This window comes from Hymenobacter aranciens (assembly GCF_030580865.1).
Taxonomy (GTDB): Bacteria; Bacteroidota; Bacteroidia; order Cytophagales; family Hymenobacteraceae; genus Hymenobacter; species Hymenobacter aranciens.
The window spans coordinates 1-57,671 of the sequence record NZ_JAUQSY010000011.1 but is presented as its reverse complement, the minus strand read 5'-3'; the positions used below and the strand labels follow the sequence as shown (position 1 = coordinate 57,671).

The window sequence follows — 57,671 nt, the reverse complement described above, 5'->3', positions numbered from 1 at the left end:
CCCCGCAGCGCATTGTGGATGCTACCGCCAGCAGCGAGCGCGCCATCCCGGTGCCCGCCACCGGCGATGAGTTCATCATGCACTTCGTGCGCCGCTCGGGCTTCGGGCTGGGCGTCTCCACCTACTTCGCCCAACGCTACGACGCTGCGGGCGCCGCCGTGTGGGCCACCCCGGTGCAGGTGAGCACCAAAACCACCGGCTTCGCCTACTTCGCCGAGCCGGTGAGCGACGGCGCGGGCGGCTACTTCCTGGCTTTCAACACCGGCAACCCCGCCAACGCCAACCTCGGCGACGTGTACGTACAGCACGTCACGGCCACCGGCGCCCTCTGGAACCCCGAAGGCGTGGAAGTCATCACCGGCACCGCCACCGCCCGCTTCGAGGGCAAGCTGCAGTACGTGGCCGCCCAAAGCCAGCTCTACGTGGGCCTCAACGCCACCAATTCCTCGCAGTCCGACTCGGGCATCTTCTTCCAAAGCCTCGACCCCGCCACCGGCAACCGCCTGCTCACCAACGCCGGCGTACAGGTGATGCCCGTGAGCGGCCGCTACTACGCCGTTCAGGCCCTGCGCGACACCGGCAACGGCCTCATCGTCATTTACTCCGAAAATACCACTATCCTGGAGCGCTGGCTGACCTCCACTAAGGTGACCTACACCGGCGGTACCCACGCCTTCCCCACCGGCAGCGGCATCATCGCCCTGAGCAACGTGAACAGCGAAAAGCAGGACTATTCGGTGCCGCCCTTCGCCAGCAATCAGCTGGTAATCGTGTGGTCAGACAGCCGCCTCGACGGCGGCATCTACGCCCAGAGCCTCGACGACAACGGCCAGCTGGGCGTGCTGGCTGCCCGGGCAACGGCCGCCGCCCGCCCGCTCACGCTGCTGCCCAACCCCGGCAGCGCCCCCACGCTGCAGCTGGAGGCCGCCCGCCCCGGCACCGTGCTCGTGCGCGACCTGGCCGGGCGCGTCGTGCATCAGCAAGCCGTGAGCGCCGGCCCAACGCAACTCAACGCCCCGCAGCTGGCCGCCGGCGTGTACGTGGTGGAAGCCCGGCTGGGCAGCGAAACCTGGCGCGGCCGCTGGGTGAAAGAATAAACGACCTCGTCATTGGAGCCCAAGCGCCGCCCGAGTACCGGGCGGCGCTTTTGTTTTTGGGCCATTCGCCGGCTCGAAAAAGTAGCATCAAAAGTCCCTTTATCCGAACGCAAGGTTGTGCCTGTGAGGAATATTTTGTGGCGCTGGCTTTGTTTTTCACGTCCGTATTTACCGAAAGTCAGGGCGTATTTTAACCTTAGCTGCGCGTAGATTCGCCAACCAGTAGCAATCTACCTCACCACCCCGCTGGCACTCATTCCTATGCAGGCTCACATACCCCACGGCCACTACTACACGACGTTTTACGTGCTGGCCATTCTCACGCTGGTGCTGGGTGCGCTGATAGAAGGCTGGCGGCGCAATTTCCCTTTGCGGCCCTGGCTGGTGCTGCTGGCGGGCTACCTGCTGGCCTTCATCGTGGGCACGAAGCTCATTACGATGCCGCTGGCGGCCTGGGGACCGCTGCTGCGCGAAGGCCACTGGCCGCTCGAACCCGCCCGCTCGGTGCTGGGCGGCAGCCTCTTGGGCAGCCTCGCGCTGCTAGCCCTACACCGCTGGCTGGGCCTGGGCCGGCAGGTATTCGACGCACTGGCCTGGCCCCTGAGCGCGGCGCTGGCGGTGCAGTGCGTAGGCTGCCTACTCACCGGCTGCTGCTTCGGCGAAGTGAGCGGCGCGGGGCTGGTGTACGCGGCCGGCACGCCGCCGTGGTGGGCGCAGGTGGCGGCGGGCCTCATCCCGGCCACGGCGCCGGCGGCGTTGCCGGTGCTGCCCACGCAGCTGCTGGCGCTGCTGCTGTGCGCGGGCACGGCTGCCACACTGTGGCTTACGCGCCACCGGCACTGGCCGGCCGGTTCCTGGGCGCTGCTGAGTGCGGGCCTGTTGCTGCTGGGCCGCGGCCTGCTGGAAAGCTGGCGCGACCCGGCCGGGGAGCCCGTGGGCGCGCAGATGCTGCAGCTGGGCGGCGTGCGTTTGCTGGCCGTGCAGTGGGTGCTGCTGCCGGTGGGCCTGCTGGCGCTGGCGGCCTGGGCGTGGTATAAAGGCCGCGCCGTGGCAACAGAGGCCCCAGCTCCGGCCGGGCAGCCCACGCGGCACCTGCTGGTGCTGACGGGCCTGCTGCTGGTAGCCGCTCTGCTGGGGCCGGGCGCGCTGGTGCTACCCGAGGTGCTGGTAATTAAAGCACTGCTGCTGGCCGTGCTGGCAATGGAAGCAGGTGCCTGGTTGCTGCAAGCGCAGCCTTTACCAAACGGCGGCTCGCCCGCTTGGCTGCGGGCCCCGCTGGGCCTGGTGGCCATAGTGCTGCTGCTCACCAGCCAAACGATGCCCGCCGACTCCAGCGCGAATCAGGGTAAAGACTTGACCATTACCGTGGGCGCCCGGCAAACCACGTATGACGATGCCGATAATACCGGCTGCGGCGAGCCACCCGAAGTGTACAATCACCGCACCTACGTAGTGAGCGCCGAAGCCGCCTACCGCTTCAACGAAAAGACCTCGGGCGCCGTGAATACCGTGGGGCTGGGTGTGAGCGGGGGCACCGACCGCATCGGGGTGGATACGCGCGACGATTATGGCTCAACGACTACCTACTCGCCCGATACCACGCTTCGGCAGGCCCTGTACAGCATTAACCTGTTTATGGCTGGCGAGCGGACGGGGCCGGGTCGGCGCGAATTTGGCTACCGGGTGGGGCTACACGTGGGGCAGCTGGCCAACACCCCTTCGACCGATGCCGGTGTGAATGGCCTGAGTCACTTAGCCCCGGATTTGATGTTCTGGTACGGGCGGCGCCAGAAGTTTTTCGGGCAGGCAGATGCCGGTTACGGCCTCCACGCGGCGGCACCCTATACCATGCGGCTGGGCATAGGCTCAGGGTTTGGGTTCAGCCGGGGGCACCTGCTGGCGGGCATCGCCGGCATGCCGTTTACCCCCACATTCTACCACAGTTCTACGCTGGGCTTCGCCAGCGCCCGCATTTACCTGCCCAATACCGGCTTCAGCATCGAGCCCTACGCGGCGTCTAATTTCGACCACTACCACCAGGTAAGCCTGCGCCTGCACTACTGCCTGGCGCTGAAAAACTCCAACAAATAGCTCACTCTAAATCAGCGCCAAACGGGCCGCTGCTTTAATCAACGTTGCAGTATTATTCGCGTCGAATTTCGTCAATAAATTGCGGCGGTGAGTTTCGATGGTGAGGGGGCTGAGGAAGAGGCGGTCGGCCATTTCCTGGCTGGTGAGGCCATCGGCGATGAAGGCCAGCACCTCCTTTTCGCGGCGCGTGAGGATGGGCGCAGCGGCCTCGGGCGCGGTGGCGGGGTCGGGCAGCAGCAAAAGGTCCTGCACCTCGTCGCTGAAGAATTTTTTGCCCGCGTACACCTTCGTGATGGCCTCGGCCAGCTCTTCGGGCAGGGCGTTTTTGAGCACGTAGCCCACGGCCCCGGCCTGCAGCATGCGGGTGAGGTAGCTGCGCTCGTTGAGGGTGGTGAGGGCAATGATTTTGATGGCGGGCTGCTCGGCCACGAGGCGCTGGCACACGTCGATGCCGTTGAGGTCGGGCAGGTTGATGTCGAGCAGCACCACGTGGGGGCGGGTGGCGGTGGCCACGGCGAAGGCCTCGGCGGCGGTGGCGGCGCTACCCACCACGTCGATGTATTCGAGGGGTTCGAGCAGCACGCGCAGGCCTTCGAGCACCATGCGGTGGTCGTCAACGAGCAGGACGCGAATGGGTTCCATAGCAGAGAGTGGGCGGGTAAAAGACGAGGACGATAGATGGCAGCTTAGACCAGGGATGACGTTTCGGCGGTTCGGACCGTTGCCTCGAGGGCGGGCGCCTCCGGCGCGGTCAGGTGAAAATCGATGGTGGTAGTGGTGCCCTGGCCGGGGGCCGATTGCAGGTCGAGAATGCCGCGCAGGTAGTCGACCCGCGCCTGAATGCTGCGCAAACCTACGCCGCCGCGCACGGTGGTGGGCTCGAAGCCGCGCCCATCGTCTTCCACCACCAGCTGGATGTGGCGGCCGTCGCGCATCAATTGTACCAGCACTGCGCTGGCCTGGGCGTGTTTGAGCACGTTATTGAGCAGCTCCTGCACCAGGCGGTACACCACCACTTCAGTGCGCTGCGGCAGGCGCGTTTCCTCCAGCCCGTAGGCCTGAAACTGCACGCGGGGGCCGCCGGCTTCGCTGCCCAGCCGGCGCCCGGCGCCCGCGTCGATGGCCTGGCACAAGTCGCGCAGGGCGGGCACGAGACCAAACTGGAGCAGGGCCTCGGGCATCATGTCGCGCGCCACCCGCCGCAGCTCGCTGATGGAGCCGTCCAGATGCTCCAGCGAACGGGCAAACAGCTGCGCACTCGCCTCGGGCAGCACCACATTGCCCCGCACCGAGCCCAGGTACAATTTCACCGTCGAGAGCATGCCCCCCAGCCCGTCGTGCAGGTCCCGCGCCAGCCGGCTGCGCTCCTCCTCCTGTCCCCGCAGCATGGCCTCGGTGGCCAGCAGCTGCCGCTCCTGCTCCAGCTCCTGGATTTTCTGGGCCTGCAGCTGCTGCTGCTGCCGCTCCAGCTGGCGGCGGTTGCGCAGCGCCGCGTAGCCCAGCCCCCCCGCCCCCAGCAGCGCTACTATCAGGGCGAAAGCGCCGTAGGTGAGCTGGTGTTGCAGGCGCAGCTCCTCGGCTTGCAGGCGCTGACGCTGTTGTAGCAATGTAATGCGCTGCTCCTTCTCCCGGGTGCGGTAGCGGGTTTCGAGGTCGTTGAGCCGGGTTTTGACTTCCAGGCTGTTGAGGCTGTCGTGCAGGGTGTGGAAGCGGCGGAAGTAAGCCAGCGCCCGGGTGGGGTGGCCGAGTTTTTCCTCCACTTCGGCCAGGGCTTCGAGCTCCACGGTCTGGTCCACGTCGCCGGCGGCGGCGGTCAGGCTCAGGCATTCGAGCAGGTAGGCGCGGGTTTGGGCGTAGTGGCCCAGCTGCTGGTGGCCCTCGGCCACGTCGGGCAGCATGGCCAGGATGATGCTGGGGTCGCCGCGGCGGCGGGCCAGGGTCAGGGCTTGTTCGAGCAGAGCCACGCCTTGCTGCGGGCGGCCCTGCGCCAACTCATACTTGCCCTGAGCGTTGAGGTACTGGTCGCGGTACTGGACGCCGGGCGGGCGGGCCGAGAGCGCGGCGGCCTGCGCGAGGTAAGGCCGGGCCTGGGCAAACTGGCCGTGGGCGGTGTAGTGGTTAGCGATGTTGGCGGCGGCCACCACCAGCACGGGCGCGTCGCGCACCTGGTTTTGCAGGGCCAGGGCCTGTTTCCAGTAGTAGATGGCCTGCTCGAACTGGTCGAGCGAGAAGAACACGCCGCCCAGGTTGTAGTAGGCCACCACCAGCAGCTCGTGGGCGCCGGCCTGGCGCAGGTAAGCAATAAGGTCGAGCATGGCGCGGGCGGCGCCCTGGTAGTCGCCCTTCACCTGCAGGTCGTTGGCCTGGTTGTTAATGTTGGCGGCCAGCACCTGACCCACGCGCGGATTGTGGTGCCGCCGGTAGAGCGGCACCAGCAGCTGCCGGGCCTGCTGCAGCAGGCGGCGGTGCGCCAGCGTGTCGTTGCGTAGCGAGGCCACGTACGACAAAGCATTGAGCGCCGCCCCTTCCCCAAACTCATACCGCACCCGCCGGCTCAGTCCCAGCGCCTGACTCAGATAGCGGCGCTGGGCCGCCGTATCGGCCGGGGAGGCCCGCTCAAACTGCACCATCAAGGCATTGAAGCGCAGCGTATCGGCCGGACCCGGCTGGGCCGGGGCAAGGGCTGGCCGCAGCACCAGGCCCAGCGGCAGCGCCGCCTGGCAACCGGCCCGCAGCAAACGACGAAACGATGCCATCAACATTGTCAGTGAATTAATCGGTAAACCGGGCGCTGCGGCTGGCTTCTTCTACCAGCGACCCCGGCGGCACATCGAAGTCAATCGTCGTGGTGGTGCCCTGGCCGGGGGCCGTTTGCAGGTCGAGCGTACCGCGCAGGTAATCGACCCGCGCCTGGATGCTGCGCAGCCCTACGCCGCCGCGCACGGTGGCGGGGTCGAAGCCCTGGCCGTCGTCTTCCACCACCAGTTGGATGTGGTTGCCGTCGCGCATCAATTGCACCAGTACTTCGCTGGCCTGCGCGTGTTTGAGTACGTTATTGAGCAGCTCCTGTATGAGGCGGTACACCACTACTTCGGTGCGCTGCGGCAGGCGCTGTTCTTCCAGCCCATAGGCCTGGCACTGCACCCGCAACTGCTCGCGGTGCCCCAGCGCCTGGCAGATGTCGCGCAGGGCGGGCACGAGGCCGAACTGGAGCAGGGCCTCGGGCATCATGTCGCGCGCCACCCGCCGCAGCTCGCTGATGGAGCCGTCCAGGTGCTCCAGCGAACGGGCAAACAGCTGCGCGCTGGCCTCGGGCAGCACCACATTGCCCCGCACCGAACCCAGGTACAATTTCACCGTCGAGAGCATGCCCCCCAGCCCGTCGTGCAGGTCCCGCGCCAGCCGGCTGCGCTCCTCCTCCTGCCCCCGCAGCATGGCCTCGGTGGCCAGCAGCTGCCGCTCCTGCTCCAGCTCCTGGATTTTCTGGGCCTGCAGCTGCTGCTGCTGCCGCTCCAGCTGCCGCCGGTTGCGCAGCGCCGCGTAGCCCAGGCCCCCCGCCCCCAGCAGCGCCGCCACCAGCGCAAACGCCCCGTACGTGAGCTGGTGCTGGCGCCGTAGCTCGCGGGCCTGCAGGGTATGGTTTTGCTGGAGCAGCCGGATGCGCTGCTCCTTTTCCCGGGTTTGGTATTGGGTTTCGAGGGCGTTGAGCTGGGTTTTCACTTCCACGCTGGCCAAACTGTCTTTGAAGGTGTTGAGCTGCCGCAGGTAGTGCAGCGCCTGGGCGGGATGGCCCGTTTTTTCCTCTACCTCGGTCAGGGATTCATACATGTCCTTTTTTTCCGGCATGTTGCTGTTGCGGAATATTGTCAGCGCCTCCCGCAGGTAGAGGCGGGCCTGTTCGTAGTGGCCGATTTGCATGTGCCCGCGCGCGGCTTCCATCAGCAGCACGCCCACGTCGTCGACGCCGGCCTGCTGCCGGGCCAGACTCAGCGACTGGTCGAGCATCTTCACCCCAAAGTTGAGGTGGCCCTGGTCCATTTCGCTTTTGCCCAGCATCCAGAGGTACTGAAACCGGTACTGCCGCCCCGCCTCCTCGCTCGACAGCTCCTGGCAGAGCTCCAGGTATTTCCGGGCCGCGGGCAGCTCCTTGCTGTCGTTGTAATACGAAGCCAGGCTGGCGGCCAGCAGCACCAGCACCCCCTGCTCGGGGGCCTGGGGGCGCAGCTGCAGGCCCTCTTTCCAGTAGTACACGGCCTGGCGGCGCTGGCCCAGGGCGGCGAGCGTGGCGCCGATGTTGTAGTAAGTAATCACTTGGGTGGCATACAGCTTGTGCTGGCGCTGGTAGTCGAGGGCGGCCAGCATGGCCTCCACGGCGGTGGCGTAGCGGCCGGTGCGCTGCAGGTGCACTATCCAGTTGCCGTCCACGTCGGCCAGCTTGCGAATCACGCGGGGGTCGGTGGGCTGGCGGCGCTGCAGGGCCTGCAGCACCTGCCGGGCGCGGTGCAGGTAGAGGCTGTCGGCGGGGTAGTCGGAGCGCGTCGAGGCCAGGATGGAAAACTCATTATAAGTGGTGCCCACCCCGTAGTCGTAGTGCGCGGCCTGGCTCAGGCGCAGGGCCTGCTGCAGCAGCTGGCGGTGGCGCAGGGTGTCGGAGCCCACCTGCTTGGCCTGGGTAATGAGCTGATGCACGCGCAGCGAATCGGCGGGCGAGGTCCGCTGGGCCTGGGCCCGGGGGCACGGCCCGAGCAGCGACCAAGCCAGCAGCACCAGCCCGTGGCGGGCCAGCTCAGGAATACGAAAACGCATGATAAAACCGGGATTACGAAGACAAACCTAGCGCCTTAACGGCCCTAATTCAAGGGCTAAGCCGCAAAATACTGGTTTTCCAGTAGCTCCGAATACCGGCTTCCCGTGACGCCCGCCGGCCCGGCCGCCGCCCAACTTTGCATCGTCAAAACGGACCTGGTTTTTCTCGCCTTTTCTGCGGCGCTTTTTCTTCGATTTCAACCACCAATTTTCCCTTTTTTCATGCAAAAGCTTTTGCTTGCCGCGGCGCTGCTCGTGGCCACCGCCACCGGGGCCCAGGCCCAAAACAACGTTTTGAAGGTTAATATCTTCAGCCCGCTCGTCAAAACCGGCTCCTTCTTTTTCGAGCATAAGCTCACCGAAAGCAGCAGCGCCCAGCTCGGCGGCCTGGTGACGTACTGGAAGGTGGGCGACACCAAAATCAGCGGCTTCGCCCTCACGCCCGAGTATCGCATGTACCTGTCGGAGAAGAAGGGCGCCCTGCGCGGCTTCTACGTGGCACCGTATTTGCGCTACCAGAATCTGACGCTGACGGTGGAGGACGTTTTCGACGACGGCACCAACGTCACGAGCAAAGGCAAGCTCAATACCTACGGCGGCGGCGTGGTGGCGGGCTACCAGCTGCTGCTGAAAGACCGATTCTCGCTCGATTTCTTCCTCGGCCCGTCGTACAACGGCGGCGACATCAAGGTAGAATCACTGGGCCACAGTGAGTCGTTCGACGCCGGCCCCTTCACCGGGTTTGGCCTGCGCTCGGGACTCACGTTCGGGGTAGCGTTTTAGATAAGTTTTCTCATGGGCGAGAGCCCTGTCCATTGGAAAAGCCCGCTGTTTTACGGCGGGCTTTTTTGGTTTTTCCGGCCGGTTAGTGCCCGGTTATTGCACCGTGATGCGCCGGGTAAGGGCCGGCTGGCCCGCACTTTCCAGCGTCAGCAGGTAGCTGCCGCTAGGCAGGCCGCGCAGGTCGAGCTGGCGGCTGGCGGACAGGGCCTGCCGCCGCAGCTGCCGCCCGGTGAGGTCGCGCACTACCACCTGCGCGGCAGCCGGCGGGGCCGCAATTTCCAGGGTGAGCAGGCCGGTGGTAGGGTTCGGGTACGCCGTGAAGCTGGCCTGAGCAGCGCGGGCTTCGGCCGTGGCCAGCACCTGCAACTGGCCGGTGGTGCCCACGCCCACGCCCACGGTGGGCCAGTTGGGCGCCTCGAAGCTACGCAAATACAGATAGTCGGGGTCGGTGCCGCCGCAGGTGGGCGCATACGGGTGCCAGCCATTTATGCTCCCAATGCTGTCGTAGATGCGAAGTACGCCTCCTTGGCTGGGCGCGCTCACCCGCACGCTCAGCCAGCGCAGAGGCCGGCCACCGATTACCTGCGTACCCACATTATCCACGGTCAGCGTCACCGGAGCCTGTGGGCAGATGCCGTAGGCGTGCCCCGCGTAGGTCTGCCAAGAGTCGCCGGGGCGGGCATCGAAGCGGTACAGCAGCACGTAGCGCCCATTGTGCCAGCTGTAGAGGCTGTCGTTCGACACCCGCACATATTTCGTGGGCATCGACGAGTCGCTGTAGCGCAGCCGCTGGGCTTGGTGGCCGCCCACTAGCGTGTCGCCCGCATAACGCAGCGTAACGGGGAAAGAACCGCCCAGGGTCTGCACCTCGTAATGCCAGGTGGCGCCGGGCGGGCACCAGGCGGCGGTTTGGGCGTGGCTGGCCTGAGTGGCACCGAGCAGGCCACCAGCGGCGGCCAGGAGTAAGCGTAGTTTCATCGGGTTGGGAGTGAACGGGTGAAAGAAGACGGGCTAAATGTAGTCAAAATTTCTACGTGTACCACCAACCCCAGGGTTGCTAACGGGCTTGCCGTCTGACGGCCGCCAGCCCGCCCCTACTCAAACACCGGCACCACGCGCCCCTCGTCCACCTTCAGCTTGGCGTCGTACTTCTTGCCCGTTTTGGCCGACACGAAGCCTTTGATGAGCCCCGTTTCGCCGCGGCGCAGCAGCTGCTTGATTTGCGTTTCGGTGAGCTCCTTGCCGCCCCACTCGAAGCCCACGCGGAACTGGCAGTCTTCGCGGAAGCGGGAGCAGCCGTAGGCGCTTTTGCCCTTGAGCATGGTGCCGAGCTTGCACACGGGGCACGGAATCTGGCCCGAGTCGGGCGAGGCGCCGGGGGCGCGGCCGGCGGTGATGAGCAGCTCGGGCTGCTGCTGCGGATTGAGCACAATGGCGGCGTCGAACTTCTCGCCGTCGGCGCCGATGAAGCCTTTCATTACGGGCGTGCGGCCTTTGGTGAGCAGGGCTTTCACCTGCGGGTCGCTGAGCTTCTTGCCCTGAAAATCGGTCGGCAGGCGGAACTGGCAGCCCTCGCGGAAACGGGCGCAGCCGAAGGCGGTTTTGCCGCGCAGGATGTGGCCGGTTTTGCAGCTGGGGCAGGTGCCGAGGCCGGCGGTTTCGGGTTTGGCGGCCTTTTGGGTGTTGGGTGTTGGGTTTTTGGTGTTGGGTGTTGGGGCTTCGGCCACGGCTTTTTCGGCGCTGCCGGAGGTGACGAGCTTACCGCTGCCGTCGCTTTTCACTTCCTGCACCATCTCGCACACCAGGCCGGTGAGCTCCTGTAGGAATAGCTCTGAGGACAGTTCGCCCTTCTCAATCTGGCGCAGCTTGCGCTCCCACTGGCCGGTCAGTTCGGCCGATTTCAGGGTGGGGTTACGGATAAGGCCAATGAGCTCGATGCCGGTGGGCGTGGGCAGGATGCGCTTTTTGTCGCGCCGGATGTAGTTGCGCTTGAACAGCGTTTCGATGATGGCGGCGCGGGTGCTGGGGCGGCCGATGCCGTTTTCCTTCATGGCCTGGCGCATCTCCTCGTCGTCGATGTTGCGGCCCGCCGTCTCCATGCCGCGCAGTAGCATGGCCTCGGTGTAGTCCTTGGGCGGCTGGGTCATCTTGCTGTCCAGCTTCGGGACGTGCGGGCCGCTTTCGCCCTGCACGAACGTTGGGAGGATGGTGCTCACCACGTCGTCGTCGGCCTCGGTGCCGGCGGGCTTCTCGCCGGCGGCGGGCGCGGGTCTGGGGGCCTGCTGCTGGGCGGGGTCGCCGTAGACGACGCGCCAGCCGGGGCTCAGAATCTGGCGGCCGCGCACGCGGAAGGGGTAGCCAGCGGCCTCGGCCAGCACGGTGGTGTTGCTTACCTCGCAGTCGGGGTAGAAGGCGGCGATGAAGCGGCGCGTGATGATGTCGTACACGCTGGTTTCCATGCCGCCGCCGGGGCCGGCCGCGCCGGTCGGGATGATGGCGTGGTGGTCGGTGACTTTGTTATTATTGAAAACCTTGGGCGTCTTGGGAATCTTGGCGCCCAGCAGCGGCTCGGTCAGTCCCTCGTAGCCGCGCAGGCCGCGCAGGATGCCGGGGATTTTCGGGTACTGGTCGTCGGGCAGAAAAGTGGTATCGACGCGGGGGTAGCTGACGGCCTTTTTCTCGTAGAGGCCCTGCACGATTTTCAGCGTGTCCTCGGCCGAGAGGCCGAGCTGGTTGTTGCACTGCACCTGCAGGGAGGTGAGGTCGAACAGCCGCGGCGGCGCCTCCCGCCCCTTCTTAATCTCAATGTTGGTGACGGTGAGCGGCGCGGGGCGCACGGCTTCCAGGGCGGCCTTGGCTTCTTCTTCGCTCACGAAGTAGCCCAGGGCTTTGAGCCGCTCCTTTTCATCGGGGGCGTCGTCGGCGGCTTTGGCCTGCTTGGGCGGGGCCATGTGGCTGAACATCGTGCCCCGGTATTCGGTCCGCAACACCCAGTAGGGCTCGGGCTTGAAGTTGCGGATTTCGTGGTAGCGGTCCACCAGCAGGGCCAGGGTGGGCGTTTGCACGCGGCCGATGCTCAGGAGTTGCTTGTCCTGGTAAGTGGTGTACTTGAGGGTGAAGAGGCGGGTGGCGTTGAGGCCCAGCAGCCAGTCGCCCACGGCGCGGCTCTTGCCCGCCTGGTAGAGCGAGTCGAATTCCTTGCCGTCGCGCAGGTTCTGGAAGCCGGCCCGGATGGCCTCCTCGGTGAGCGACGAAATCCAGAGGCGCTTGACGGGCTTGCGGCACTTGGCTTCCATCAGCACCCAGCGCTGGATGACCTCGCCCTCCTGCCCGGCGTCGCCGCAGTTGATGACTTCGGTGGCGCCATCCACCAGCTTTTTGATGGTGTGAAACTGCTTCACCACGCCTTCGTCGCGGCGCATGAGCTTGATGCCGAAGCTCTGCGGTATCATGGGCAGGGCGTGGATGTTCCAGCGCTTCCACTGCGGGTCGTAGTCGTCGGGCTCCTTGAGCTGGCAGAAGTGCCCGAAGGTCCAGGTGACCTGGTAGCCGTTGCCCTCGAAGTAGCCGTCCATCCGGTTTTTGGCCCCGATGACCTGGGCAATTTCGCGGGCGACGCTGGGTTTTTCGGCAATGCAGACTATCACTGATTTTCGCTGATTATATGGATTGCGCTAATGGGTGGCAGCGCTCGGGAATCAACAAAAATACGGCGGGAAAAGGTCGGTTTTATTCATCCATGCCGGTTTAGCATTAACAAGGCTTTGTTGGTTCTGAAACTACTGTTACATTTGGTCAAACATATTTTTCACCAATCTAAAAATGAAACAGTACTACATCAGCAATGGACAAGAACCAGCAGGTCCTTTTGTACTAACAGATTTGACCAAACACGGGCTGAAACCCTCCTCTATGATATGGCATGAGGGCATGCCTGATTGGCAACCCGCAATAGTGGTATCAGAGGTACATGCGTTATTGCCGAAACTTCCTCCACCATTACGTAAATCTCCACCTCCCATTCCGCAGAATAGCAGTGCACACAATTCTATTCCCTCTGCACCTACTTACAAAACGCCTATCTACACACCTCCTTTAACTCAGAAAAAATCGGCTGTACTACCGGACCGAAAATTATGGATAATAGGCGGTGGAACTGTAGCAGCCCTTGTGGCTTTTTTGCTACTCACGAGTGGAGTTTTACGAACCCCTAGCATTTCATATGTCGAACCGGTGACTACTACCACTCAACCGTTCCCATCTGTCGATGATGCAGCTTTACAGGCTCAGCAAGCAGCCGAAGCAGAAAAAGCTCGTCTTGCACAGGTAGAAATTGAACGCAAAGAGCAGCAACGCGCTTGGAATCGTCAACATTTTCTGGAATACTTGGCAGTAGATATGCTACCCTACACTCCTGGCACTTTCGGCGGCATCTCTAATGCCTATTTCCAGTTCAACAACAAGTCTGGCTACAGACTGCGAAATAATGTGATAGCCGTAAACTACTTCAAGGCTAACGGAGGTCTTTATACAACGCGCTACGTGTTAATGAATCGAGTGGATGCTCACGCCACTGTTACCTGGCCAATTCCGAATACTGACCGTGGCACCCGCGTATACTGCTCTATTCATCATATCGAAGCCCCCGGCTTAGAATACGTTTATGATGCGCAGCAGGAAGCTGACGCAGCTGAAGCAGCGGCAGACTACCAAGCTAATCCCATGTAATTCTGCCAAGGCCATTGCAACCGGTTGCAACATCCCGCACCGTCCCGCGCAGCCCACCGCAACCGGTTGCAACACCCCAATCCGCCACCCGCAGCCTACTGCAACCAGTTGCAACGCCCGTTTCGCGGCGCGCCGCCAGTTGCAACCGGTTGCAATGCCCCAATCCGTCGCGCGCCGCCCGTTGCAACCGGTTGCAGTGCCCCGCGCACGAAGAAACGCCCGTTGCAACCAGTTGCAGCGGGCGTTTCGCGTTTAGGCCTTGGGTTGGGTATTTTTCGGCGGCTTCGGGCCACCGTCGGAGCGGCCAGCCTTGCTCAAATCAAAAAACGGCGCCGCCTTGGCCGGGTTATCAAAGAACTCCACGAGCAGCGTGGCATACACCTTAAACAGCACCACGCACGTAGCCTTGCGCCCGTCGTGCAGGTCGATTTTGCGGGCGCCGCTGGCGTTTTTAGCCTGGTCGGCGGCCGTGAGGGTGGCGCGCAGGTTGCCCAGGATGCCGGGCTGGTCTTTGGTGCCCCGGCCCTGCTGGCGTAGGGCTTCCGGAAACGCTACCGGGCGGGCGTCCATGGCGTCGAGAAAGGCCGTGAAGGCGTCTTCCACCTTGTTCTGGGCGGTTTTGGCCAAGCCGCTGCGGCCGTTGGGCAGCAGGGCCTTGAAGTCGGCGCTGCCCTCGTCGTAGGTGGGGATGATGTACTTGCGCTCCACCATTTTCAGGTAGGCCTTGAAGTCGGTGAGGGCCTGCTTGGCGGTGAGCGTGGTGGCCTGGCCTTCGCCCGAGAGCTGCCCGGCGTGGGCGGTGCGGTACTGCTGAAGCTCGGCTTCGAGGGCCTCGGCCAGGGCGGCGTACTTGCCGCTGGTGCGCAGGGCATTGAGCGTAAATTCGGCCATGTCGGCAAATTCGGCGCGGTTGAGGCGCAGGTTCGGGAAGAAGTTCTCGAACCGGGCGGCGTATTTGGGTTGGGCCATGTAAGGTAGTGGGGTAAATGGTGAGAGATGAATGAGGGCCAAAAGGTAAGCGGATTTTTTGACACGGCAATGCGCTACCTGAATACTTCGGCTTTTCCCACCCCTGCGCCCGGTGTTACGGTGCCGTACGGCTGGCCTTGCGCCGCACCCGAATGGTGCAGGCGCAGCGAAACCCCAGCCACTCCTGCGGGCCGTCGTAGGCCTGGTAGGTGCCGGGCCGGCAGGCCGCCATCGGGTGCTCAAAGGAGCCGCCCTTGGCCTGGCCGGGCGTGGTGGTGAGCTCGGCCACGTTGCCAATCATGTTGTAGAGGCCGTAGCCGTTGGGCGGGTAGGCGTACACGTAGTCGGTGATTTTTTCGACGCCAGCGGCATCCGGGTTCACGCTGCCATCGGGCCGGATATCGGCCATGGTCGTGCCGGGGTTGGGCGGGCGCGGCGGGCCATCGCACCGGAAGTACACCGGCGGCTGGCCGGGCGCCGTCTGGTAATACAGGTGCTCCAGCACGTTGACTTCGGTGAGGAAGAAGGCTGCCCCGGCCGGAAAATCGACCGGGTTGTAGCACTGGGGCACCCGGTCTACCCGCTTGCGTTTCGGCACCTGCCGGGGTGGGTGCTCGTAGCCGTAGGGATGCCGGGCCGGGTCGAGCCGGCCGCTGGCGCCCAGCGCCCACTCGGCCGCCGTGGGCAGGCGGTAGCTGACTTGCACGTCGTAGTCGCGCAGCCGGCGGCGCTGGCGACGGGAGGTGTACAGGTTTTCCATCACCTTGGCACTCCGCCAGCGGCAGTACGCCTCGGCCTGCGCCTGACTGACGCCCACCACCGGAAAATACCGGAATCCCGGAAAGCGCAGGTAATAGTCCATAAATACATCGCGCACGGTATCGGGCAAGCTCAGGCGGTGCTTGCTCCAGAGCGTGGTATCGGGCAAAGCCGCTTCGTACACCGCCCGGCTCGAATCCGTCTGCAAAAAGTACAGGTACTCCAGCCAGTGAATGTTGGCCACCTCGGCCTCGTCCAGGTAGAGGCTGTCGCGGATATACACCACCCCGGGGGCCGTCACGGTGGGCGGCTGCTTCGTGGTGGCGCAGCTGGTGCCGCCCACGGCAGCCGTCAGAAGTAGCAGATACAGGCACAGTCTCTTCATGGAACGCGCAAGGTACATTGCCACCGCGAATGTCTTATTTCTTCTCCGCCCGCCCCCAAAAACGCCCCGCTTAGGCGCATCTTGCCCCAGCAGCGTTGATATTTGGCATTCCAACCCCGTGCCCCCGCCCCTATGGCCCACCACGCCGCCCACAAGCAGCCCGCCTGCGCCAACTGCCACTACCAGTTCGAGCCCGCGCGGCCCGACGAGTTCTGCCCCCGCTGCGGGCAGCAAAACCACGCCATCGACCTGCGCGTGGGCCACGTGGTGGAGGAGTTTCTCGAAGGCGTCTTTCACTTCGATGGCAAGGTGTTCAGCACCGCCCGGCTGCTGCTTTTCAAGCCCGGCGAGCTCACGCGGCGCTTCCTGGCCGGGCACCGGGTGCCCTACGTGCCGCCCATCCGGCTGTATGTGTTCATCAGCTTCGTATTCTTTCTGCTGCTGGGCTGGGTGGCGGGCCACAGCACCGACGAAGGCACTGCCCACGCCCGGCCCGTCCGGCGGGGGTTTGTGTACAACATGAACACCGACAGCCTGACGGCCCGCCCGGCCAAGCAGCCCTTCTTCAGCATCAACATCGGCGGCGACTCGCTCGACAGCGGCGCCGGCTACCGCGTGCCGCTCAGCAACGACTCGGTGCTGCGGGCCCGCGACCTGGCCCGGCTGCCCGACCACGCCAGTTCCCGGCAGGTCGACTCCCTCATCCGCAGCAAGGGCGCCACCCCCACCTACTTCAGCCGCCTGCGCGTGAGCCGCTACCTGCGCTGGCGCAATGCCTCGCCCGACGAAACCGCCCATGTGGCCATCCGCACGGCTTCCATCCTCTTGTTTTTGCTCATGCCGCTGGCCGCCCTGCTGCTGCAGGCCACCTACCGGCGCCAGCGGCGCTACTACCTGGGCCACCTCATCTTCACCATTCACCTGCACTGCGTGCTGTTTGTGCTGCTCATGCTGGGCCTGCTCACCGACGAGCTGGGCCTCACCAGCGTCAGCACCTGGCTGCCGCTGCTGATACTGCCCTACTTCGTGCTGGCCCTGCGCCGGGTGTATGAGCAGGGCTGGGGCAAAACCCTGCTCAAAGCCACGCTCCTGGCCCTGGCCTACCTGCTGCTGCTGGTGCTGGGCACGCTGCTGGGCACCGTGCTGGGCGTGGTTATTTTTTAGGTTTACCTCCACCTGCCCCATGCTCCGCGCTACTTCCCTCCTCCTCGCGCTGGCCGCGCTGCTGGCCTTATCCGCCTGCCACGTCGGCCGCTTTTTCCTCTACAACTTCGCCGACCTGCGCGACAACCGCAAGTTTCCGGCCCGGCCCATCGCGCGGGCGCCGGTGCCGTTTCAGTTTCACGCGGCCCGGCCAGGGCAAACGGTCACCTGGCCCCGCGAGGTCACCCTCAAGGGCAAGAAATACGACTTCGAGGGCCTGCTGAAGCACACCGGCACGGTGGCGCTGCTCGTCATCCGGCACGATACGCTGGTGTACGAGCAGTACCGCGAGGGCTACGCCGCCGCGTCGGAAGTGCCGTCGTTTTCGGCCGCCAAGTCGTTTGTGTCGGCCCTGGTGGGCATTGCTATTGAAGAAAAGTATATCGGCAGCGTCGACGACCCCATCCGCAAGTACCTGCCCGAGCTCGACGCCAAGCAGTTCGACCCCGTCACCCTGCGCCACCTGCTGCAGATGCGCTCCGGCATTGCCTACAACGAAAGCTATTTCAACCCCTTCGGCGACGTGGCCAAGTACTACTACGGCCGCAACCAGCCCAAGTACGTCCGGAAATTAAAGGTCAAAGAAGCGCCCGACCAGCGCTTTGAGTACATCAGCATCTGCCCGCAGCTGCTGGGCATGGCCGTGGCCCGCGCCACCGGCCGCCCCCTGGCCCAGTACCTGCAGGAGAAAATCTGGCAGCCCCTGGGCATGGAGTACGACGCCTCCTGGAGCCTGGATAGCCGCAAGCACGACACCGAAAAAGCCTTCTGCTGCCTCAACGCCCGCGCCCGCGACTTCGCCAAGTTCGGCCGTCTCTACCTGCGCCACGGCGACTGGCAGGGCCGCCCCGTGGTGCCCCGCGCCTGGGTCGATGCCTCCGTGTACGACCTCGCCCAGCAGGCCCCCAACGGCTACCTCTACAGCTACCAGTGGTGGCACAACCGCCGCCTCGAAGCCCACACCGACACCACTGGCCACGGCGAGTTCCGGGTGCTGCCGAGCGCCGAAATCCACTTCGCCAAAGGCAGCCACCCGCCCGCCAAAATAACCGCCCGCCCCGCCGGCGACTTCTTCGCCCAGGGCCTGCTGGGCCAGTACATCTACGTCAACCCCAAAAACGACTTCATCCTCGTGCGCCTGGGCCGCAACGACAAGTTCAACTGGGCGCAGCTGGGGCTGGCGATGGCCGAAAGAAAAAATGTGAGGTAAGCTTTAGCTTGCCGTGGTTGGGTGTTGGGAGTTGGGAGTTGGGTATTGGGTATTGGGTATTGGGTATTCAGATAATCTAGCCCAACACCCAACACCCAACACCCAACACCCAACACCCAACACCCAACACCCAACACCCAACACCCAACACCCAACACCCAACTCCCAACTCCCGGCAAGCTAAAGCTTACCGCACATCCCCCTACCCCAGCTCCTCCATCTCCGCCGCCAGATTGCGCCGGGCCGCCGCATCCAGCTCGGCCCGGAACTCGGCCGTCTGAAACAGCACCGGGGCCGCCAGCATCCGGCCCAGCACCTTGCGGCGGCCAGGGCGGTAGAGCAGGTCGGGCACCAGCCGGTACTCCTGCCGCACCTGCTGCGCGTAGGCCCGGTAGTCGGCCGGCGAGGCGCCCAGGATGCTCAAATCGGCATCCAGAAAGTATAGCAAATCAGTATCGTCGGCCGGCTGGGGCTGGGTGTGGTCGTGGGTGCGCTCGATGAGAAAGGCCACCCGCTGCTGCCGCGCCGGCTCCAGCGTGGAGTGCCGCAGAAAGTCCAGCGCCAGCGTGGCGCTGCGCGCCTCATTGTCCGACTTCAGCGGGTTATACACCGCATCGTGAAACCACACCGCCAGCTGCACCACCGCCGCATCGAGCAGCGGCACGGCGTCGAGGCGGTTGAGCAGGTTTTCGAGGTGCGTGAGGGTGTGGTAGTGCCGCCCCGGCGCCTCGTAGGCCGCGGTCAATTTCAGAAAAGCTACTTCGCGCCGGGCCGCATCGGGCACCAGCGGCGTGGTGAGGCGCTGCCAGCGGGCAGCAAGGGCAGGAAGGTCGGCCATAAAACAGCGGCTGCAAGCCAGAGAAGCACAAAAAAATAGATTAGCCGCCCGAATACTACGAAAAAAAGCGGCCACCAGCACCGGCAGCCGCTTTTTCAGGAAGAAATGACACGTTTGTTTTCAAGCTCAGGTGCTCATAGCCGATACCACCGAGGAAAAAAAGCAAATCCCCCGGCTACTCCGTCTCGGCCGGGTCGTGCTCCGGCCCCTCGTAGCTGGCCGAATCCACTTCCTCCGGCAGCACGGCCTCGGTGCCGTAGATGGGGCCCAGGTCGTGGATGAGCTGCTCGGTATCTACTTTCAAATCCTTGAGCACGCCGTCGGCGATGTCGTACACCAGGCCGTGCAGGCGCACGTTGTTGTTGTTGCGCACGGCGTTCTGAATGATGTTGGTTTTGCCCAGGTTGCGCACCTGCTCCATCACGTTCAGCTCCACCAGGCGGCGGTGGCGCTTCTCCTCGTCGCGGATGCGCAGCAGTTCGGTTTCGTGTAGCCGCACCACGTCGCGGATGTTCACCAGCCAGTTGTCGATGAGGCCGTACTGCTTGTTGGCCGCCGCCGCCTTCACGCCGCCGCAGCCGTAGTGGCCCACCACCATGATGTCCTGCACGCCCAGCACTTCCACGGCGTACTGCAGCACGCTCAGCAGGTTCATATCGGCCGGCACCACCAGGTTGGCAATGTTGCGGTGCACAAACATCTCGCCCGGCCCCGTGCCCGTGATGCCCGACGCCGGCACCCGCGAGTCGGAGCAGCCGATGAACAGGTAGCGCGGCTGCTGCCCGGTGGCCAGCTTCTGGAAAAACTCGGGGTCGCGGGCGTTGCGGTCAGCCACCCACTTTTTGTTGTTTTGGAGGATTTTTTCGATTGAAGTCATTGCTGTGGGAATTGTTGAAATGGGAAGACGAAGCTAGCTAGTGGCCCGCTACTTCCACCGGCCGGATGCCGCGCAGCTCCAGCTCAATATCGCGCTCCGGGGCAATACGCCGAAACGACTCAATGGCTTCCAGCACGTCGTGGTCAATTACTTTCGAGCGGGTGCCGTCGAGTATTACCCGCGAATGGCGCGGAAGGTTTTCCAGGGCCTGCACCACGCCGGCCTTGTTGAGAAACGACACGTGCTCCGACAGGCGCAAATACAGCTGGCCCGGCTGGTTCTCGTGTTCTTCGATGAAGGCTACTTTGGCGTTGGCTTTCAGGATGTAGAAGAAGCCCACTACCAGCCCTACGCCCACGCCCTTCAGCAAATCGGTAAACAAGATGGCCGTGATGGTGACCACAAACGGAATAAGCTGCCCCCAGCCCAGCCGCCACTGCGCCCGGTAGATGGCCGGCGCCGTGAGCTTGAAGCCCACCATCAGCAGCACCGCCGCCAGCGCCGCCAGCGGAATCTGATTGAGCAGCGGCGTAAGGAACAGCAAGCTGGCCAGCAGCAGCAAACCGTGGATGAAAGCTGACAGGCGGCTCTGCCCCCCGGCATTGATGTTGGCCGACGAGCGCACGATAACGGCCGTCATGGGCAGGCCACCGAGCAGGCCGCTGAGCACGTTGCCCACCCCCTGGGCCAGCAGCTCGCGGTTGGGCGGCGTCTTGCGCTTGTGGGGGTCGAGCTTGTCCACGGCCTCCACGCTGAGCAGGCTTTCCAGTGAGGCTACCACCGCAATGGTCAGGGCCACGCCGTACAGCGCCGGGTTGCTGATAGCCGCCCAGTCGGGAAAAGTCATCTCGCCCAGCAAAGTCTGCCACGAGGCCACCACCGGCAGCTTCACCATGTGCTGCGGCTGCACCTGCAGGGCCGGCGCAACGATTTTAAACAGCTGATTGAGCAGCACCGATACGGCCACCGCCACCAGCGCCCCCGGCACCAGCCGCGTAAATTTCAGCCGCTTCAGCGGCGCCGAGTCCCAGAGCAGTAGCAGCCCCAGCGCCACCGTGCCCACCACTACCGAGCCCAGCGCAATGTGCTGAGCCGCCGCCCCAATGGCTGAGAATGTGTTTAGCCCATCGAACTGAAACAAGTCGTTATCTTCGAAATAATCAGTGTCGGCCCCCAGAAAATGGGGAATTTGCTTCAAAATCAAAATCAGGCCGATGGCCGCCAGCATGCCGCGAATCACCGACACCGGGAAGTACATGCCAATCACGCCCGCCTTCACCAGCCCCAGCCCCATCTGAATAAGGCCCGCCACCACCGTAGCCAGCAGCACCGCCTGAAACGAGCCCAGCGTGGCCGTGGCCGCCAGCACCGTCACGGTGAGGCCGGCTGCCGGCCCGCTCACGCTCAGCTGCGAGCCGCTGAGCCAACTCACCACCACCCCGCCCACAATGCCCGCCACCAGCCCCGCCAGCAGCGGCGCCCCCGAGGCCAGCGAAATGCCCAGGCAAAGCGGCAGCGCCACCAGAAACACCACCAGCCCCGCCGGCGCATCCTGCCCAATGGTACTAAATAAGCCGGTAGCCGGTTCCGGAATGGGCGTAGGGGCCAGCGACTGGCCGGGTTGAGGAGTATTAGGGAGGGAAACCATTGCGTCAGACTAATAGAAAATCAGTCCACTAGGTGATGAGGCCACAATGGTACACCAGCCATCTTAAGCTGCGGTTAAAGAAGCATTAAAAGCGAATTAAATCGCAATTAAGCTTTTTTAATAAGTGGGCGCCCAGTCACTTCATATTTTCGGTATATCCAGCCGCACCGTGGTGCCCTCGCCCAGGGCGCTGCGCACCCCTATCCTGCCGCCGTGCAAGGTCATTATTTTCGAGGTCAGCGGCAGGCCAATGCCGTGGCCCGGCACTGCCCGCGTGGCCTCGGCCCGGAAGAACGGCACGTACACCTGCTCCTGGTCGGCGGGGCTCATGCCGGGGCCCTGGTCGCGCACTTCCAGCCGCACGCGCTTGCTCGTGGCCGACAGCGTGGCCACTACCGGCCGCCCGCTTTCGGGGCCCGAGAACTTGCAGGCATTGTCCAACACGTTGAGAATGGCCGAGAACAGCAGCGGCGCGTTGCCCATCACGAGATATGGTTCGGCCAGGGCCGAGGGCAGCGGCTCGCGCAGGTCCAAATCGACGCAGGACTTGGGGTAGCGGCGCAGCACCTCCTCGTGGGCCTGCAGCAGCAGCTCGTCGAGCGGCACCGGGGCCAGTGGCAGCAGCGCCGGGTCGTCGGAGGCCCGGGCAATCTGCAATAGGCCGTTGCTGAGGTCGTTGAGGCGGCGCGCCGCGTCGAGGGTGGTTTCCAGCACCCGGCGGTACTCGGCCGGGCTGCGCTCGGCCTGCAGCAGTGTCACTTCCAACTGCCCAATCAGCACCGCCAGCGGCGTGCGCAGCTCGTGCGAGGCGTCGCGTACGAAGGTGCGCTGGCCCACAAAAGCCGTTTCGAGCCGCGCCAGCAGCTGATTAAAGCGCTGGGCCAGCAGCGACATTTCATCGACGCCTTCGGCCTGCGACAGCCGCTGCGTGAGGTCAGTAGCGGTGATACCGTCCACCTCCTGCACCATGCGCCGCACCGGCAGCAAGGCCTGCCCGGCAAAAAACCAGCCCCCGATACCCACCACGAATAGCGAGCCCAGCAGCCCCACCAGCAAGAAGCTCCGCAGCGTTTCAAGCTTGACGCGGCTGTCCGCATCCACCGACGAGGCCACCACCACGAAATTGCCCCAGGTGGGGTCGTGATAAAGCAGGCCTACCGTCTGGTGATATTGATGGGCTGGCTCCAGCACCTGGCGGCCGTTGTGGCGCACGGCCGCCAGCCAGGCCGGGGGCACCACGGCGCTACGCCGCAACACTCCCTCCTGAAACACCAGCCGGTCGGCCGCATCGTACACGCGCACGGCCTCTTCCGGCAGCGTGCGGTAAAATTGCTGCAGATAGCGCCGGTACGAAGCGCGGCTTTCCGGCGTATCGCGGTGCAGCCCATCTACGTGCACGTGGGCTACCACCCGCGCCCGGGCAAACAAACTCTGGGTAAAGGACTCGCGCTGCGAGCGCGCCGTCGAGAAATAAATTGCCAGCGCAAACAACAGCAGCGTCAGCGCCAGAATGGCGGCAAACTGCAAAGCCAGGCGTAGGCGGATGGACATGGTAGAGAGATTAAATCAGAGCGTCTGCCTTCTCACTCAATCCGCCTTCATCACATACCCCATGCCCACCAGGGTGTGAATGAGCTTAGGTTCAAAGTCGCGGTCAATTTTCTTGCGCAGAAAGTTGATGTACACGTCAATCACATTCGAGCCCGTGTCGAAGTTCGTCTCCCACACATCCTCCAGCAAGTTCACCCGCGACATCACCCGCCCCTGGTTGCGCAGTAGGTATTCCAGCAGTGCAAACTCCCGCGCCGTGAGCTGAATGGGCTGGCCGGCCCGCTCCACCCGCTTGGCCGCCGGGTCTAGGCTTAGGTCGGCCAGGCGCAGCACGGCCTGGGCGGCCGGGGCGTCCTGCCGCCGCCGCGCCAGCGCCCGAATGCGGGCCAGCAGCTCCTGAAAGGCAAATGGTTTCACCAGGTAATCGTCGGCCCCGGCGTCGAGGCCGCGGATTTTATCGTCGGTTTCGCCCAGCGCCGTGAGCATCAGGATAGGTACGCCGGGGTCGTGGGCCCGAATCTGGCGGCACACTTCCAGGCCGCTGAGGCCGGGCAATAGCTGGTCGAGAATGATGAGGTCGTAGGCTGTTTGCTGGGCGCGGCTGAGGCCCAGCAGGCCATCAGCTGCCAGGTCCACAGTGTGTTGCTGCTCGGTGAGGCCCTGGTGCAGAAAGGCAGCCACGGCCGGCTCGTCTTCGACTAAGAGGATTTTCATGATGCGCAAAGGTAGTGGCGGAAAATACGCAGGCCAGCGCTGCCAGTTCATCGCCACCGCCCGGCGCTACACGGAAAAGCCCTTCCGCGGGCAGCGAAAGGGCTTTCAAACGTACTATCCTGAAGGCTTAGCGGCCCCGGCGCGGGCCACCGCGGTAGCCGTTGCCCCGTCCGTAGCTAGCGGGACCGTAACGGTGGTCGTGACCGCCGCGGTAGTACACGGGCGGCGGCACCCGGCGGGCGGGCACCACAATCACCGGCCGGGCCGGGGCATAGTAATAGCGCGGCGGGGGCGGCGGCACCGGGCGGTAAGTGGTATACCCCGTAGAGGCCACACAGCCACTGAGCAACAGTAGGCACAAGCCCAGAAGAACAAGCACTGGTTTCGTTTTCATAGGGCAGAGCGCCGGGGCGCTTTCGTTAGGTGAACGATGCCAGGAAAACAAACAGCGGGCCAGAAATGGTGCCCGGCTTGCCGCCCGCTAAACTGCAGGTACCTCCGTCTCCCCACTAATCACCCGCGCCCGGCCGGGCAGCGTCTTATGCCGCTCCTTGCCCAGCGCGGCGGCCGGCTCGGGCACCCAGTGGTGGCGCCCGCCGGCTTTTTCGTCGTTGAATTCGGTCGGAGCAGTGCCCGCTTCGGTACGCTGCTTCCAGGTGAGGTGCTGGGTGCCGTCGTCGGTGCGGTCCATCGTAATGCACTCTTCTACCGGGCACACCAGCGAGCATAAGTTGCAGCCCACGCAGTTTTCCTCGATGATTTCCGGCACACGGGTGCCCGCATTTAGCTTGATGGCCTGGTGGGCGCCATCCTCGCAGGCAGTGTAGCAGAGCTGGCAGCCAATGCACTTCTCTTCGTGGATGTGGGCCGTTACCTTGTACTTCATGTTCAGGTCTTCCCAGTGCCGCACGTTGGGCAGGGCCTTACCCACAAAGTCGTAGATGGTGTTGAAACCCTTATCGAGCATGTACTCCTCCAGCCCGGATGTCAGTTCGCGGATAATGCCGAAGCCGAAGTGCATGGCGGCCGTGCATATCTGCACACTACTGGCCCCTAGCAGGATGTGCTCCACCGCATCGCGCCAGTTTTCGATGCCCCCGATGCCCGAGATAGGCAGGCGCACGTCGGGATGCTGGGCACAGTTTTTCAGCATGTTCAGGGCAATGGGCTTCACGGCCGGGCCGCAGTAGCCACCGTTGGTGCCCTGCCCGTCCACAATCGGGTAGGGCGCGAACTGGTCGATATCGACGCCCACAATACTCTGAATGGTATTGATAAGCGAAATAGCATCGGCCCCAGCCCGACGGGCGGCCTGCGCCGGCTCGGTGATGTCGGAAATATTGGGCGTGAGCTTCACGATAACCGGCACCTTGGCCACTTCCATCACCCACTCCGTAATCATCTGTAGCACGCGCGGTTCCTGCCCTACCGCCGAGCCCATGCCGCGCTCGCACATGCCGTGCGGGCAACCGAAGTTCAGTTCCAGGCCGTCGGCGCCGGCATCCTGCGAGGCTCGCACGATGTCGTGCCACTCCTGCCGGCTCTGTACCATGAGTGAGGCAATGACGGCGTGGTTGGGAAAGCGCTTTTTTACTTCCTCAATTTCACGCAGGTTATCCGCCAGCGGCCGGTCCGAAATCAGCTCGATGTTATTGAAGCCTACCAGACGCTTGTCGCGGTAATTCACCCCGCCGTAGCGGCTCGACACGTTCACTACGGGCACGCCCAGCGTTTTCCACACCGCGCCGCCCCAGCCCGCATCAAAGGCCTTCATCACCTGGTAGCCAGAGTTGGTAGGCGGGGCCGAAGCCAGCCAGAATGGGTTGGGAGCTTTAATACCGGCAAAGTCAATGGAAAGGTCAGGCATAGCAGTAGCGCGGACCTTGTAGTCCGTGAAAAAGGTGGTTTAAAACTGCAAATCGTATCAACTCGCGGACTACAACCGAAGGTCGGCGCAGCCACAGTCCGCACTACTTGCTCAAAAAAGCATGAATACCCCGCGCCGCCAGCTTGGCTTCGGCAGTAGCATTCACTACTTCGGCGCCACCGTTGCGGGCATCGCCGGAAGCGAAATATTTGGGGTTAGTCGTTTGTCCCGTTACTGCGTCGGCCACGATGCGTCCCTTGCCATCCGTTTCCAATCCCGGAATCAGACTCATAAAGCCGGCGCGCTTAGCCTGTCCGGTAGCTTTAATCACCATATCGCAAGGTAGCTCAAACTCCGAACCGGCAATTTCCCGTACCCGACCACCGGCCGTTTCAGTGCGAATGAAGCGTACGCCCGTCACGTAGTCTTCGCCCACAATTTCCAGCGGTGCCACGTTGAACAAGCCTTTCACCCCTACCCCTTTGGCCAGGTCGTACTCAAACTCATAGGCTCCCATTTCTTCCTTGCCCCGGCGGTAAGCCAGCACCACGTCCTCCGCCCCCAGCCGGGCCGATTCGGAAGCGGCATCCATGGCCGTATTGCCACCACCCAGCACAATCACCCGGCGGCCCACTTTTATTTCATGGTGCCGCTGGCGTAGCTCCGCAATAAACTCGACTGCACCAGTGCAGTTTATTTTATCCTCGCCGGGCAGGCCCAGTTCGTTGGTTTCGCCCAGGCCAATGCCCAGAAAAATAGCATCGTATTGCGCTTCTAATTCTGCTAATTGTTCACGGGAAGAAATGGGCGAATTATACTGCACCGAGTAGCCAAGCTGCGCCTGCAAATACGCCATCTCGGCCAGGGTTTCTTCGTTCGTGATTTTGTATGGTGCCACACCATACACCGTCAGTCCCGAAGGCTGTGCCTGCGCCTCAAAGACATCTACTTCGTAACCCAGCGACCGTAACTCACAGGCACAGGAAATACCTGCCGGCCCGGCTCCGATGATGGCTACCCGGCGGCCATTGTCGGCACCCGGTGCAAACAGCTTTTTATTTTCCTGAATGGCCTTGGTAGTAGCATAGCTCTGCAGCCGACCAATTTCAATTGGCTTCACCTCCTGCAGATTATACACGCAGGCGCCTTCGCACAGCACCTCTGTCGGACATACTTTACCGCAGGCATTACCGAAGTAATTAGCTGCATAAATCGTACGCGCTGCACCGGTATCATTCCCCGAATTTATCTGCCGGATAAACTGCGGAATATCAATACCCGACGGACAAGCCTGAATGCATGGCGCATCAAAGCAAAACAAACAGCGGGCGCTTTCATACAGCGCCTCGGTGCGGTTCATTAGCGGCTTAAGTTGCGCGAAGTTTTCCGCGAACTCGTGCTCAGTGGTGGGGGTAGAAAATTCGGCCATGCTTTTTTGAATTACGAGTTAAGAATTATGAGTTACAAGTTGAGCTATTGGGCTATGAATTAGCCGGCCGTAGTATGGCGGCCGGCTAATTCATAACTCATAACTTTTAACTCATAACTTCATTACAGCTCCACCAGCTTCCCGTAAGTTTCGGGGCGGCGGTCGCGGAAGAACTGCCAGGTAGCGCGCACCTCGTCAATCATATCGAGGTCGAACTCCGCAATCAGCAATTCGTCCTTGTACTCATCGGCCTGCGCAATAATCTGCCCACGCGGGTCCACGAAATAGGACGTTCCGTAGAAGCGACCCAGGTTCCAGGGCTTCTCCTCCCCTACGCGGTTGATGCAGCCCATGAAGTAGCCGTTGGCAGCGGCGTGGGCGGGTTGCTCCAGCTTCCAGAGGTATTGCGAGAGACCCGCTACCGTGGCCGAAGGATTGTACACGATTTCGGCACCGTTGAGGCCCAGCACACGAGCTCCATCGGGGAAGTGCCGGTCGTAGCAGATGTACACGCCTACTTTGGCGTACTTCGTCTGGAATACCGGGTAGCCCAGATTGCCAGGCTTGAAGAAGAACTTCTCCCAGAAGCCCGTGGTGTGCGGAATATGGTTTTTCCGGTACTTACCCAAGTAAGTGCCGTCGGCATCAATCACCGCCGCCGTGTTATACAGAAAACCGGCCATTTCGCGCTCGTAAATGGGCACGATAATCACCATATCATACTTTTTGGCGTACTCGGCCATACGGTCGGTAGTAGGACCGGGCACCGACTCGGCCGAGGCGTACCAGGCTTTGTCCTGGCCCGGGCAGAAATATGGCGTATTAAAAATCTCCTGCAAGCACAGGATTTGCACGCCCTGCCGGCCGGCTTCTTCAATTAGCGGAATGTGTTTTTCCACCATCGCCTCCATAATTTCGGCAATGGTACCTTCGCCTTCGGTCTTCGGCAAGCTCATTTGAATGAGGCCGGATTTGATAATTCTGGGCATAAATGAGTAAATGGTTTAGCGCGAGCTTTCGCGAGGTTAAAGGAGTTGTCGCAGGGTTTTTAATGAGCTTAATTCAGATTCGCTACTCCATTGCGAAACCTATTTTAACCTCGCCGAACCTTGTACTAAAAATTAGTTGGACCACGTTTAATAAATTGCCCATAGCCACGCGAAACTTTCGTTTCGCCAGCATCAACGGCCACTTTTCCACGCAGCAGCACTGTTTCAATTTTTCCAGTTAGCTCCCAACCTTCGTACGCCGAATAATCACAATTCATGTGATGCGTGTCGGCCGAAATCCGGTGTTTTTTCGCTGGGTCGATAACAACTAAATCAGCATCGGCGCCAATGCTAATGGTGCCTTTGCGCGGGAACATGCCAAATATCTTTGCCGCATTGGTCGAAGTAACTTCCACGAACTTCTGCAGGCTGATTTTTCCCTGATGCACGCCCTCGGAAAACAATAACTCCATGCGATGTTCCACGGCAGGGTGACCATTGGGAATTTTCGAGAAGTCGTCCTTCCCCATCAGCTTCTGCTCCCACATGAAAGGACAATGGTCAGTACCCACCACGTTCACCAGTCCCTGGTTGATACCGGCCCACAGCGTGGCTTGGTCCTTCTTCTCGCGCAAGGGCGGCGACATCACCACCTTAGCACCATTCGCCTCATCCTCATACAGGGAGGCATCAAGCACGAGATACTGAATGCAGGTTTCGACCAGCACGCGCTGGTTGCGCTCGGTGGCGCGGCGCACTTGGTTGAGTGCACCCTCACAAGTGAGGTGAATTATGTAGGCCTTGACACCCGTGTAGTTAGCAATGTCGGCGAAGCGGCCGGAGGCTTCGGCTTCGGTTACTTCGGGCTGCGATAGGTAGTGGTAGAGCGGCGTGAGCTTGCCCTGGGCACGGTGCTGGGCAATGAGCGTATCAATCATGTCACCGTTGGTGGCGTGGGCCGTCACGAGGCCGCCGTGGCGCTTCACTTCCTGCATCAGGCCCACCATCTGCGCGTCGTCAATCATGAGCGCGCCCTTGTAGGCCATGAAGGTTTTAAAGGAGGTAATACCTTCGGCAATTATTTCCTTGATTTCCTCCTTAGTGCCCGGGTTAAAATCCGTTACGGCCATGTGGAAACTATAGTCGCCCACGGCATTGCCGGTAGCGCGGCCACTCCATTCCTCAAAGGCGGCGCGCAACGAATTCCCCTGCTTTTGCAGAATAAAATCAATTACCGTAGTAGTACCGCCATGCAATGCTGCGCGAGTACCAGTTTCGTAAGTATCCGAGCTGAAGGTGCCCATAAAAGGCATTTCCAGATGCACATGCGGGTCGATACCGCCGGGCACGACGACTTTGCCGGTGCAGTCAATTACCTCAGCACCATTGGCCGGCAGGTTACGGCCGATGGCGGCGATAGTTTCGCCCTCAATCAGAATATCACAAACGGCGTCAGAGTCGGCGGTGACGACACGGCCGTTTTTCAACAGAACTGCAGCCATGACTACTTAATTAGTGTGCTTATCGGCAATAGTCAGCGCTTCCGAGATAATTGCCAACCCTTCGTCCAGCTCTTTTTTATTAATACACAGCGGTGGCGCAATGAAAATATAATTCCAGCGCACGAAGGTGTACATGCCAAGTTCGCGAATTTTGGCGGCGACCTGGTTCATCACGGCCATTTGGTCGGGGGCAGCATTCCAGGGAGCCATGGGCTCTTTAGTCTGGCGGTTTTTTACCAGCTCCAGGCAGCCGAAAAGGCCCGTGTTGCGCCAGTCGCCGATGCTGGGGTGGCGCGCGATTAATTCCGCTACCTGCTGGTCGAGGTAGTGCCCCATTTCAACGGTGTTTTCCAGCAGCCTGTCTTCGTGGTACACTTCCAGCGTGGCCACGGCGGCAGCGCAGCTCACCGGGTGGGCCGAGTACGTAAGGCCCAGCGGCAGCGGCTTGTCGTCGAAGGATTTGGCAATGGCTTCGTCCACCATCACGGCACCCAGGGGCAGGTAGCCGGCGGTGATGCCCTTGGCCATGCACATCAGGTCCACTTTCACGCCGTGGTGGTCGGAGCCGAACCACTTGCCGGTGCGGCCGAAGCCGCTCATCACCTCGTCGGCGATGAGCAAAATACCGTGTTTATCACAGATTTCACGAATGCGCGTCCAATAACCGGGCGGGTATTTGATGCAGCCGCTGGTACCCGATTCGCCTTCCAGAATGATGGCAGCCACGCTGCCGGGGTTTTCGTAGCCGATGATGCGCTCCATGGCCTCGGCGGCGCGCTGGGCGCACTCTTCGGGCGTGGCGCTGTACCAGGGGCAGCGGTAGAAATACGGATTTTCGACGTGCACCGTGCCGGGCATGGCCTGGCTATCGACGGCAAACTTACGCGGGTCGCCCCCCACGCTGATAGCGCCGTAGCTGGCCCCGTGAAACGACTGATACAGCGAAACAATCTTGTGGCGGCCAGTGTAAATGCGCGCCAGCTTCACGGCATTCTCAATAGCCTCGGCGCCACCCAGCGTAAAGAAGGCCTTGGTGAGGTTGGCGGGCGTGATGTCGTTGAGCATCCGGCCCAAATCGCCGCGCGCCTTGGTTATCATGCCCGGATACACGTAGCTCAACTCGCGCATCTGGGCGGCCACGGCCTCGGTGATGCGTTGGTCACCGTGGCCGATGTTGACGTTCATCAGCTGCGACGAAAAGTCGATGTAGCGCTTGCCATCACGGTCCCAGAGGTACACACCCTCGGCGCGCTCGGCGCTGATGGGGTTCAGGCCGGTCTGTTTCGACCACGAAAACAGCGTGTGGTCGAGGTTGTCGTGCAGAATTTGCTCTTTGTCGGTGTCGAGGGTAGGCTGCATGGTTATTGGAAATTAAAAGCCTGTCATGCTGAACGCAGGGAAGCATCTCGCGTGCAGCAGTAAACTCAAGCGTTAAGAATTAGTGACACAGGCGAGATGCTTCCCTGTGTTCAGCATGGCAGGCTTTTTTTTAACAGTTAGTTAAAAAACCAAAAGTGAAGGACCTCCCCGTCGGGCTCGACAGCTTAGGCGCAATGTGCAGCCTTCTATCTCTGCGGCACGAGCGGTATAAGTTGTGGAATGGAAACGGAGTTGGTTGCCGTCAGAGGAAGTCCTTCTTCCGGGCGGTGGCATAGGGAGATGGCCGCCGGAATCTTTTAGGTTAATTTATTGAAAATAAGATTTCCGCCAAGCCACGCTGGTCGGTTTTTCAGAAAGCAATTTAGGTGTAAATAACGAAGCCTCAACCGACGGCTATTTCCGCGTAGGCCGAGGCTTACGATTTAACTCATCCAGTTCACCCGCGACTCCGGATTCCACTTGGTGGTGGTTTTCTTGAGCTGCGTCCAGAATTCGATGGAGCTTTTGCCGGTGATGTCGCAGGCACCGAATTTCGATTCGTTCCAGCCGCCGAAGGAGAAGGGTTCGCGGGGCACCGGCACGCCGATGTTCACGCCAATCATGCCGGCGTTGGCATGGTCCATCACGTAGCGGGCATGGCTGCCGCTTTGCGTGAATACGGCAGCGGCATTACCGTAGGGGTTAGCATTTTCGATGGCCAGGGCTTCGTCCAGCGTATTGGTGCGCATGATGGCGAGCACTGGGCCGAACACTTCTTCCTGAGCAATGCGCATGTCGGGCGTCACGTAGTCAATCACCGTCGGGCCCACGTAATAGCCATCTTCGTGGCCCGGCACCACGGCGCCACGGCCGTCGAGCAGCACTTTGGCGCCGGCGGCTTCGGCTTCGGTGATGTGCTGCTCGATGCGCTCCTTGGCCTCACGGCTGATGACGGAGCCCAGGTTCTGGCCGGGCACTATTTTCTGCGCTTCGGCCACCAGTTTATTCACAATATGGTCGACGGCGCCCACGCCAATCATGGTGGAGCCAGCCATGCAGCGCTGGCCCGCGCAGCCCGACATGCTGGCGGCCACGTTGGAGGCCGTCATATCGGGATGAGCATCGGGCAACACCATCAGGTGGTTTTTGGCCCCACCCAGCGCCACGCAACGCTTTAGATTGCTGGTGGCGCGGATGTAAACAACTTTGGCAATTTTGGTGGAGCCGACGAAGGAGACGGCCGTAATATCCGGGTGGTCGCAAATGGCTTCCACGATAGTACGGTCACCGTTCACAATGTTGAGCACGCCGTCGGGCAGGCCGGCTTCTTTTAGCAGCTCGGCAATTTTGACGGCACTCAACGGCACCTGCTCCGAGGGTTTCAGAATCATGGTGTTGCCGAGCACCAGTGCGTTCGGGATGGTCCAGTGCGGCACCATATTAGGGAAGTTGAACGGGGCAATGCTGGCTACCACGCCCAGCGGCTTGCGCTCCACGCGGGCTTCGACGCCTTTGCTCACTTCCAGAAACTCGCCCTGAATAAGCTGCGGCATGGAGCAGGCAAACTCGGTGAGCTCAATAGCCTTTTCGACTTCGGCGCGGGCCTCGTCGTAGGTTTTGCCGTTTTCCTCCCGCACGAGGTCGGCCAGCGCTTTCATGTCGCGCTCCAGCAACGTCTTGTAGCGGTAGAAAATCTGCACCCGCTCCTTGATGGGCGTAGCCGACCAACTCGGGAAGGCAGCCTGGGCCGCTTGCACGGCTTCGTCCAGTGCCGTCGCGCCGCTGAGCGGTACGGTCGAAATCAGGGCCCCGGTGAGGGGGCTGAACACGTCCATAGTGTCGGCTGACGCATTGTCAGCGGCACGACCGGCGATGTGATTGCGGATGGCAGGGTATTTCAGCGTTTGTACCTCCATAATCTTAGCAGATTCTTAAAGAAGGGTGCAAGCTAAGGGTTTTGTTTCACTTTCTGCAAACGTTTGGGGTTAGGATATTTTTATTTCGGGTTAGCAGAAAATTTTTCCTGTCATTTTTCCCAGTTCAATTTTTCTGCTTCTCTTTATATGCGCTGATTTTTTATTTGGATTTTACCAGTTTGGGGCGCTAAAAAACTTAGCGTAGCGAGTGAATAAATTTGGCATTTCAGAAAAAGTGCCTGTACTTGCTGCCGCATTTCTGCAAACAACATCATGCGCTTACATCTCTACCTTTCAGCTGACAAGCCGCTTCCTTTCGAGCACCTGACGACACTCAAAGGAGCCTTCCATCGCTGGGCTGGCCACAACCAGGAACTGCACGACGGTCTTTCCCTTTATTCGCTCAGCTGGCTGCGCGGCGGCCGGGGCAGCCGCGGCGGCTTGCACTTTCGCGACGGCGCCCACTGGACCATCTCGGCCCACGACCCGGCGCTCATCCACGAAGTCATTTCGGGCGTGGTCAGTAAGCCCGGCCTCGACTTGGGTTTGCATGTGCGCGAAGCCCGCATCCAGAATCCGCCCGAGTTTCAGGACGGCGAGCAGTGGTTTCGGGTGCTCAGCCCGGTGTTTGTGAAGTGGGAAACCGAAAAAGGCAAGCCCGCCGACCACCTCACCTACCTTGACCCGCGCACCGATGAGTTGCTGACCGAAACGCTATGCCGCAAGCTCCGCCAGGCTGGGCTGGATGACACTGGAGCCACCGTGCGGTTTGACCGCGACTACCCGGGGGCTAAAACCAAGCTTTTTGCCTATAAGAGCGTGCAGTGCCGCGCCAGTCAGTGCCCGGTTATCGTGACAGGCACGGCGGAGCAGATACGCTTTGCGTGGTGCGTGGGCGTGGGCCACAGCACGGGGCTGGGGTGCGGGGCTTTGGAGTAAGCAAGCCCGCTCTATGTTATTGCACTTTCCCGTTGCCGCCAATTAAGTAGCCAGATGCAGGCTCCCGGAATTTTGCTATTCACCGTCGCTCGGGGTCGGAGTATAGTTCGAGGCAAGTTCGACCCAGGTTAAAGTCACCTTGCTGTAAGGCCAATTTCCCGGTTTTGTCATAATAGCCCACACTAGGGCCTTAGCCTCTTTGTTGAACTTTTCTCATCTACCATCTTACCCGCCATTCAGTTGCCGCAGATGGTGCGCATTCAGCAGCTTCAGCGCGTTCCACTGCTTGCTTACCCGCAATCCAGTTGCCTCAGATGACTTTCGATGCAAAGTAACGGCTTATGCAAAGTAACGGCTTATTTCTTCTTCGCAGCTTGCTCTTGGGCGCGGCGTATCATTTCCTCGCGGGTCGTGATGGGTCCTCGCTCGGCCCGCAAGCGCCGCCACGCTTCGTCGGCGCTAGGCCCTTGGAAGGGGTTTTGGATGCCAGACGCGACCGAGGAAGTAGCGGAGTTCATCGGCAATGGCAACTCCTGAGAGCTGCGAATTTTCCGGTGTTATCGTCATACCTCGAAGCTACAAAATCAACCGACCGATGGACATGAATCCTAACTATCCCCCTGAAAAGGCGGTGTCTGACAAGAGACTGATTTTGGCTTCAAAGACAAATTAGTATGAGCTATTTTACAGTTACCTACACCGGCCCCTTTGGTTACCTAAAACCATGGACGGCGGTACGCGATGGCGAAACCTATTCGCAGCAATTCCTCACGCCTTCGGTGATTGAAGGCATGAGGCAGAAGCTGGGCGTATCGCAGATTTTGCGGCACCGGCTGAGCTACACCGGCTTGAGTATGCAACAGGAGCAAACGCACCCGCGCGGCTGGATACACGAGAAAAAGAAGCAGCAGTTGACGCGACCCCGCGCCATTCTGGTGCGCGGGGTGCTGCTCCATCCGACGCTGCATCTGGCCTTTGCCACGGAAGCAGAAGCGCGGACGGCGGCCACGCAGCATCTGTGCCTGTGCCGAAATGAGGATATTCTATTACCGAGCGAGCCACAAGTACTGAGCGAGGCCGAGTTCGCTGCGCTGCCGGGCTTTGAGCTGCATTTTACCGACGGGCCGACGGCCGATGCCTTTCTGGTGGGATACAACCGCTTTGCCGAAGGCGCACCAATGTACGGCCGCCTGGAAATCGTGGGCAACCCCACCGCCAAACCCGTGTTGGAGCGATGAAAACCAACCGGCCGATTCTTGCTAAAAGCGCCCAGCGCGGCAGTTCTCCCCTCACACTGCTCGACCACACGCGGCAGGTGAAAGCTGCCGCCGAAGCCATTGCGGCGCATCTGGGCTACGAGGTGCGGCTGGCGGGCCTGGGCGCGGCCCTGCATGACTTGGGCAAGGCTCACCCGCACTTTCAGACCAAAATATACGGCGAGGAAGTGCCCTTGCAGGAGCAGTTTCCGCACCGGCACGAACTGTCGTCGCTGGGGTTTCTGCCGCTGTTTGACCGGGCCGACTGGCCGACGCTGGTCGATATGGTGGTGGCGCACCATAAATCCATCCGGCACGATGCCCGCGAACGGGGTATTCTGGACTTGCAGCGGCTGGGTGGGCCGTGGATAGCTAACCACTTGCTGGATTGGGAAACGTGGTCGGGTGAGGCTCTGGCGGTGCTGAACGAGTTACAACTATCCGTGGCTTTGCGCGAAGTGCCCCGCACGGAGGCTGAAGCCGCCCTGCGCTACGCTGTGGAGCACTGCCGGGCGCAATTACGCAGCGCCGAGTGGTCGGCCTGGCGGGGCGTACTGATGGCGGCCGACCATTTTGCCTCGGCTTTGCAGCACAATACCGACAAGCAGCTACAAGGGCTGTTCGACAAGCCCAATCTGGGATATTTTCAGCAACGTACCGACAACAAGCTATTTCCGCTTTCGCAAACTTCGGCCGACGACCAGCGTCCTCACACGCTGGTAGTAGCCCCCACGGGCGCGGGCAAAACCGATTACCTGTTTCGGCGCTGCCGGGGGCGGGTGTTCTACACGCTGCCATTTCAGGCTTCCATCAACGCCATGTTTGAGCGGGTGCGAGCGGCCGAGACGGGCGGCCATGTGCGGCTGCGCCACGCCATGTCGAAGCTGGTGGAGGGCCGCACGGGGCGCGACGTAGCCGAAAAACTGTTGCAGGACAAAGTGGGTGCCTCGGTGAAGGTGCTGACGCCGCACCAATTGGCAGCCGTGGCTTTCGGACTGCCGGGCTACGAGGCAGTGCTGCTCGACGTGCGCGGCTGCGACGTTATTCTGGACGAAATTCATACTTATTCCGACAAGGCGCAGGCCATGGTGCTGGCCATTGTGGATGTGCTGGTGCAGGCTGGCTGCCGGCTGCACGTAGGCACGGCCACCATGCCTACCGCCCTCTACCACGAGGTGCGCCGCCGACTGGGCGGCCCGGCGGCGGTGTACGAAGTGCGCCCGCCGGATGAGGTGCTGGATTCGTTTGACCGCCACGAAGTATTCAAGATACCTCGCAATACTGAGCATCCCGAAGCGCTGACGGCTACCGTGGATACCCTGCTTCGGCAGGCGTTTGCGGCTCATGAGAAGGTACTGATTATCTGTAATACCGTGCTCGGAGCGCAGGCCGAGTTTGAGCGGCTGCAACGAGAGTTTCCGGCCGTGAAAGCCATGCTGCTGCACAGCCGTTTCCGTCGGCTGGACCGGGCCGAATTGGAGAAAAAGCTGACAGCGGAGTTCGACGGCCAGCCCGGCCCCTGCTTTGTGGTTTCGACGCAGGTAGTGGAGGTTAGCCTCGATATCAGCTTCGACCGGATGATAACCGAGGCCGCGCCGCTCGATGCGCTGGTGCAACGCTTCGGACGCGTGAACCGGCGGCGCAGCCCGGAAACCATCGGCAAGCTGAAGCCCATCCACGTCATAGAACCAGCTCCGAAAACGCTGCCTTACACCCGCGAAGTGGTGCTGCGCAGCTACGCCCAACTGCCCGACGCGGCTCTGCTGCCGGAACGCGACCTGCAACACCGCCTCGATATCGTGTACCCCGATTTGACGCTGGCCGACATCGACACACACCTGATATGGGACCAGGGCGAGCTGATAGAAGGAGCCCTGACACACCGCAGCCGTTCGATGCTGGTGGAGGCGCTGGAAATTGAAACGGCCGCCTGCATTCTGGCCGCCGACCGGGCCGAGTACCTGAACGAGAAAACGTCCTGGGAGCGCCGCATTGAGTTGGAAATACCCATCAGTTGGCGCACCATTCAATACAATAAAAACCGGCAGCACTACGAGCGGCTGGACTTCGGCGCGGCTCCGTTCGTGGTGCCGCAGCCACTGGCCGATTACCAGCGGCTGGGCCTGCAACTGCTGGAACCCGATTCCTTTCTCTAACCCCTTCGCCTTATGTACACCAGCTATATCGGCCGCCGCTTCCTGACGCTGTGGAATGAGCGCACCGGCCATGATTTGTCGGCCCGGCAGTTTTTTGATGAGCAGTTACACCCAGTGTTTTTTGCTCACGACAAGTATCTGCAATGGGTGCCCAACTCCCCTTTTGCCCAAAAAGTAGCGCAGAAAGACTTAGTGCCCGGCATTACGGCCGCCGAGGTGCAGTTGGAAAAGCTGCACCGCAACGTGCGTGAGCTGGCCCCCGATGCCAGCTTCGTCATCGGGTTTCCGGCGGCGGGCACTACGGGCACTACCTCGGGGCAAGTGTCAGGCGTGGGGCCACAGGTGGCCGCCGAAGACATGTACTGCTCCTGGATTGGTGGGGCGCTGGGCGTGGGCGTGAGCGGCGGCCTCACCCTGCTCATCGACCAGGACGAAGTGCTGTGGACGCTGTACGAAGGCTGGGCCAACTACCGCGCTCTGCTCGGCCAGCGCGATGGACTGAAAGGCAACCAGATTGACACCTGGAATGGCCGCTGGCTAACCCATGTCTTCGACCCGGATTTTAATCCGCGCCAGCCGCTGGCTCATTTCAACTTTGACGAGGCGCTGGACACCAAAGATGGCAGCAGCGCCTTGCGCACTCAAGCGTGGGTGAAGGTACTGTTTGCGCTGGCTACCACCTATAAGCACCGTATCACGGCCTACGTGTACAGTCTGGCGCAAACCAACCGCACTATTGGTTTCGTGCCCCTGGAGCTAGGCGCGGTGGAAGACATGCACCAGCTGTCGCAGCAGCTGTTTCAGCTCTCGCCGGAAATCCGCGACTGGCAGAAGGTGACCAGCCTCTACGAAACGCACTACGGCTTTGCGCGGGCCTGCCAGCTGGGCAGCATCGGGCTGGCGGCCATCGAGCCAGCCAAGCTACAGGATTACCTACCCGGCAACGACAAGAAAATCAATCTCAAAACTGATGCCGACCGGCTTCAATTCGACATTTATCAACTCTGGATTCTCACCATGCTCAACAACCAGGAACTTTACAACGCAGCTGACCGGCTGGCGGCTACGCTTCACGAATTTGCCCGCCGCAACGACCACCGCGACAGCGGCCGGGGCAAGAAAAACCTTGACCGGCAAGCAGAAAGCGTGTTCGTAAAAAGCCGCCCAGCCTTTATCGAACGGCTGGCCGACATGCTGGACGAAGCTGGCAGCAGCGCCGCCACGTTCCGCGACACCTTCGACGAAGCCGTGCGTCAAGTAATGCTGATGCCGGTCGATAATTTCCCGCTGTTCATCATTCTGGTACGCTTCCGCTACATCGCCCGGCAAAGCAGCGATGCCGCCGTGCCTGCTTAACTCTTGCAATTTCTCACTTTTTTCAACGCTTACTCATGCAGTCTCCTTACATCTATTTGCGTGGCCTGCGTCACGCCGAGCATACCGTTTTCTCCGTGCAAGACGGCCAAAAGTATTACCGCGACCCGCAGTTTGGCACCAACCAAGCGTATTCGAGCGGGCAGCAGGTTAAGCGCAGCATCATGGATGCGCTGACCACCGGCCTGAACGTGCCGCCCGCCCCTATCACATTCAACTGGCAGGTAAAGAAGGGCAAGAAAGCTGAGGAAATACAGTTTGAGCAGAAAGAGCCGTGGTCGCCCTGCGACCCTACGCACGTCGACCAGTTGCTAGGCGGCTACATGCGGGCCGAAACCGGTGAATTTACCATCAAGCGCCGGTCGCCGCTGTCGATTTCGGCCATGCGCCCGCTGCATCCATTACTGGGCGGCTTGGAGCAACAGAAGGAAAACCTGACGTTTGACCGTACCTCTCACCCCTCACACCACCCGGTGCGCGTGCGCGACGAAAGCGGCAAAGAGCTGTCGAAAGAAGAAGTTGACGCGCTGTTGCTCAACACCAAGCGCAACCTACCCAACCGTATTTGGATTCCTGACCACAGCCGTGCTTCCGGCCTGTTTGTGTACGACGTGGCGGTGGACTTGCGCACGCTGTTCTGTGTATCAACCAATACTTTGGAGCCCGAACTTCACCCCAGCAAAGTGGAGGAATTAAAGGCCCAGGGCTGGACAGAATCCCGCAACGTATTCGGTCCCTGCCTGCTGGCGCCGCGCGAGCAGCGCGAAAAGTACATGCCCGCCCTGGCCCACGCCCTAGTCAACTGGCGCATCACCAGCAATCAGGCCCGCACGTTCAGCCTGATGGAAACGCTGGCCGTAGCTGTGAGCGACAACGCCAACCACCTGGCTGGGGCCATCCGAGGCCAACTGCGCGAAGACACCGAGCGCCCCACTGCCAAGCCCGTGCTCGATGAAACAGCCGGAGCCAAGCTGTATACTACCCTCCCGGCTGGCGGGTACATTGCCGGAGCCTATGGCGCGGCTGATGCTCTTGACCAGGCTGAACAGGATATTCTGGCCCGTTTGCGGGCGTTTGATTACGAGAATCAGAACGTACCAGCATAACCAGCAAAGAGGCTGCCTCGCATGAGGCAGCCTCTTTGCTTCAGTTCCCTTGCTCCGCCATGCACCTCACCGGCAAGCACATCAATTACTACCACATCTGCCACCGCAAGCTGTGGCTGTTTCACAGTGGCATCAGCTTCCAGCAGACGCACGCCAACGTAGCCGACGGCACGCTGCTGCACGAAACGGCCTATCCGCAGCGGGCCAAGCGTTACCGCGAAGTGCAGCTTGATGGCATCAAGATTGATTTTTACGACCCCCAGGAGCGGGTGGTCCATGAAATTAAGCGCAGCAACAAGCTGGAACACGCCAGCATTGCGCAACTGCAGTACTACCTGCGCGTGCTGGAGCGCCACGGTATCGAAAACCCTACTGGCCTGCTGGAATACCCCAAAATACGCCGCACCGAGCGGGTGGTGCTCACGGACGCCGACCGGGCAGCCATCGAGCAGTGGGAGGCAGCCATTGAGCAGTTGGTTAATCTTCCCTCCTGCCCACCCGTCATCAACAAGCCGTTTTGCAAGCAGTGCAGCTACTACGAGTTTTGCTATGTGAGCGAAGCTGGTGTGGAGTTGGATTTACCACCGCTGTCGGTTGCCTACTTATAAACACCCCCTCCTCTTTTCCTGCAATGAAAAAAACCTACTACCTGTTCAACCCCGGCCGCATGAGCCGGGAAAACAACACCCTCAAATACACCGCCTACACCGAGGATGGTGGTGAGGGCCAGACGCGTTTCCTGCCCGTGGAAGATGTAGGCGACTTCTACGTCTTCGGCTCGCTCGATGCCAACAGCGCGCTCTATAATTTCTTGGGTAAGAAAGGCATTTCGGTACATTTCTTCGATTACTACGAGCACTACACCGGCTCCTTCATGGCGAAGGAGTACCTGCTGGCGGGTAAGCTGCAGGTGGCCCAAACCGGTCACTACACCAGCGGTAAAAAGCGTCAAATACTGGCCCGCAAGTTCGTCGAAGGCTCGGCCCACAACCTGCTCAAAAACCTGCGCTATTACCAAAGCCGTGGCCGCCAGGTGGCCGACGAGATTGCGCAGATTGAGCTGTATGTGTCGGCCCTGCCCCACGCCACCAGCATCCCGGAGCTGATGGGCTTCGAGGGTAATATCCGGCAGACGTACTACCGCTGCTTCGAGCAATTGGTGAACGTGCCGGGCTTCACTTTTGGCACCCGCAGCACCCAGCCTCCCCAAAATGAGCTAAATGCCCTACTGAGCTTTGGCAACATGCTGTGCTATGCCGCTTGTCTGTCACAGATTTATCATACCCAGCTCAACCCAACCATCAGCTTCCTGCACGAGCCCGGCCACCGCCGCTTCTCACTGGCGCTCGACCTGGCCGAAATCTTCAAGCCACTGCTGGTAGACCGCACCATCTTCCGCGTACTCAACAAAAAAGAAATTCAGGCGCATCATTTCGTGCGCGAATTCGACGGCTGTCTGCTGAAAGAATCAGGTCGTAAAATATTCGTTGAAATCTTTTCCCAGCGCCTGCGCGAAACATTTCGCCACCGTCGCCTTGACCGCATTATCACCTACCAGCACCTCATTAAGCTGGAATGCTACAAGCTGACCAAGCACTTGATGAGCATCGAAGAGTATCAACCTTTTAAATCGTGGTGGTAATATGTACGTGTTACTGGTTTATGACATTCGCGAAAAGCGCGTAGGCAAGATGCTCAAGCTGTGCCGCCGCTACCTGAACTGGATTCAGAACTCGGTTTTTGAGGGCGAAATCTCCGAGGTGAAGCTGAAGGAGTTATTTTTGAAGGCAGAGTCATTCCTGGACCTGAAAGAAGACAGCGTCCTAGTATTCAAAAGCCGTAGTCAACAATGGTTGGAAAAGGAGGTCTGGGGCCAGGAACGCAGTCAATTAGGCGACTTTTTATAAGATATTAGCAGGCGTCGCTGGAATTTACTTTGCTTACTGCCGGTTGTCAAAGCATTCATTTATTCGGCAACCTCTTGTTTATCTGAGTCGTCGCTTCCCCATCCTTTTCTTCCTACTGCTGACCGACGACTTTTCCACTCTTTTTTGTAGCTGCTAATGTGCGATTCTGAAGCGCTGGCAGCTATTTTTACAGGTATAATGAACGGACTTCAATCGGACTGGGTGGAATTGAAATTGGCCCTGGAGCTGGCCGTTTGCCTGGCTGACGCGCACTTCAATCGGACTGGGTGGAATTGAAATTCGATACCGCCAGGCACTACACCAGGGGCGGAGGGAACTTCAATCGGACTGGGTGGAATTGAAATGCGAAACTTCCAGAGAGCGTACACGATAACGACAACACTTCAATCGGACTGGGTGGAATTGAAATTACCGGACAGGTAGAAATGCGGGATGTACGGGTTTAACTTCAATCGGACTGGGTGGAATTGAAATAGCATAAAAAAGACCCGAACACTTGGAAAAGCCAGACTTCAATCGGACTGGGTGGAATTGAAATTGAATGACGTGCGCCTGTGCGTGGAGGGATGGGAGTACTTCAATCGGACTGGGTGGAATTGAAATTGTACAAAGACGGAAGAAGGTACTGCCCAGTGTGCGACTTCAATCGGACTGGGTGGAATTGAAATAGTCGAAACCTTTAAAGGCTGGCGGGTTGATGACAACTTCAATCGGACTGGGTGGAATTGAAATAGCGGCCGGGGCCAGCATGGAGTTGGGGACGATGGAACTTCAATCGGACTGGGTGGAATTGAAATTTAATAAAGCTGAACAACCCAAGCCCGATGCCGCAGACTTCAATCGGACTGGGTGGAATTGAAATAGGTTGCGGGTGATGGTGAAGCGGCGCTGGTTGTCGCACTTCAATCGGACTGGGTGGAATTGAAATAGTCGTCGGCCATCTTCTGCAGGCGGTTGAAGTATTACTTCAATCGGACTGGGTGGAATTGAAATGCTTGAAAAATGCCCACACTACGATGTCAGCAGGCAACTTCAATCGGACTGGGTGGAATTGAAATTTTGGTAGGCCAACGCCGAAGGGTTCACGGGCCGCAACTTCAATCGGACTGGGTGGAATTGAAATGTTGGTTTGCCTCGTACCGGTCGATGTAGCCTAGCGACTTCAATCGGACTGGGTGGAATTGAAATACGTTTACGCGGCCAGCGACGAAGCCGAAGCGCATAACTTCAATCGGACTGGGTGGAATTGAAATGCGCGGCGGCGGTACATGCGGGCGTGGACCGGATTAACTTCAATCGGACTGGGTGGAATTGAAATGCCGGTACGAGGCGGCCAGCTACGGCCGGCTAACTGACTTCAATCGGACTGGGTGGAATTGAAATAAGGAAGCCCTGTGTATCATTCGGGGGTGTAGGGTTACTTCAATCGGACTGGGTGGAATTGAAATCCTGGGGCCGCGCCTGCTCTGGTCACTCTCTAATCAACTTCAATCGGACTGGGTGGAATTGAAATCGAGCAATCGGCACGGCCGCCTCTTCGCCATTGCGCACTTCAATCGGACTGGGTGGAATTGAAATTGGTATTGGTCGCGGCCTAGCTTTTGGTCGAAGTTCACTTCAATCGGACTGGGTGGAATTGAAATGGCATTCTGATTAGCAAGCCGTTTGGTTCATTCATTACTTCAATCGGACTGGGTGGAATTGAAATTAAAAGTATGAATTTTTATTTGAGCCAAAATTAAAACTTCAATCGGACTGGGTGGAATTGAAATACCGTGGCTATTTCAGGCGTCGCAGTAGGGGATAAAACTTCAATCGGACTGGGTGGAATTGAAATAATCCTGAAATTGTTCGGCCTCGGGCAGCTTAGAGCACTTCAATCGGACTGGGTGGAATTGAAATTGGCTGGCGGGGAAACCACGCTGCCTATCACCAGCACTTCAATCGGACTGGGTGGAATTGAAATGGCGCTGAACTGCTGGCCTGCGACTGCCCAGCGCCGACTTCAATCGGACTGGGTGGAATTGAAATACCGCTCAAGCCAGCATTGCCCGCAACGACCATATGACTTCAATCGGACTGGGTGGAATTGAAATTTGCCAAGCGCCGGGGCACCAACTTGGCGAACCTGAACTTCAATCGGACTGGGTGGAATTGAAATTTGTCATAGAGGCGTTTGAATTCACGGCCCACCAAGACTTCAATCGGACTGGGTGGAATTGAAATGATTCGGGAGGCACAGTACCCAAGCCGTGAGCCGGAACTTCAATCGGACTGGGTGGAATTGAAATTGGCCTTGTATGAACTGGACCTGCTGGAGCACTCCAACTTCAATCGGACTGGGTGGAATTGAAATACCGGTGGCAATAGCAGCCCTAACTCAGTCACCGTGACTTCAATCGGACTGGGTGGAATTGAAATTGGGGAGCATGGGCTGGCCAGCGTCCGACTTTTTGCACTTCAATCGGACTGGGTGGAATTGAAATTAGTAATGGATACCAACAAAAACACTCAGCACCCAGACTTCAATCGGACTGGGTGGAATTGAAATGGTAGAGTGCCGGACCGGGCCAGCCGTACGGGTTCGACTTCAATCGGACTGGGTGGAATTGAAATTTGTTGAAAACGGACCCGTCCAGCTTGCCCGCACTCACTTCAATCGGACTGGGTGGAATTGAAATATGCACATGGGTTCCCACAAGGATTTTGTAAATATCACTTCAATCGGACTGGGTGGAATTGAAATAGCTGGAAAGTGGCCGCTTCGTTGGCCCTATCCGAACTTCAATCGGACTGGGTGGAATTGAAATGTATAACAAGGATACCGAATCGTCCAGCAATGGTTAACTTCAATCGGACTGGGTGGAATTGAAATACGACGTGCGGCTGAACGGCTCCCCAGCCCAACGCACTTCAATCGGACTGGGTGGAATTGAAATTCGTGTGCCGCCTCGCCGGTGTCAAACCGGACTACCACTTCAATCGGACTGGGTGGAATTGAAATGGCATACCATCCTTCGCGGTAGAGTATCGGGTCCACACTTCAATCGGACTGGGTGGAATTGAAATACTCCTTCAGCTCCGAGGGGGTTTTGCCGGTGACACACTTCAATCGGACTGGGTGGAATTGAAATTGGGGCGCTGCTGTTGGCGCTGTGGCTGGTGCTATCACTTCAATCGGACTGGGTGGAATTGAAATAAGATGAAGGTCACGGCCAGCCTGCCGCTTGCTCAAACTTCAATCGGACTGGGTGGAATTGAAATAGCAGACGGTAGCGGAGACGCTGCTACTGATTGAGAACTTCAATCGGACTGGGTGGAATTGAAATGGCAACGCTGGCAGCCGTGAACGGGTTGAAGCCGGCACTTCAATCGGACTGGGTGGAATTGAAATAATAAAACGGATGCTTGCCCGGTGAGTCTGCGCCTTAACTTCAATCGGACTGGGTGGAATTGAAATCTGCCCACGGTGACCTGGCTGAACCTGGCCAACGTGACTTCAATCGGACTGGGTGGAATTGAAATGATATTGAGCACGCGCTTAACCGGTGCAAACGCTTGACTTCAATCGGACTGGGTGGAATTGAAATATCACCGAGCCGCCGGGCGTGGTAAACCAGCCGACGACTTCAATCGGACTGGGTGGAATTGAAATGCAAAGCAGTATGGGTCCACGGCCTCTTCTTTTTGGTACTTCAATCGGACTGGGTGGAATTGAAATGTTGGTGCAGTACGGCGGCCTGCCCGGGCCCGAGCACTTCAATCGGACTGGGTGGAATTGAAATGATTTTGGCCGGCGAGACGCTGCGCAAAGTCGATAACTTCAACCGGACTGGGTGGGATTGAAATGACGTCGTAGGTCGGCCAGTATGGAGCCAGCCACGCGGACTTCAATCGGACTGGGTGGAATTGAAATGACGAGGACAAGGAGCTGCGCCGCAACCCCTCGCAGACTTCAATCGGACTGGGTGGAATTGAAATTAGCATTGGGCCCTGCGCCCGTAACGGTGCCCTCGTACTTCAATCGGACTGGGTGGAATTGAAATGCCGAGGCGCGGGTGCAGCCGGTTACTGGGTTCCAAACTTCAATCGGACTGGGTGGAATTAAAATCAAAAAGGAATCGACGTGAAGTCAGATTTCTTGCTGACTTCAATCGGACTGGGTGGAATTGAAATACGAACCGGCCTTCACGAACGGGCCAAAGTCATTTAACTTCAATCGGACTGGGTGGAATTGAAATGGCGAATTGGTCAAGCCTGCTGCCGAAATCGGTTATACTTCAATCGGACTGGGTGGAATTGAAATATGACACCCGAACACATTTGCAACCACTGCTACCGCACTTCAATCGGACTGGGTGGAATTGAAATAAAGGTGCGCTTGGCCTTGTCCCGCTCCCAGCGCTCACTTCAATCGGACTGGGTGGAATTGAAATGACCCCAACGCATACATTCTGCCGTACCTGCCGGCCCACTTCAATCGGACTGGGTGGAATTGAAATGCGACGACGAGTGCACCCCCACCGTGACCTGCCTCGACTTCAATCGGACTGGGTGGAATTGAAATAGGGGTCTGGTATCGACCCTTACTTCGCGCGCACGAACTTCAATCGGACTGGGTGGAATTGAAATTTGCGGTCCTTCGGGGCCTTGCCGGCGTTGATTTCGACTTCAATCGGACTGGGTGGAATTGAGCTAGTAGTGCGAACTACTGCTGTTCGCACTACTAGCCACAGCCTGTATACCAATCCTGAAACCGCTCTGGAGAGCGAGTATCCCACATACTGCCAGCCTTATTGACTATGCCCAAAATGTTCAGAAAAACTACTGATTTGGTGGCGACAGCAAGAAATTTAGCTTGGCCGCCCTACTTTGAGCTTATCATTAATGTGCAGGCGTTCGTACATCGCACTAAACTGCCATTGCTGGCTGGCCGGTTACTACCGGTGCCACTCACTAGTATTTCAGTTCTAACTCAGCACTTCAGCTCTCTCTTCGCTATGATTCAATTCGTTGCCAACTACGACGACCTTTCCACGGATAAAGGCTTCCAGTTTAAGTTTCATTGCGACCGGTGCCGCAACGGCTACATGTCGCGCTTTCAGCCCAATGCTATCGGTATTGCGGGCAGCTTGCTGAATGCGGCCGGCAGTTTTTTCAGTGGCCTGAGCGGGGCGGAGAGTGCAGCGTACCATATTCAGCGGGCCGTGGGCGGTAAGGCGCACGACTCGGCTTTGGAGTCGGCCGTGGTAGAAGGCAAACAGCATTTTAAGCAATGCACGCGCTGCGGGCACTGGGTGTGTCCCGACGTGTGCTGGAACGCCAACGCCGGCTTGTGCGAAGATTGCGCCCCCGATGAGCAGGAAGAACTGCGCGCCCAGCAGTCGCTAGCCGCCCGCGAGCAGATTCGTACCAAAACCCGCGAGCAGGACTACACCAAAGACCTGGATTTCTTGAACCGCGACCCGCTGGTACAGTGCCCTAATTGCCAGACCAAGCTGGCCGCAGGCCAGAAGTTCTGTCCCAACTGTGGCACGGCCAACCCGACGGCCCAGGTAGCGCAGGAACGGTTTTGCACCGGCTGCGGAGCGGCACTGAAGCCAGGGCAGAAATTCTGTGCCGAGTGCGGAACGAAAAATTGATGACGGTCAGCGAGGGATAAGGCGAATAACGGGCGAAAGGTGCATTAGTGTTGCGTCAGGCAAATTAGGCAACAAAATTTCCAGCTGGCTCCCCCTCTCCTTTTTCGGAGAGTGGGCTGGCCCCAAAGGGGTCCCGTGAGGCGCCCCGCCTGCGCATGTTGTGCTCTATCCGGCGTTGCTGCTGCTCCGGCGGCGGCTGGGCATGGGCCGGGCCACGCTGACCGTAGGGCTGTTGGCCATGCTCACGATGAGCACTCAGCTCATCACCCAGCTACCCATGCAATGGGTGTGGCTTTTGCCACTCAATCTTTGGATAGTCTGGGCGCTGGGTGCTTATCTGGGCGAGCTGATTTTCTACCAGAAGCGCTTTTTTACGGGCAGCGGCTACCGGCTGGCGGCCTTCCACCTGCTGCTCACGCTCTCGCGCCCCACCGTGCTGCTGGTGTTGCACCGCATTGCATTCGCTGTGTTCTTTGTTTGTCTCATCGACTGGTATTTGCACCGGCTGGAGCAGGCCACGGCTTTTCGCCGCGAGAAATTATTGCGTTTCACCGCGCTGGTAGGCGTATGCAGCTACAGCATCTAGCTGTTTCACCAGCCTTTTTTGCGCGACATACTCAAGGTTCTCTGCTTCGGCAGCAGCAATAGGCTGGTGCTGCTGCTGGCCGTGGGTACGAGTTTCGGGTTGTTTCTGGGTCTGGCTTACGGCACCTACTACTGGCTGGAACTGCCATCCATCCGCTGGGGGCAGCGGCTGTACCAGCGCTTGGGGCCGGCGGCTACCGCCGAAGCCCGGGCCCGCCCATTTAAGGACGCCCAATAAGTTGCGAACGTTGGCGTCCTTGGCCGTGTTTTAATCGTAGCTTAACAATCGGCGGGCCCCAGGCCGTACTTTTGACCCATCCGAGCCCCACCCAGTTCCGCCCGGCCGTTTTCGTCTGAGCCGGTTGAGTGTTTGCAAAACCTTAGATTACATGAACGTAGGAGATAGAGTACGTCTGCTCACCGGCACCGAGCAAGGCATCGTTACCCGCCTGCTCGACAACGAGCTGGTGGAAGTTGCCATTGATAATGATTTTACCATTCCCGTCTTGCGGCGCGAAGTAGTAGTTATTGCCGCGGAAGAAGGCCAGAGTTTCACGGCCGTGCCCACGGCCTACCGCCCCGGCAAAGCCAACCAAAACCCGGGCCGCGCGCCCAGCAAAAAGGACAATACCAAGCGCCCCGCGCCGGTAGCGTCCAACCAAGGGGCAGCACCAGCTAAAGCCGCTACGCCCTCGCTGGCCGAGGCCCTGGCCGCCGTAGCCTCCAGCGGCCCCGGCGCAGCTAAAGCTAAACCGACGCCCACCCCCACGCCGCAGGCCGCGCCCAAAGGCGTATTCCTGGCCCTGGTGCCGCAATCGCCGGAGCTGCTGGCCGTCACGCTGATTAACAACACGGAAGCCGAAGTGCTTTTCACCTACGGTGAGGAAACTGCGGGCCGCCCTTACCGCGCCCTGGCTGCCGACAAGCTGGCCGCCAAGGCCAGCAGCAAGGCGCTATCGTTTTTGCATTTGAAGGATTTTGAAGCCTGGCCCGCCGCTGTGGTGCAGTTGCTGCCCTTCAGGCTGAATGGCGATGCAGCCTTTGAGGTGCTCAACAAGCGGCAGGCTTTCAAAGCTACCACGTTCTATTCGAGCAAGAAGCCGGCGCCCGTCATTGGCAAGGATGCCTACTTGTACCAGCTGGACGAGAAGGCGGCCACCGCCATTGCCCCGGAAAAGCTGGCCGAGGAGGCGCCCGCAGCTACCCTGAAAGCAGAGCCGACGGTTGACATCCAGGCCCTGAAAGCCCAGCTGACCGGCGACGCCCCGGCCAAGCCCGCCGCCGTAGTGGCCGCCGTGGCCCCGGCACCCGCCAAGCCCGTGGTGGCCCCGCCCCACGAGTTCGACCTGCACCTGGAAGCCCTGCGCCCCAACAACACCGAGGAGCTGAGTAACACCGCCATCCTGCGCCTGCAGCTCGATGCCTTCGAGGACGCGCTGAGCCGGGCCCTGGCCACCAACATGCACGAAATCATCTTTATCCACGGTTTGGGCAATGGCACGCTGCGCAAGGAAATTCACCGCCAGCTGAGCCGGAACAAGGACATTAAGTTCTTCGAGGACGCGCAAAAGGGCAAGTTTGGGTATGGGGCGACGCTGGTGCGGTTGAAATAATTAACAATTATTAACTGATAATTATTAATTAAAAAAATGTACGACCTCATCGGCGACATTCATGGTCATGCAGCCGAATTGCGGCAGCTACTGGCCCAGCTTGGCTACGCGCCCGATGCTGCGGGCGTATACCGGCACGCGGAAGGGCGGCAGGTCATTTTCCTGGGCGACTTTATCGACCGGGGCCCGGCCATTCGCGAAACCCTGCAGGTGGTGCGCGGCATGGTGGATGGCGGCAGTGCTCTGGCCATCATGGGCAACCACGAGTACAACGCGCTGGCTTTCTGGAAGCGCGACCGGGAGCAGGGCGGCTACCTGCGGCCCCACTACCTGCACCATATCATGCAGCACGTGCGCACGATTGAGGAGTTCGTGGGCCGCCATGAGGAGTGGCTCGACTACCTGGCCTGGTTTCGCACGCTGCCGCTGTTTCTGGAGCTGCCGGGGCTGCGGGCCGTGCACGCCTGCTGGGATGCCCGCTACATTGCCCAGCTGCGCGCGTGGCTGCCCGACGACCGGCTCACCCCGGAATTCCTGCTGGCCTCCAGCCGCCGCGGCAGCCCCGAGGCCCAGGCCCTGGAAGTAACGCTGAAAGGCCAGGAAACCGCCCTGCCCAACGACCTGCACTTTCTGGATAAAGACGGCCACCGCCGCACCAACGTGCGCACCGCCTGGTGGCTCGACCCGGCTACGGCCAACTACCACAGCTACTTCCTGGAGCCCATTGAAGCGCTGCTCGACCAGCCGGTAGACGTGGCCGCCCTGCCCGACGCCAGCTACTACCAGGACGAGACGCCGGTGTTCTTCGGCCACTACTGGCTGCGCGACGAGCCCCGCCTGCTCACGCCCCACTCCGTGTGCCTCGACTACAGCGTGGCCAAGGGCGGCGAGCTGGTGGGCTACCGCTGGCACGGCGAGCAGGTGCTGCGCCCCGAAGGCCTTGTGCGCGTGCAGCCCTGAACCCCGTTTTCTTACCTTATGGGCCGCTACTCCGGCGGCTGGCGACGGGCTACCTCCCGTCTTTTTTTCGTTTGATGCGTTTCCTTTCCCTTCTCCTCGTGCTGGCCGCGGCGCCGGCCCTGGCCCAGCCTACCCTGCCGGTGCCGCGCGACATTCAGGCTACCTACCTCAAGGGCACCCGCAGCCCCGGCGGCCAGCCCGGCCCCAACTACTGGCAAAACACGGCCGAATACGACCTGGCCGTGAGCTTCGACCCGACCACGCGCAAGCTGGCGGGCACGGCCACCATCACTTACCACAACAACAGCCCCGACGCGCTGAACCAGCTGTGGTTTAAGCTCTACCCCAACCTGTACCAGAAAGGCGCCCCCCGCGCCAAAGCTATGGGCCCGGCCGACATGGACGAGGGCATGCGCATCGACAAGCTGACCGTAGACGGCCAGGCCATCGCCGCCCGCGACTGGGAAATGGAAGCCACCAACCTGACCGTGCCCCTGCCCCGCGCCATCGGCAGCCGGCAGACGGCCAGGGTGCAGGTAACGTATTCCTACACTGTAAACAAAGGCTCGCACCAGCGCACGGGGCAGATTGAGCCGGGCGCGGCCTTCGTGGCCTACTTCTTCCCGCGCATTGCCGTGTACGACGACATTGACGGCTGGAACAAGCACCCTTACCTTGGCTCGCAGGAGTTTTACAACGACTTCGGCTCCTTCAAGGCGGCCATCACGGTGCCCAAAAACTTCGTGGTGTGGGCCACCGGCGACCTTAAAAACGCCGACCAGGTGCTGGCCAAAAAGTACGTGCAGCGCCTGCGCACCGCCGAAACCCAGGACGCCATCACGAGCATCATCACGCCGGCCGATTTGAAAGCGGGCGGCATCACGGCCACGACGGCGCCCACCACCACCTGGCGCTTCGAGGCGCAGGACGTGACGGACTTCGTCTTTGCCCTCGCCGACCACTACGTGTGGCAGAGTAGCAGCCTGGTAGTGGACCCCGCCACCAGGCGCCGCACCCGCGTGGATGCGGTATATAACCCCCGGCATAAAGACTATGAGGAAGTCATTGATTTCAGCCGCAAAACGGTGGAGGCGATGAGTTATACCTTCCCCAAATGGCCCTTCCCCTACGCCCACGAAACGGTGTTTGATGGGTTGGACCAGATGGAGTACCCAATGATGGTGAACGACAACCCCACCGCTACCCGCGAGGACGCCATTACGCTCACCGACCACGAGATTTTCCATACGATGTTCCCGTTTTACATGGGCACCAACGAGACGAAATACGGCTGGATGGACGAGGGCTGGGCCACCATCGGCGAGTGGCTCATCTCGCCGCTCATCGACCCCAAGCTCGACGACGACTACGGCATTGCACCCTACGCCCGCGCCGCCGGCACCGAGCGCGACGTGCCCATCACCACCCTCAGCACTCAGCAAACGGGCGAGGCATTCTTCCTCAACTCCTACCCCAAGCCCGGCCTGGGCTACCTCTACGTGAAGGACTTGCTCGGCGACGAGCTGTTTACCCAGGCCCTGCACACCTACATCCGCAGCTGGCACGGCAAGCACCCCATGCCTTATGATTTCTTCAACTCGATGAATGCCGGCAGCGGGCGCAACCTCAACTGGTTCTGGCAGCGCTGGTTTTTCGACGGCGGCTACCCCGATTTGGCCATCGCGGAGGTGAAGAAAAACGGCAGCGGCTACGACGTAACCATTCAGGCCAAGGGCAGCAAGCCCGTGCCGGTGGACCTGACCGTGCAGCTGGCCGACGGCACCACCCAGAAAATCCACCGCAGCATCGGCGTGTGGGAAAGCGGCGCCACCAGCGTGACGGTGCCCGTGCCCACCCCCCAGGCCGTGAAGCGCCTGACCCTGGGCGCCACCCTAACGCCCGACAGCTACCCGGCTGATAATGTGTGGGAGGGCAAATAGCTCGGCAGCCGCGTCCGGCGATTTTGCCGGCAGCGGCCGGCCCTGGCAGCCAACGCCGTGGGTAAGTCGATAAGCTGGTCACGATAAATATTTTCCTCTTTGGGGGCCAACGATTGGCAGCCCGGTTTATGCTATTATCTTTGCTTGAATGCTTTCTTCATCCTTCATTTATTATTCTCAAGTTCAAGCTTTCTCATGAAAAACGTTTTCCATACGCTCACGCTTACCGTAGTGGCCGGTGGGGCCCTGCTCCTGGCCGGCTGCGACGCCGACAACCCCTCGCCCAACGTTTCGGGCACCGGTTCCATCACCGGCCAGATTGAGCCGGCCGAGGCGGTGTACATCGTCAATGCCTCCAACAACGCCAACCGGACCTTTAACGCGCAAACCAGCCCCGTTGCTGGCACTTACTCGTTTAGCAACCTGGCCGATGGCACCTACACCATCACCTACACAGCGGGCACGGGCTACAACACCCCCGCCCCGCAAAACGTAACCGTGTCGGGCGGCGGCGTGGCTACGGCCCCCACCGTCATGGCCACGCGCATCGGGACCCCGGGCGGCGGCACCACCACCGGCAGCAACTCCCTCTCCGTAGGCGGCACGGCCGTGGCCCTGAGCACGGCTTCGGCGGTTTCGCAGGCTGGTTCGCTGGCCATCATCATGGGCGGCGCCAGCGGCCAGACGGTGTCGCTCATCGTACCGAGCTTCGCCAACGCGGCCGGCACGTTCCCGCTCACCGCTCCGGCGATGCTGACCTATGCCGTTATCAGCGGCACCAGCGCGCAGCAGTGGGACACGATGGGCGCGGGCGGCACGGGCACACTCACCGTCACGGCCGTGGGCACCAACCCGCGCACGGTATCGGGCACCTTTACGGCCACGGCCGTACCCTCGGCCGCGGGCGGGGGCACGGGCAACAAAGCCATCAGCGGCAGCTTCAGCAATCTGGCGTACTAGCCTGGGTTAAAGCTTCAGCAGAAGCCCCCGTCGGCCCGGCCGGCGGGGGCTTTTTTGGGCGTGGAGCCTGCATGCGAAGGCAGCCAGCCCCGCGGCTGATGTGGCCGGCAGGCGCTTTTTCGGGGCTCTTGCCCGGCACCACCGTTCGCCGGCGTACCTTTGCCCCACGCAATGCGCCACTCCACCGCCGCGCCCGCTGCCCCGGCGGCGGGCGGGGAGGAAAGTCCGGGCAACGCAGGGCACCCTGCTTCCTAACGGGAAGGACCGGCCAATCGGGCCGGGACAGCCAGTGCCACAGAAAATAACCGCCTTTTGGGAGTTATGAGTTTTGAGTTATGAATTTTGAATTGACGTTATGCCAACTCAAAATTCATAACTCAAAACTCATAACTCAAATAGGGTAAGGGTGAAAAGGTGCGGTAAGAGCGCACCAGCGGCTGGGTGACCACGCCGGCTGGGTAAACCTCAGGGGTTGAAAGACCAAATAAGCTGGCACGTCGCTTTCTTTCGGGAAGGCGGCACCGGGCGGCCCGTCCGGCGCCAGCGGGTAGGTTGATGGAGCCTTTCCGCGAGGACTGGCCTAGATAAATGGTGGAGACGCCGCCCCTCGGGGTGGCGGACAGAACCCGGCTTACGCGGCGCATTGCCCATTACAAAAACGGCCATTCCGGCAACGGGGTGGCCGTTTTTGTGATGGGCAATGCGTGCCAGCTACTGGAAGCTCCACAAGCCTTGCCCGGTTTCCCTTCCGGGCTTGTGGGAGCTCCACAAGGCTGGAAGGGAATCCGGGGAGGGCTTATGGGAGTTCCACAAGGCTGGAAGGGAACCTGGACGAGGCTTGTGGAGCTCCCACAAGCCCGGAAGGGAAACCGGGCAAGGCTTGTGGAGCGCCGGGCTTGGCGAGGCCAGCCGCTAACCGTTGCCGCTGGTTTGCGTTACTTTGGCTTCGCAACCAATTTGCCCCTCCCCCATGCCCCGCATTCTCATCATCGACGACGAAAAAGCCATCCGCACCACGCTGAAGGAAATCCTGGAGTTTGAAGACTACAAGGTGGACCAGGCCGAAGACGGCCCCGCCGGCCTCGACCTGCTTATCCAGCAGAAGTACGACGTGGTGCTCTGCGACATCAAAATGCCCAAAATGGACGGCCTCGAAGTGCTCGAGCGCGCCCGCAAGCTCGGCACCGACGCCGCCTTCATCATGGTGTCGGCCCACGGCAGCATCGATACGGCCGTGGAAGCCACCAAGAAAGGCGCTTTCGACTTCCTGCCCAAGCCCCCCGACCTCAACCGCCTGCTCGTGACTGTGCGCAACGCCCTCGACCGCAGCAAGCTCACCACCGAAACCAAAACCCTCAAAAAGAAGCTCGCCGTCACCTCCAAAGGCTCCGAGATGGTGGGCTCGTCGGCGGCGCTGGGCGCCGTGCGCAAGGCCATCGAAAAAGTAGCCCCCACCGATGCCCGCGTCCTCATCACCGGCCCCAACGGCGCCGGCAAGGAGATGGTGGCCCGGCAGCTGCACGAGCTCAGCCCCCGCGCCGACGGCCCGATGGTGGAGGTGAACTGCGCCGCCATCCCCTCCGAGCTCATCGAAAGCGAGCTGTTCGGCCACGAAAAAGGTTCCTTCACCTCGGCCGTGAAGCAGCGCATCGGCAAGTTCGAGCAGGCCGACGGCGGCACGCTCTTCCTCGACGAAATCGGCGACATGAGCCTCTCGGCCCAGGCCAAGGTGCTGCGGGCATTGCAAGAAAGCAAAATCACCCGCGTGGGCGGCGAAAAGGAAATTTCGGTGAACGTGCGCGTAGTGGCCGCTACCAACAAGAATTTATTGCAGGAAATCGCCGACAAAAACTTCCGCGAAGACCTTTACCACCGCCTCTCGGTGATATTAATTCAGGTGCCCGCCCTCAACGACCGTCGCGACGACATTCCGGAATTAATTGAGAAATTCCTCAACGACATCGCCGCCGACTACGGCACTAAGCCCAAGAAAATCGACGCCGCCGCCCTGAGCTACCTGCAGGGCCTCGACTGGCGCGGCAATATCCGCGAGCTGCGCAACGTGGTGGAGCGGCTGGTGATTATGAGCGACGACACTATTGCCGAAGCCGACGCCAAGGCGTACGCGGGGAAGTAAACTCCGTTCTGTCATGCTGAACGCAGTGAAGCATCCTCTCACGCTAGAATTAATTATTCCGGCGTGAGAGGATGCTTCACTGCGTTCAGCATGACAGGCGTTCCTATTAGCTATTTTCTTTGGCTATTTACTATTCTTTGTAACAGTGCAGTTTTAATCCCGCCTCATCCATTTCCAGTGAGAACTGACCAACACTATTTATGATGGCTTCAATTTGCTGTAAATCCTGCTCTAGTTGTTTGCCAGCGTCGATAACCCTCGGAAAAAACAAGTACTCAATTTCCTTAAATATCAGCCAACCGCCAAGCGAATTGCACCCTTCAAAGCCTGTTTGCCAATAGTCGAATCCAAATTCAGTGTCTTCAGCCAAGTGTAACTGGCCAATCCGGTCTTGTTGCACTTTTTTGAATTCTATTGTTAGAATCTTGTCAGCATGCTCTACCAGCTTACCAATTAGGCGAACCCACTTTGAGTTGGACATGAGCTGCTGGGAGAACCTCGAAGCGGCCTTCGCGATTTCTCTATCTATCTGCTCGTAGTGTCTGAGCGCTTTTTTCGTCGTCATAAATGCGTTGCTGCTATACCAGCTGATTACACCCCCGCACATCCGAGTTATCCATCCGCCCCAGCACCTCAAACGAGCCGTCCGGGTGCATGCGCGCCAAATCCTTGGTTTCGATAAAGGCGCAGGAATCGACGTTGGCTAAATCAATGACGTTGATGGCCCCGTCGCCCCGGGTCAGACTCACCGAAAACGGGTCCGACGGGTCGCGCAGCAGCACGCGTAGCGGCGGCGTGGCGTGAAAGCGGCCATCGCCGAGCGAGTAAGCCTGGCTGAGCAGCTCGGTCATGCCGTACTCGGAGTGGATGCCGGCCGGGCCGAAGGCTTGCTGCAGTTCCTGGTGCAGTTCCTCGCGAATCATCTCGCGGCGGCGGCCCTTCATGCCGCCGGTTTCGAGCACGGTGAGACCTTGCAGCTCGGGCACGGGGCCGCACTCGGCGGCGAAATCGAGCAGCGCGTAGCTCACGCCGATGAGCAGCACGCGGCGGCCTCCCTCCTGCTTCGCTGCGGCCAGAGCACGGCGCAGGGCCGCGTGGTCGTGCAGGAAAAAAGCCTCCTGCGCCTGCCCCGAGCGGCGGGCAAAATCGGCCACCATCGCCACCAGCGACGACTGGCCTTGCTCCAGGTACGAAGGCAGCAGGGCCAGAAAAGTCCACCCGGTGAGCGGGCCGTAGTAGTGCTCGAAAATGCGGGCCGCATTGTCGCGGTACAGGGCGGGCTCGCGCACCAAGTGGCGGCTGCGCTGCTGCAGGGTAGTGCCGCTGCTGAGGAAAATTTCCTGCGGCTCCCAGGCGGCAGGCCCGGTTTTCACCTCGTGGGTTTTGAAGAATTCAATGGGTAGAAACGGAATATCCGTCAGCGTACTGACTGCAGCCGGGTCGCGGCGCAGCCGGGCCAGGTAGGCGGCGTAGGGCGGGCAGTGCGCGGCCTGGTACTGAAACAGGCGCAGGGCCGCCGTCTCGAAGGTAGCGGGCGTAAGCTGCGGCAGGGCAGCCAGAAAATCGGAGCGGAAACTCATACTTTCGCAACTTGGTTAACGAACGAGCAGCAAACTATCGTAGGGGGGTATTCGTTGAGAAAACGTACTTTCGGCGCGGGTTTGGCGTTTGCTGCCCGGCCTTTTTTACTTCGCGTAATGATGAATCTGTTTCGTACCCTGAGCTTGGGCGGCCTGCTGGCCGTGGGCACGGCGGGCCTCAGCGGCTGCCTCACGGCCCCCGAGATTTCTACCACACCCGAAATCTCGCTCAAGGAAATCCGTTTGATTCACGTCGATAATCCCGGACAGGTTATCGATGTTGATACGCTGGTGGTGGTGGTCAATTTCAAGGATGGCGACGGCGACCTGGGCCTGACGGGCCAGGACCTGACCGTAGCGCCCTACGATGATGATGCTTATAAGTACAACTACTTTATCCAGGCTTACATCAAAAACGAGCTTACGGATGTCTTTGAGCCCTACACCCCACCCGCCGGCGGCACCTACAATGGCTTGTTTAATTTCCTGCCCCTGGTAGAAGACCGCGACAAGAAAGCCGCCAAAAAAGGCGAGTTGGGCTTCAAGCAGGATTTCACCCTCGAAAACGAGTTCAAACCCGGCACCGAAGTCCGCTTCGTTATCAGCATCATGGACCGGGCGCTGCACCGCAGCAATGAGATTACCACGCCCAGCGTTATTCTGGGAAATTAAGTTAAAAGTGGCGGGTTTAAAAATAAAAAAGTGGGTTCGGAAGAGGGCGGCGTTTTAAATATTTAGGCGCCGGCTTTTACTAGCCCTAGAAAAATGGCGGGA

General features: G+C 60.4%; 44 protein-coding genes, 1 other RNA gene and 1 CRISPR repeat array (1 of these 46 running past the window's edge). Of the genes, 24 read left to right on the top strand and 21 right to left on the bottom strand.

Translation table 11 applies throughout. From position 1 onward, the window contains the following. Both Q5H93_RS16620 and Q5H93_RS16615 read left to right on the top strand, forming a co-directional pair. Positions 1-1,097 carry the 3' portion of a T9SS type A sorting domain-containing protein gene (locus Q5H93_RS16620; protein ID WP_305007737.1) on the top strand. The gene continues 580 nt to the left of window position 1, outside the view, so the window shows 1,097 of its 1,677 coding nt (coding positions 581-1,677); the start codon falls outside the window, past its left edge; its stop codon occupies positions 1,095-1,097. A gap of 261 nt (positions 1,098-1,358) precedes the next feature. Beyond that, the gene (locus tag Q5H93_RS16615) at positions 1,359-3,188 is read left to right on the top strand and encodes a prolipoprotein diacylglyceryl transferase family protein (RefSeq protein WP_305007736.1); all 1,830 of its coding nucleotides are present in this window, start codon (positions 1,359-1,361) and stop codon (positions 3,186-3,188) included. A 6-nt stretch (positions 3,189-3,194) separates the two neighbouring features. Here the strand turns inward: Q5H93_RS16615 and Q5H93_RS16610 are convergent, their stop codons facing one another. Genes Q5H93_RS16610 through Q5H93_RS16600 form a run of 3 tightly spaced genes read right to left on the bottom strand, consistent with a single transcriptional unit; the run spans position 3,195 to position 7,994 of the window. After that, complete coding sequence (locus tag Q5H93_RS16610; protein WP_305007734.1) at positions 3,195-3,830, bottom strand: response regulator; 636 nt, start codon at positions 3,828-3,830, stop codon at positions 3,195-3,197. 44 nt (positions 3,831-3,874) lie between these two features. Then, positions 3,875-5,944, bottom strand: coding sequence for an ATP-binding protein (locus tag Q5H93_RS16605; protein WP_305007733.1), 2,070 nt, complete (start codon positions 5,942-5,944; stop codon positions 3,875-3,877). 16 nt (positions 5,945-5,960) lie between these two features. After that, positions 5,961-7,994 (bottom strand): tetratricopeptide repeat-containing sensor histidine kinase, encoded by a 2,034-nt coding sequence (locus tag Q5H93_RS16600; protein WP_305007732.1) that lies wholly within the window; start codon positions 7,992-7,994, stop codon positions 5,961-5,963. A gap of 222 nt (positions 7,995-8,216) precedes the next feature. Here Q5H93_RS16600 and Q5H93_RS16595 point away from each other — a divergent pair, with 222 nt between their 5' ends. After that, positions 8,217-8,777 (top strand): DUF3575 domain-containing protein, encoded by a 561-nt coding sequence (locus Q5H93_RS16595; protein ID WP_305007730.1) that lies wholly within the window; start codon positions 8,217-8,219, stop codon positions 8,775-8,777. 93 nt (positions 8,778-8,870) lie between these two features. Here Q5H93_RS16595 and Q5H93_RS16590 read toward each other — a convergent pair whose 3' ends face one another. Together Q5H93_RS16590 and Q5H93_RS16585 are read right to left on the bottom strand one after the other, a co-directional pair. Then, positions 8,871-9,755 (bottom strand): T9SS type A sorting domain-containing protein, encoded by an 885-nt coding sequence (locus tag Q5H93_RS16590; RefSeq protein WP_305007728.1) that lies wholly within the window; start codon positions 9,753-9,755, stop codon positions 8,871-8,873. A gap of 116 nt (positions 9,756-9,871) precedes the next feature. Continuing rightward, on the bottom strand, positions 9,872-12,424 hold the full coding sequence (locus Q5H93_RS16585) for a type IA DNA topoisomerase (RefSeq protein WP_305007727.1): 2,553 nt from the start codon (positions 12,422-12,424) through the stop codon (positions 9,872-9,874). Positions 12,425-12,599: 175 nt separating this feature from the next. On the opposite strand from Q5H93_RS16585, the gene Q5H93_RS16580 reads away from it, so the two are divergent. Next, positions 12,600-13,505 (top strand): DUF4339 domain-containing protein, encoded by a 906-nt coding sequence (locus Q5H93_RS16580; RefSeq protein WP_305007726.1) that lies wholly within the window; start codon positions 12,600-12,602, stop codon positions 13,503-13,505. 252 nt (positions 13,506-13,757) lie between these two features. Here the strand turns inward: Q5H93_RS16580 and Q5H93_RS16575 are convergent, their stop codons facing one another. Both Q5H93_RS16575 and Q5H93_RS16570 read right to left on the bottom strand, forming a co-directional pair. Then, positions 13,758-14,474 (bottom strand): hypothetical protein, encoded by a 717-nt coding sequence (locus Q5H93_RS16575; RefSeq protein ID WP_305007725.1) that lies wholly within the window; start codon positions 14,472-14,474, stop codon positions 13,758-13,760. A 115-nt stretch (positions 14,475-14,589) separates the two neighbouring features. Beyond that, positions 14,590-15,618, bottom strand: coding sequence for a formylglycine-generating enzyme family protein (locus tag Q5H93_RS16570; RefSeq protein ID WP_305007724.1), 1,029 nt, complete (start codon positions 15,616-15,618; stop codon positions 14,590-14,592). Between the two features lie 132 nt (positions 15,619-15,750). Here Q5H93_RS16570 and Q5H93_RS16565 point away from each other — a divergent pair, with 132 nt between their 5' ends. Beyond that, the gene (locus tag Q5H93_RS16565) at positions 15,751-16,782 is read left to right on the top strand and encodes a DUF3667 domain-containing protein (RefSeq protein ID WP_305007723.1); all 1,032 of its coding nucleotides are present in this window, start codon (positions 15,751-15,753) and stop codon (positions 16,780-16,782) included. Between the two features lie 19 nt (positions 16,783-16,801). Further along, the gene (locus Q5H93_RS16560; RefSeq protein ID WP_305007722.1) at positions 16,802-18,031 is read left to right on the top strand and encodes a serine hydrolase domain-containing protein; all 1,230 of its coding nucleotides are present in this window, start codon (positions 16,802-16,804) and stop codon (positions 18,029-18,031) included. Between the two features lie 202 nt (positions 18,032-18,233). Here Q5H93_RS16560 and Q5H93_RS16555 read toward each other — a convergent pair whose 3' ends face one another. The 12 genes from Q5H93_RS16555 to Q5H93_RS16500 form a co-directional block, all read right to left on the bottom strand. Next, entirely contained in the window at positions 18,234-18,869 is a 636-nt protein-coding gene (locus Q5H93_RS16555; protein WP_305007721.1) for an HD domain-containing protein, read from the bottom strand. A gap of 175 nt (positions 18,870-19,044) precedes the next feature. After that, entirely contained in the window at positions 19,045-19,746 is a 702-nt protein-coding gene (locus Q5H93_RS16550; protein ID WP_305007720.1) for a carbonic anhydrase, read from the bottom strand. Positions 19,747-19,783: 37 nt separating this feature from the next. Continuing rightward, positions 19,784-21,394 (bottom strand): SulP family inorganic anion transporter, encoded by a 1,611-nt coding sequence (locus Q5H93_RS16545; protein ID WP_305007719.1) that lies wholly within the window; start codon positions 21,392-21,394, stop codon positions 19,784-19,786. A gap of 141 nt (positions 21,395-21,535) precedes the next feature. Continuing rightward, complete coding sequence (locus Q5H93_RS16540) at positions 21,536-22,945, bottom strand: sensor histidine kinase (RefSeq protein ID WP_305007718.1); 1,410 nt, start codon at positions 22,943-22,945, stop codon at positions 21,536-21,538. Positions 22,946-22,981: 36 nt separating this feature from the next. Then, positions 22,982-23,659: a response regulator gene (locus tag Q5H93_RS16535; RefSeq protein WP_305007717.1), complete on the bottom strand. Its 678-nt coding sequence runs from the start codon at positions 23,657-23,659 to the stop codon at positions 22,982-22,984. 127 nt (positions 23,660-23,786) lie between these two features. Next, positions 23,787-24,053: a hypothetical protein gene (locus Q5H93_RS16530; protein WP_305007716.1), complete on the bottom strand. Its 267-nt coding sequence runs from the start codon at positions 24,051-24,053 to the stop codon at positions 23,787-23,789. A gap of 87 nt (positions 24,054-24,140) precedes the next feature. After that, positions 24,141-25,526: an NAD-dependent dihydropyrimidine dehydrogenase subunit PreA gene (preA, locus tag Q5H93_RS16525; protein WP_305007715.1), complete on the bottom strand. Its 1,386-nt coding sequence runs from the start codon at positions 25,524-25,526 to the stop codon at positions 24,141-24,143. A 103-nt stretch (positions 25,527-25,629) separates the two neighbouring features. Next, positions 25,630-26,955 carry an NAD(P)-dependent oxidoreductase gene (locus tag Q5H93_RS16520; protein ID WP_305007714.1) on the bottom strand — a complete coding sequence of 442 codons (1,326 nt, stop codon included), beginning with the start codon at positions 26,953-26,955 and terminating at the stop codon, positions 25,630-25,632. A 122-nt stretch (positions 26,956-27,077) separates the two neighbouring features. Continuing rightward, a complete protein-coding gene (locus Q5H93_RS16515) occupies positions 27,078-27,944 on the bottom strand; it encodes a nitrilase-related carbon-nitrogen hydrolase (protein WP_305007713.1) in 867 nt (288 codons plus the stop codon). A 125-nt stretch (positions 27,945-28,069) separates the two neighbouring features. Then, a complete protein-coding gene (gene hydA, locus Q5H93_RS16510; protein ID WP_305007712.1) occupies positions 28,070-29,446 on the bottom strand; it encodes a dihydropyrimidinase in 1,377 nt (458 codons plus the stop codon). A gap of 6 nt (positions 29,447-29,452) precedes the next feature. After that, the gene (locus Q5H93_RS16505; RefSeq protein ID WP_305007711.1) at positions 29,453-30,805 is read right to left on the bottom strand and encodes an aminotransferase class III-fold pyridoxal phosphate-dependent enzyme; all 1,353 of its coding nucleotides are present in this window, start codon (positions 30,803-30,805) and stop codon (positions 29,453-29,455) included. Positions 30,806-31,248: 443 nt separating this feature from the next. Next, positions 31,249-32,721 (bottom strand): CoA-acylating methylmalonate-semialdehyde dehydrogenase, encoded by a 1,473-nt coding sequence (locus Q5H93_RS16500; protein WP_305007710.1) that lies wholly within the window; start codon positions 32,719-32,721, stop codon positions 31,249-31,251. A 273-nt stretch (positions 32,722-32,994) separates the two neighbouring features. On the opposite strand from Q5H93_RS16500, the gene cas6 reads away from it, so the two are divergent. The 17 genes from cas6 to Q5H93_RS16415 all read left to right on the top strand — a co-directional run bounded on the left by cas6 (position 32,995) and on the right by Q5H93_RS16415 (position 55,317). Further along, positions 32,995-33,660, top strand: coding sequence for a CRISPR-associated endoribonuclease Cas6 (gene cas6, locus Q5H93_RS16495; protein WP_305007709.1), 666 nt, complete (start codon positions 32,995-32,997; stop codon positions 33,658-33,660). Positions 33,661-34,334: 674 nt separating this feature from the next. Next, positions 34,335-34,898 (top strand): hypothetical protein, encoded by a 564-nt coding sequence (locus Q5H93_RS16490; RefSeq protein WP_305007708.1) that lies wholly within the window; start codon positions 34,335-34,337, stop codon positions 34,896-34,898. Continuing rightward, the gene (gene cas3, locus Q5H93_RS16485) at positions 34,895-37,072 is read left to right on the top strand and encodes a CRISPR-associated helicase Cas3' (protein WP_305007707.1); all 2,178 of its coding nucleotides are present in this window, start codon (positions 34,895-34,897) and stop codon (positions 37,070-37,072) included. Before Q5H93_RS16490 ends, cas3 begins: the two co-directional genes overlap by 4 nt. 12 nt (positions 37,073-37,084) lie before the next feature. Continuing rightward, positions 37,085-38,428, top strand: coding sequence for a hypothetical protein (locus Q5H93_RS16480; RefSeq protein ID WP_305007706.1), 1,344 nt, complete (start codon positions 37,085-37,087; stop codon positions 38,426-38,428). A 35-nt stretch (positions 38,429-38,463) separates the two neighbouring features. Next, entirely contained in the window at positions 38,464-39,552 is a 1,089-nt protein-coding gene (locus Q5H93_RS16475; RefSeq protein ID WP_305007705.1) for a CRISPR-associated protein Cas7, read from the top strand. A 59-nt stretch (positions 39,553-39,611) separates the two neighbouring features. After that, entirely contained in the window at positions 39,612-40,160 is a 549-nt protein-coding gene (gene cas4 / locus Q5H93_RS16470) for a CRISPR-associated protein Cas4 (RefSeq protein ID WP_305007704.1), read from the top strand. Between the two features lie 23 nt (positions 40,161-40,183). Beyond that, positions 40,184-41,194 carry a type I-B CRISPR-associated endonuclease Cas1b gene (gene cas1b, locus Q5H93_RS16465; protein ID WP_305007703.1) on the top strand — a complete coding sequence of 337 codons (1,011 nt, stop codon included), beginning with the start codon at positions 40,184-40,186 and terminating at the stop codon, positions 41,192-41,194. Between the two features lies 1 nt (position 41,195). Beyond that, positions 41,196-41,459: a CRISPR-associated endonuclease Cas2 gene (cas2, locus tag Q5H93_RS16460; RefSeq protein WP_305007702.1), complete on the top strand. Its 264-nt coding sequence runs from the start codon at positions 41,196-41,198 to the stop codon at positions 41,457-41,459. Positions 41,460-41,665: 206 nt separating this feature from the next. Then, positions 41,666-46,177: direct repeats of the CRISPR family, unit length 29 nt; unit sequence ACTTCAATCGGACTGGGTGGAATTGAAAT. 303 nt (positions 46,178-46,480) lie between these two features. After that, entirely contained in the window at positions 46,481-47,122 is a 642-nt protein-coding gene (locus tag Q5H93_RS16455; protein WP_305007701.1) for a zinc ribbon domain-containing protein, read from the top strand. Positions 47,123-47,282: 160 nt separating this feature from the next. Next, entirely contained in the window at positions 47,283-47,708 is a 426-nt protein-coding gene (locus tag Q5H93_RS16450) for a hypothetical protein (RefSeq protein ID WP_305007700.1), read from the top strand. An 18-nt stretch (positions 47,709-47,726) separates the two neighbouring features. Then, the gene (locus tag Q5H93_RS16445; RefSeq protein WP_305007699.1) at positions 47,727-47,945 is read left to right on the top strand and encodes a hypothetical protein; all 219 of its coding nucleotides are present in this window, start codon (positions 47,727-47,729) and stop codon (positions 47,943-47,945) included. Positions 47,946-48,096: 151 nt separating this feature from the next. After that, positions 48,097-49,320 carry a Smr/MutS family protein gene (locus tag Q5H93_RS16440; RefSeq protein ID WP_305007698.1) on the top strand — a complete coding sequence of 408 codons (1,224 nt, stop codon included), beginning with the start codon at positions 48,097-48,099 and terminating at the stop codon, positions 49,318-49,320. Positions 49,321-49,356: 36 nt separating this feature from the next. Continuing rightward, positions 49,357-50,280, top strand: coding sequence for a metallophosphoesterase (locus Q5H93_RS16435; RefSeq protein WP_305007697.1), 924 nt, complete (start codon positions 49,357-49,359; stop codon positions 50,278-50,280). 74 nt (positions 50,281-50,354) lie between these two features. Continuing rightward, the gene (locus tag Q5H93_RS16430; RefSeq protein WP_305007696.1) at positions 50,355-52,220 is read left to right on the top strand and encodes a M1 family metallopeptidase; all 1,866 of its coding nucleotides are present in this window, start codon (positions 50,355-50,357) and stop codon (positions 52,218-52,220) included. Between the two features lie 195 nt (positions 52,221-52,415). Beyond that, on the top strand, positions 52,416-53,180 hold the full coding sequence (locus Q5H93_RS16425; RefSeq protein ID WP_305007695.1) for a DUF6252 domain-containing protein: 765 nt from the start codon (positions 52,416-52,418) through the stop codon (positions 53,178-53,180). A gap of 168 nt (positions 53,181-53,348) precedes the next feature. Next, positions 53,349-53,831, top strand: an RNA gene (gene rnpB, locus Q5H93_RS16420) — RNase P RNA component class A. Positions 53,832-54,150: 319 nt separating this feature from the next. Continuing rightward, positions 54,151-55,317: a sigma-54-dependent transcriptional regulator gene (locus Q5H93_RS16415; protein WP_305007694.1), complete on the top strand. Its 1,167-nt coding sequence runs from the start codon at positions 54,151-54,153 to the stop codon at positions 55,315-55,317. A 130-nt stretch (positions 55,318-55,447) separates the two neighbouring features. On the opposite strand, the gene Q5H93_RS16410 is transcribed toward Q5H93_RS16415, so the two are convergent. Together Q5H93_RS16410 and Q5H93_RS16405 are read right to left on the bottom strand one after the other, a co-directional pair. After that, positions 55,448-55,882, bottom strand: coding sequence for a hypothetical protein (locus tag Q5H93_RS16410; protein ID WP_305007693.1), 435 nt, complete (start codon positions 55,880-55,882; stop codon positions 55,448-55,450). Positions 55,883-55,895: 13 nt separating this feature from the next. Next, complete coding sequence (locus tag Q5H93_RS16405; protein WP_305007692.1) at positions 55,896-56,897, bottom strand: acyl-CoA synthetase family protein; 1,002 nt, start codon at positions 56,895-56,897, stop codon at positions 55,896-55,898. Positions 56,898-57,014: 117 nt separating this feature from the next. On the opposite strand from Q5H93_RS16405, the gene Q5H93_RS16400 reads away from it, so the two are divergent. Beyond that, positions 57,015-57,569: a hypothetical protein gene (locus tag Q5H93_RS16400; RefSeq protein ID WP_305007691.1), complete on the top strand. Its 555-nt coding sequence runs from the start codon at positions 57,015-57,017 to the stop codon at positions 57,567-57,569. Positions 57,570-57,671 lie beyond the last annotated feature (102 nt).

Bases quoted from the DNA above. Each gene is read 5' to 3' on its own strand.
- Q5H93_RS16505 (WP_305007711.1), bottom strand. From the start codon at position 30,805: ATGCAGCCTACCCTCGACACCGACAAAGAGCAAATTCTGCACGACAAC.
- Q5H93_RS16430 (WP_305007696.1), top strand. From the start codon at position 50,355: ATGCGTTTCCTTTCCCTTCTCCTCGTGCTGGCCGCGGCGCCGGCCCTG.
- cas4 (WP_305007704.1), top strand. From the start codon at position 39,612: ATGCACCTCACCGGCAAGCACATCAATTACTACCACATCTGCCACCGC.
- Q5H93_RS16400 (WP_305007691.1), top strand. From the start codon at position 57,015: ATGATGAATCTGTTTCGTACCCTGAGCTTGGGCGGCCTGCTGGCCGTG.
- Q5H93_RS16610 (WP_305007734.1), bottom strand. From the start codon at position 3,830: ATGGAACCCATTCGCGTCCTGCTCGTTGACGACCACCGCATGGTGCTC.
- cas2 (WP_305007702.1), top strand. From the start codon at position 41,196: ATGTACGTGTTACTGGTTTATGACATTCGCGAAAAGCGCGTAGGCAAG.
- Q5H93_RS16480 (WP_305007706.1), top strand. From the start codon at position 37,085: ATGTACACCAGCTATATCGGCCGCCGCTTCCTGACGCTGTGGAATGAG.
- Q5H93_RS16575 (WP_305007725.1), bottom strand. From the start codon at position 14,474: ATGGCCCAACCCAAATACGCCGCCCGGTTCGAGAACTTCTTCCCGAAC.
- cas6 (WP_305007709.1), top strand. From the start codon at position 32,995: ATGCGCTTACATCTCTACCTTTCAGCTGACAAGCCGCTTCCTTTCGAG.
- Q5H93_RS16415 (WP_305007694.1), top strand. From the start codon at position 54,151: ATGCCCCGCATTCTCATCATCGACGACGAAAAAGCCATCCGCACCACG.
- Q5H93_RS16565 (WP_305007723.1), top strand. From the start codon at position 15,751: ATGGCCCACCACGCCGCCCACAAGCAGCCCGCCTGCGCCAACTGCCAC.
- cas1b (WP_305007703.1), top strand. From the start codon at position 40,184: ATGAAAAAAACCTACTACCTGTTCAACCCCGGCCGCATGAGCCGGGAA.
- Q5H93_RS16405 (WP_305007692.1), bottom strand. From the start codon at position 56,897: ATGAGTTTCCGCTCCGATTTTCTGGCTGCCCTGCCGCAGCTTACGCCC.
- preA (WP_305007715.1), bottom strand. From the start codon at position 25,526: ATGCCTGACCTTTCCATTGACTTTGCCGGTATTAAAGCTCCCAACCCA.
- Q5H93_RS16615 (WP_305007736.1), top strand. From the start codon at position 1,359: ATGCAGGCTCACATACCCCACGGCCACTACTACACGACGTTTTACGTG.
- Q5H93_RS16600 (WP_305007732.1), bottom strand. From the start codon at position 7,994: ATGCGTTTTCGTATTCCTGAGCTGGCCCGCCACGGGCTGGTGCTGCTG.
- Q5H93_RS16595 (WP_305007730.1), top strand. From the start codon at position 8,217: ATGCAAAAGCTTTTGCTTGCCGCGGCGCTGCTCGTGGCCACCGCCACC.
- cas3 (WP_305007707.1), top strand. From the start codon at position 34,895: ATGAAAACCAACCGGCCGATTCTTGCTAAAAGCGCCCAGCGCGGCAGT.
- Q5H93_RS16410 (WP_305007693.1), bottom strand. From the start codon at position 55,882: ATGACGACGAAAAAAGCGCTCAGACACTACGAGCAGATAGATAGAGAA.
- Q5H93_RS16580 (WP_305007726.1), top strand. From the start codon at position 12,600: ATGAAACAGTACTACATCAGCAATGGACAAGAACCAGCAGGTCCTTTT.
- Q5H93_RS16545 (WP_305007719.1), bottom strand. From the start codon at position 21,394: ATGGTTTCCCTCCCTAATACTCCTCAACCCGGCCAGTCGCTGGCCCCT.
- Q5H93_RS16550 (WP_305007720.1), bottom strand. From the start codon at position 19,746: ATGACTTCAATCGAAAAAATCCTCCAAAACAACAAAAAGTGGGTGGCT.
- Q5H93_RS16440 (WP_305007698.1), top strand. From the start codon at position 48,097: ATGAACGTAGGAGATAGAGTACGTCTGCTCACCGGCACCGAGCAAGGC.
- Q5H93_RS16435 (WP_305007697.1), top strand. From the start codon at position 49,357: ATGTACGACCTCATCGGCGACATTCATGGTCATGCAGCCGAATTGCGG.
- Q5H93_RS16475 (WP_305007705.1), top strand. From the start codon at position 38,464: ATGCAGTCTCCTTACATCTATTTGCGTGGCCTGCGTCACGCCGAGCAT.
- Q5H93_RS16560 (WP_305007722.1), top strand. From the start codon at position 16,802: ATGCTCCGCGCTACTTCCCTCCTCCTCGCGCTGGCCGCGCTGCTGGCC.
- Q5H93_RS16490 (WP_305007708.1), top strand. From the start codon at position 34,335: ATGAGCTATTTTACAGTTACCTACACCGGCCCCTTTGGTTACCTAAAA.
- Q5H93_RS16540 (WP_305007718.1), bottom strand. From the start codon at position 22,945: ATGTCCATCCGCCTACGCCTGGCTTTGCAGTTTGCCGCCATTCTGGCG.
- Q5H93_RS16605 (WP_305007733.1), bottom strand. From the start codon at position 5,944: ATGGCATCGTTTCGTCGTTTGCTGCGGGCCGGTTGCCAGGCGGCGCTG.
- Q5H93_RS16500 (WP_305007710.1), bottom strand. From the start codon at position 32,721: ATGGAGGTACAAACGCTGAAATACCCTGCCATCCGCAATCACATCGCC.
- Q5H93_RS16520 (WP_305007714.1), bottom strand. From the start codon at position 26,955: ATGGCCGAATTTTCTACCCCCACCACTGAGCACGAGTTCGCGGAAAAC.
- Q5H93_RS16530 (WP_305007716.1), bottom strand. From the start codon at position 24,053: ATGAAAACGAAACCAGTGCTTGTTCTTCTGGGCTTGTGCCTACTGTTG.
- Q5H93_RS16535 (WP_305007717.1), bottom strand. From the start codon at position 23,659: ATGAAAATCCTCTTAGTCGAAGACGAGCCGGCCGTGGCTGCCTTTCTG.
- Q5H93_RS16455 (WP_305007701.1), top strand. From the start codon at position 46,481: ATGATTCAATTCGTTGCCAACTACGACGACCTTTCCACGGATAAAGGC.
- Q5H93_RS16555 (WP_305007721.1), bottom strand. From the start codon at position 18,869: ATGGCCGACCTTCCTGCCCTTGCTGCCCGCTGGCAGCGCCTCACCACG.
- hydA (WP_305007712.1), bottom strand. From the start codon at position 29,446: ATGGCTGCAGTTCTGTTGAAAAACGGCCGTGTCGTCACCGCCGACTCT.
- Q5H93_RS16515 (WP_305007713.1), bottom strand. From the start codon at position 27,944: ATGCCCAGAATTATCAAATCCGGCCTCATTCAAATGAGCTTGCCGAAG.
- Q5H93_RS16590 (WP_305007728.1), bottom strand. From the start codon at position 9,755: ATGAAACTACGCTTACTCCTGGCCGCCGCTGGTGGCCTGCTCGGTGCC.
- Q5H93_RS16425 (WP_305007695.1), top strand. From the start codon at position 52,416: ATGAAAAACGTTTTCCATACGCTCACGCTTACCGTAGTGGCCGGTGGG.
- Q5H93_RS16570 (WP_305007724.1), bottom strand. From the start codon at position 15,618: ATGAAGAGACTGTGCCTGTATCTGCTACTTCTGACGGCTGCCGTGGGC.